We start from the raw sequence: 57,671 nt of genomic DNA, 5'->3' as shown, positions 1-57,671 counted from the left end.
AACGTTCCACTAAAATTTACTTACCAGGATAGCCTTTCGGTAGCTATTAAACTGGATAAAGTTTACCACAATAACGAAAGCTATACCATTTACATTGATTATACCGCCAAGCCTAATGAACTAAAAGAAAAAGGCAGCGCGGCTATCAACGATGCTAAAGGTTTATATTTCATCAATCCTGATGGTACCGAAAAAGATAAGCCAACCCAGATCTGGACTCAGGGCGAAACTGAAAGCTCATCGGCCTGGTTCCCTACTATTGATAAGCCAAGCCAAAAAACTACCGAAGAGATCACCATGACCGTACCGGCAAAGTACGTAACCCTATCAAACGGTAAACTAACCGCTCAAAAAACAAATGCCGATGGTACCCGTACCGATACCTGGAAACAGGATCTGCCACACTCGCCGTACTTGTTTATGATGGCTGTTGGCGATTTCAAGATCTATAAAGACAAATGGAAAGATAAAGAGGTAAGCTATTACCTTGAACCAAAATACGCTCCTTACGCCAAAGAAATTTTTGGCTTTACCCCGGAAGCTATCGACTTTTATTCAAAAACACTGGGTGTTGATTTTCCATGGGTTAAATACTCGCAGATTGTGGTTCGTGATTATGTGAGCGGCGCGATGGAGAATACATCAGCTACCCTACATGGCGATTATGTACAGGCAACTCACCGCGAACTGATTGACGCTAATTATAACAATGGGCGTAGCACCATCGTTCACGAACTTTTCCATCAGTGGTTTGGCGATTATGTTACCGCCGAAAGCTGGAGCAACCTTACGGTAAATGAATCCTTCGCCAACTTTAGCGAAACCATTTGGGCCGAGCATAAATACGGCAAAGATGAGGCTGACGCGCATAATTACGCCGATATGCAAAGTTACCTACGTTCACCAGGTGCTAATACTAAAAACCTGGTTCGTTTTTACTATGCCGACAAAGAAGATGTTTTTGACGCTGTAACCTACCAAAAAGGTGGCCGCATCCTGAACATGCTTCGTAACTATTTAGGCGACGCCGCGTTCTATAAAGGCCTTAACATTTATCTAAAAACAAATGCGTTTAAAAATGGCGAAGCACAACAGTTGCGTTTAGCATTTGAAGAAGCCAGTGGTCAGGACCTTAACTGGTACTTTAACCAATGGTATTATGGTGCCGGTCACCCGATATTGAATATCAGCTACAAATGGGATGAGGCTACCAAAACCGAAACCGTTTACCTGAAACAAACGCAGGATGGTCAAACCTTTAAACTGCCAATGGCAATTGATATTTACCAGGGCGGTAAAAAAGTACGCCATAAAGAATGGATGAACGATAAGGTAGATTCAATCAGCTATCAACTGGCTGGCAAACCCGACCTCGTAAACGTTGACGCCGATAAAATCCTTCTGACCAAGAAAACCGACGCTAAAACTATTGATGAGTTTTCATTCCAGTATTTCAATGCCCCTAACTATCTCGACCGCTTTGAGGCCATAGATGCTGCCGCGGCTGACCAAACCCGTCCGCAAGCGCAAAAAATACTGATTGCTGCTTTAAAGGATAAATACTACGGTCTGCGGGTTAAAACCATCAAAGCATTAAACCTTACTAAAGACGATGTGCGTAATGCTGCACAGCCAATATTGATTTCATTGGCGCAAACAGATAACAATACATTGGTAAGGGCAGCTGCTATAACCGCTTTGGGCAAACTGAAAGCAAGCGGCAACATGACTTTATTCACCCAGGCTATGTCAAGCGAGTCATACGCTGTTCAGGGAGCCGCGTTAAATGCTATTGGACAACTTGACCCAGCCAAAGCCTTAAGCTTAGCCAAAGGCCTTGAAAAAGACAATAAAGGCGCGCTAACAACCGCTATCACTAACCTGTACACCGCTAATGGCAATGATGCCGAGTGGCCATTTGTTTACCATGCATTTACAGAAGCAGGCATTCAGGAAAAATTCAATACGCTTAAAAACTTTGCCGATATGACTGCTAAAGTTAACAAGCCCGAATATGCACAGCAAGGTATTGAAGAACTTAAAAATGCAGGCATTAAATTTAAAGTTTACGGCGCCGCTCCTTTTGTAGTTACCCAACTGGAAAGTATAAAGGCAGCACGTACTACTATGAAAGATGATGCATCAGCAAAGGCTGCTGATAATGCCATTCAAGCTATTAATGACGCTAAATAATTAATCATAAGAGTTAAAATGCAGAAGGCCGCTCTTTCATAGGGCGGCCTTTCTTTTTCATAATAGTTTTGTAGGACGTAAGTTGAGCTGAAGGCTTAAAGCTTTCTTTAGGAGCAGGAGTTTTGCTTTAAGCCTTCGGCTTTTAACTTACCCTTTATGTTGTTGCGATACCAGCTTTTCAACCGCATAGCCCATTTCTTTACAATGTTCTACTATCCCTTCATATTCCGCTTTGGGTATTGATGGTTTACGGCTCATGATAAATAAAAATTTATGATCCGGGTGTCCAACAACCACATACGAGTAGTCGGGCGCAAGGTCGATAACCCAATAGTCGACCTTAATTGGCCAGATAAATTGGGCCTTCATCTCACCGTCCTTCTCTTTTTCGGGAAATAGCTTTGACTTATAGGTATGCACCTCCTCGTTGTCTCCTTTTTTGGCACAGGTTACTACGTTGTAGTAGCCGTCATTGTTTAATGTATAAGTAGTGGTGGTTTCGCGGGTGCCCCTGTCAAACATAGTTGGGATGGAATATAGAGAATACCATTTGCCCGAAAACTTATCCAGGTCAACCCTGGATACCGGCCTGTTAACCGGTCCGCTGTATGCTGTTGTAAAAAACATCAGCAATATCCCCAATACAAACTTCATAGCCATAAAATTAAAAACCCATATAATACCAATTACGGAATTACATGGGTTTAAAGTTTTTATAAAGCTTATAGACGGAGGTTGTAAAAAACTCAAGCTCATACTCCAACGTCATTAGGTTCGAAGGAATCCCCAACTATACAAAACGGATTTGCGTGTTTCTCGGCTAATCGGAGATTGCTTCGCACCTTGCAAGGACGCTTGTATATTAGTTTGCGGGATCTTATTTCACTAAAGTACCGATATCCTCGCCTTTGGCAATTTTCATAAAGTTGCCTTCTTTGTTCATGTCAAATACAATGATAGGCAGCTTGTTTTCCTGGCAAAGGGTAATAGCGGTCATGTCCATTACATTCAGGCCTTTGTCATATACTTCCTGGAAGGAGATCTCGTCATAACGGGTTGCTGTCGGATCTTTCTCCGGATCGGCAGTATAGATACCATCAACGCGGGTACCTTTCAATACCACGTCAGCTTTAATTTCGATAGCGCGTAATGAAGCGGCAGTATCAGTAGTAAAATAAGGGTTACCGGTACCTGCACCGAAGATCACGATCTTGCCCATTTCCAGATGGTGCATAGCACGACGACGGATATAAGGCTCGCAGATCTGCTCCATTTTAATGGCCGATTGCAGACGCGTTTCCACACCAATGCTTTCCAAAGCATTTTGCAGCGCCATACAGTTAATAACGGTTGCAAGCATACCCATATAATCAGCCTGAGCGCGTTCCATGCCCGATTTTTCGGCACTTAATCCCCTGAAAATATTACCGCCTCCAACAACTACCGCAATCTCAATACCGGCATCATAAACGTTTTTAATGTCATGAGCATACTGCAAAACCTGGTTATTATCAATACCATATTGCCTTGTGCCCATCAGCGATTCGCCCGAAAGTTTCAGTAATATTCTTTTGTATTTCATTTGGTGTGATTTGCTAATAATAGAAATAGATGAAACCTGCTTTTGTTTATATCAAGAATTGATAAAGCTCTGTTCATACGGGAGTAGTTCGCCAAAAATAGCGAATAAATTTACAGTGTTAAAATTTTATGTTGTCTTTGTTAAAAAATCACCCTTCAATATTGTTTCAAGCACTTCAAAATCAGCGTTAAAAACAACAAGGTCGGCATCAAAGCCTTGCTCAATTTTACCCTTCTTTGTTTGTGAAGCCAGCTCAGCAGGATATAATGATGCCATGTTTACAGCCTCAGCCAGGTCTATTCCTACTTTTTTAACGCAGTTTTCAACTGCTTCAAGCATGGTAAGGCATGATCCTGATAAGGTACCATCGGGCATGGTATACCTGTCTCCCCGTAATTCGTGCTGGTAAGCGCCTTCTTTAGTTGAGGTAACGGCGTCGGTGATCAGGAAAAGTTTATCACCAAGCTCGCGTTTAGCTAAACGCACCATTGCAAAATCAACGTGAATACCATCAGCTACAATACTGGTATACGGCCGCTCCTCAAAAATAGCAGGGATATAGCCAGGCTCGCGGTGGTGCATAGATGGCATAGCATTAAACAAATGTGTAACGGCTTGCACCGGTTTCTTTAAAAATGATTTGCCTTCGGCATAAGTGGCATTGCTATGGCCTGATGATATGATGATCCCCTGCTCATACAAATAGTCAATTACTTCCTGATCCTGCAGCTCGGGAGCTATAGTAATCATTTTAATAACACCATCTGCCTTTTCAACCCATCCCTTAACTTCGGCAAGCGTAGCTTTTTTAATGAATTTCTCGGGGTGGGCACCTTTTTTTGCAGGATTTAAATACGGCCCTTCCAAATGCAATCCCCAGAAAGCACCTTTACTTTTTTCACGATAAGCCTTGGCTGCTTCAATACCGGTCTCCACAATATCATTGGTATTAGTACCTATGGTAGCAAATACCCCAATGGTTCCCTGGTTCAGCAGATCATTTTCTAATTGCTCCAACGCCTCAACGGTTGGTGTACCCGCAAAAAGTTTACCTCCGCTACCATAGATCTGCAAATCGATAAATCCGGGGGCAAGGTATGCGCCGTTAAGATCTTTCTTTACCGCTTCTGCCGGGATAGCGCTTTCGTCAATAATATCGGTGATGGTACCGTTTGAGATTAAAACGGCTTTACCTTCGGCGATGGTGCCGGTTGAAATGAGTTTAAGGTTGTGGAGGGCGAGGATAGGCATGATTTAATATTTACGTATTCAACCATTGTGTCATTGCGAGCGTAGCGCGGCAATCGCACAGAAGCGCGGCCCGCTCTGTATAGCATGCGATTGCTTCGTCGTCCCTCGTCGCAATAACATAACTTTGAGGGCAAACCAACAGGGCAAAAAAAATCCCCCGATTTTCATCGGGGGATAATATAATTAAGCTCCTAAAGCTACTCGCTTAAAGGCGGTTACTGTAAGGCCTTTTTCAACCGCGTCAAGGAATTGTGAAACGCTCTTAGACGAATCTTTCACAAACTCCTGGTTTAACAAGGTTGAGTCTTTGTAGAATTTATTCAGTTTACCGGCAGCAATTTTTTCAACCATTGCTTCTGGTTTACCTTCTGCACGGATCTGATCTTTAGCAATTTCAAGCTCACGCTCAATTACCGAAGCATCAACACCATCTTTATCAAGTGCGATAGGGTTCATAGCAGCAATTTGCATTGCTACGTCTTTACCGGCTTCTTCAGCAGCTTCGCCACCAGCAGTAAGTGCTACCAATACACCTAAACGGAAGTTACCGTGAATGTAAGCAACAACTTTTTCGCCGCTAACTACTTCATATTTAGAAACACCGATTTTTTCGCCGATTTTACCGGTTTTTTCGATGATAGCTTCAGAAATTTTCTGACGACCAGTTTCAACGTCGATCTCCAACGCTAAAAGCTCATCAATTGAAGCTGGTTTAGCTTCAACAGCAGTGTTAGCAATTTGGTTAGCGAAAGCAACGAACTCAGCATTTTTAGCTACGAAGTCGGTTTCGCAGTTAAGTTCGATGATAACACCGGTTTTAAAATCAGCCGAAGTACGTGCAATAACAACACCTTCGTTTGATTCCCTGTCCTGACGGCTTGCTGCAACTTTAGCACCTTTTTTCCTTAAAAAATCGATAGCTGCTTCAAAATCACCGTTAGTTTCGGTTAATGCTTTTTTGCAATCCATCATACCGGCACCGGTTTGCTGGCGCAGTTTGTTTACGTCGGCTGCAGAAATTTGTACTGTAGACATGTTTTTTTGAGTTTTAAGATTTTTTATATCGGGTTACAAGTTACCGCTATGGTGTTATGCTACTGTAACCTGCAACTATTTTTAATATTAAAAATCTCCCACCCCTTGCTGAGGTGAGAGAATTAATATAATTTTTTGTTGTACCCTAAGGGTTAACAAGGAAGATTATTCTTCTGTTTCAGCAGCTGGAGCTTCAGTTTCACCTTCAGCAGCTACTTCAGCAACTTTGCGGGTTCTTTTGCCGCCTTCGTTAGCTTCAGGAGCATCAGCTTTAGCTTTTGCAGCTACTGCTTCTTTTTCAGCTTCGTCTTCTTTCTCGCGTTTGCGCTCATCTAAACCTTCTTCGATAGCTTTGATGATGATGCTGGTGATCAATGAAATTGATTTAGTAGCGTCGTCATTCGCAGGGATCGGGAAGTCGATGTTTGAAGGATCAGAGTTGGTATCAACCATAGCAAATGTAGGGATGTTCAACTTCAATGCTTCTGAAACCGCGATGTGCTCTTTCTTAACGTCGATCAGGAATAAAGCAGCTGGTAAACGGTTCAGATCAGAGATACCACCTAAAAGGGTTTCTAATTTGATACGCTCACGCTGAATCATCAGACGCTCTTTTTTAGAAAGGTTGCTGTAAGTACCGTCTTTAGTCAATTTATCGATGTTTGACATCTTTTTGATTGACTTACGTACAGTAGCAAAGTTGGTTAACATACCACCTAACCAACGCTCGGTGATGTATGGCATGTTTACGCTTTTTGCGTAATCAGCAACGATATCTTTCGCTTGTTTCTTTGTAGCTACGAATAATACCTTACGGCCTGATTTTACAATTTGTTTTATAGCTGCAGCAGCTTCTTCAACCTTAGTTAAGGTTTTATTTAAATCGATAATGTGGATACCGTTACGCTCCATGAAAATGTACTGTGACATTTTCGGATCCCATTTGCGGGTAAGGTGACCAAAGTGTACACCAGCGTCCAGTAAATCCTGATAAGTTGTTCTTGCCATTTTGTTGTCCTCCTGTGATTAACGTTTACTGAATTGGAATCTCTTACGTGCTTTCCTGCGACCTGGTTTTTTACGCTCAACCATACGGTCATCGCGGGTCATTAAGCCTTTAGCACGTAATGCCGGTTTCTTTTCAGCATCAAGTTCAACAATAGCTTTAGCGATAGCTAAACGAACGGCTTCTGCCTGTCCTTTTACACCACCACCTGCAACGTTTGCTTTAACATCGTATTTTCCGGTGCTACCAGAAACCTCAGTGCTCTGAGTTACGATATATTGCAATGGCAAAGTAGGGAAATACTCTTTGTAATCTTTACCGTTAACGATGATCGCGCCATTTCCTTCTGTAAGGTAGATGCGGGCAACGGCTGTTTTTCTTCTGCCTGAAGTGTTAGTTGTTGGCATTTTTTTTCTCCTTAAAAATTAAAAATTAAATGGCTTTTGGGTTTTGCGCTGCATGAGGATGCTCAGCACCTGCATATACATGCAAATTGCCGAATAATGCTTTACCCAAACGATTTTTAGGTAACATACCACGTACCGCTTTCTCGATGATGCGGGTTGGATGTTTCGCCAATAACTCCTTAGGAGAAATAAAACGCTGACCACCTGGATATCCAGTGTAACGAACATAAACTTTGTCGCTTAGTTTGTTGCCGGTCAGTTTTACCTTGTCTGCGTTGATAACGATCACATTATCACCACAGTCTACGTTTGGGGTGAAATCAGGCTTGGTTTTACCACGAATGATCATTGCGATCTTCGTAGACAAGCGCCCCAAAATCTCGCCTTCGGCGTCAACAACAACCCATTGTTTGTTAACGGTTTTTTTGTTGGCTGAGACAGTTTTGTAACTTAACGTATTCACTTGCTTTAAATTAAATTGTTTAAACGTTTATTATACCCCGTATTTTCGGGACTGCAAAGATAGGGTTAATTACTTTATTAGCAAATAGTTTTTAAGGAAAAATTCAACCCTGATTTTTAGGATTTACAGATAAGCATGATTTTATTTTGTCTGAACCTGAATTTGTTAAATTTTCATTGTTATCAGAATTCCGGAAATTTTGATAATTCGTTTAATTCGAGTTCAGACATTGAGTGTTGCCTGCGGCCCGGGCTATCCGCTCATACGCCTGCAGGCCTTACGCACATTAGCCGGTATCCGCTACTATCCCTAACACATTGTTAAGGCTATAATAAGCCATCCTTTATTTTGTAATAAGTTTTTTACATTCATGTGATATAAATATATTAGCAGGAGCAACTATTAACCCCTAAATAATTGACCCGCGCTGTTTATCGGCTTACCTTAACCTTGCTTGTACTTTTAAGTGCCGGCAAGCTATTTGCCCAAACCCTGGCCGATCCGGTTGATTCCCTACAATCGCAGGTGGATGCCACCAGTATTTTAGCTTCTATATTCAACGGCAAAAGCAGTAAACCTTCGGCAACAACTACGCAATCACAAAATCGCACTTATTGGTCGGTGCTGCCATCGGCCGCTTATAATCCAAGTGTGGGCTTCGCTGTAGGCGTGATCTCATCGGGAGGGAAATATTTTGGCAACCCTTCAACTACAACGCTTTCGGTAATTAACGCGGGTTTTTACTTGTCAACCAGCGGGCTCTCTACCTTTGAGTTTAAGCAAAATGCATTTTCGGCACAAAACCAATGGAACCTGCAGGGAACCGTACAAATAGGAAAAACCGTGGCCATGGATAACGGCCTTGGCACAGGCCGGCGCAGCTATGGTGAGGGTAGCTTTTTCATGAATGATACCCATTTTGAAAACAATCCCGATGCTTTTCCTATCCGCTACCTGTACATTAAAGCCAATGAGCGACTCTACCGCAAACTGGCGAACCATATCTATGTAGGCGCTGGCTTAAGCTTTAATTATTACAGCCATATTGATGATGACCGCAAGGACATCCCCATAACCCAAACTCACAATTATCGGTATAGCATCCGCAATGGTTTTCCCATTAACTCGTATCAAGCTAATGGTTTGCTTTTCAATTTCCAGTTCAACAACCGCGATCAGCCAAACCGCCCGTTCAGGGGTATTTACGCTGATATTGTTTTGCGCAGTAATCAAACCTGGCTGGGCAGCAACCGCGACGCCATGCAGATAAAGTTCGAATTCAGGAAATACTGGAGCTTATCATCAACCCATCCCGAACATGTATTTGCAGTCTGGCACTGGTCAAACTATCTGTTAAGCGGAGCCCTGCCCTATCTTGAGTTGCCAGGCACCGGTAGCGATGCTTACGGACGCATAGGCAGGGCTTTTATTATAGGGCGCTTCAAAGGCATGTCTTTCGTATATAATGAGGCCGAATATCGCTTTCCGCTCACAGCAAACAAATTACTGAGTGGCGTTACGTTTATTAATGCAGAAACCGCTAATAACCAGCAACGCATCAGGCTGTTCAGACATTGGGAGCCCGGTGGCGGCGCAGGCCTGCGACTGTTGTTTAATAAATACACCCGCTCCAATCTCTGTATTGACTATGCCAGGGGAACATATGGCTCAAGCGGTTTCTTTTTAGGCCTTAACGAAGTGTTTTAGCTGTAAGTACGCTTAGTTAAAAGCACCGGCACTATAAATGGTGTCATTTTTGTACTGAAAAAGTTTTTGAACAAGCAATTGACCGTAAAATGCGTACTCCGTTAACCTCACAACTACTTGGCGACCTTATTGAAAAAGGCTACGAATATGTATTAGTTAAAGTAACTGTAAATCAACAAACTGAGGAAGTTGTTGACATTACCCTTGTACCTGTTAAAGGAAAGCCGGAGCTGAATAACCTGCCTGCAGGCTTTGAAACCTTTTACCGCATAACCCGCGAGCCTATGCAGCTGGTGTGCGGTGTAGACAAAACCAGCATTTTTATTGAATATCAAACGGTTGATGATGCCATAACCGACAAAGATATTTTTGACGATACCTATTTCAGGATGAGCGAAGAGTTTTTCAGGCAGGTGTTGGATAGCCTTGAAGACTACGCCGTTATCACCACTGATAAAAACGGCAATATCAACAGTTGGAATACCGGCGCCCAAAAAGTACTTGGCTATACAGAACAGGAAGCTTTAGGACTTAATGCCCGCATATTTTTCACTATTGAAGATATCGCTTCCGGCAAACCCGAAATGGAATTAAAGAAAGCATTGAGCATGGGCAGGGCTATTGATGAACGCTATCATGTGCGTAAGGACGGATCACGCTTTTGGGGCAGCGGTTTGTTTTTCCCGCTGTTTGATGAAGAACACAATCACAGGGGCTTTACCAAAATAATGCGCAATCAGCGCGAGGAGCAGCAAGCCAAGGAACTTGGCATATAAAACAAAAGAGGCACCCGAATGAGTGCCTCTTTTGTTTTATATTTTTTAAACCAGGATTAAGCGTTGTAGCTTACACCGTGGTCTTCTTCAACCTGTGGGTTAATGAATGGAGAACCTTTAGTAAAGCAGCCTACAATTAAAAGGTAAGCACCAAAAACTAATTGAGGTAACACCATTTTATCAGAAAACGCGTAAACCCATGGTGAGCAAAATAAAAACGAACCCATAATTACATCACCAACATTGTGCATAACCATTGGGAATTGTTTAATAAAGCCCATTTCGTTTTTAGCGAAGATAGCCATGATCAGTTGTAACCAGCCAATTATTAAAGGCAGGAACAAAGCAGCGCCACCAACATGCAGTGTACCACCGAAAGTCCATAAAGTTGAGATCATTAACAGGGCTACAACGTAGTTTAAAAATCCGTAAGTTTTGGTTGAGATGAAGCCTTTCATTTTTATAGCTTATTTATAAAGTACCAGTATAAATGATTTATATCAAAATTCTGTGCCAAAGTTAAACATTTGTATGGCTTAAGCACAGTAAATTTTAAAAATTTGAACCCGCAGATAATTAACTGGTTACCAGGTCGCGGAATAACTGAATATGCCAGCTATCCTTAAACGGAACCTCCCATTTAGTTTCCAGTTCGGTTAAGTTTTGCACCAGGTTATTGTAAACAATAGTTTCTTTGTTGATGCTGCCGTCTTTAAGCTTTGCTTCAAAACCATGGCGTGGCAGTGATAACACTTCCTCACCTTCGCGATAGGCCAGGTTAAACCTATCAAACAAGTTAATGCCCAAATGCTGTTGCACTTGTTGCATAAAATGCACCGACTTATCTATTGAACAGCCGCTGGCACCTGCCTGGCTTTCATCAACTATCAAAATAAAAAAACGGTTGTACCTGATTTCGGCCTTAGCCTTCAACTGGTTGTTATGAGCCGTCCAACCGGTGGTAAACCTATCCAGTTCAGGCTGTATAGCAGACACTTCCTGGTCGGTTAATTTCCTGTCCGACTGATATATCCAAACTCTTGACTGTGGAGAAAAAATCATTTCCAAAAATATCAATTTATTAACTTCAGGTTACATTCTTGTTGTCATGAAAACATCAAATATTCCGGCGATCGGGAAAACCATGCTCATTACATCAATTTTTGCCTTCAGTGCGCTAAATTACGGTTTTAAAGCCGAAATGAGCGAACAGGAATGGCTAAACTGGAGCAATAAATGCCTGAACGTCAGTTTTAACCCATCCGGCGAAAACAACCTGAAAAAGTGGGAATTAAACCTCACCGCCAATTATTTTATCCGCCTCCGAAAAACTTATCAACAGGGTAAGCAGGAATATTTTTCCTTTAACCTGCACCGAGTCACCAATATTGACTACAAAGCCGGCGACACCACAGGTATACTTAAATTTAACACTCAAACCGACGATATTATTGTGCAAACCTATGAAGATCCGGAGGGTAATATCGACTCTATGGCTACTTCGCTCGGCTTACCGGTGCACAATATGAACCCGGCCCGGTTTGACAGCCTGAAAAACGCTTTGAATTATTTCAGGACGAAGAGTTTATAAACCATTGGCCCTTGCCGTGATCTCGGCAATATCCAGCACTTTTATTTCCTGCTCTTTATCCTGATTTTTCACACCGTCGGTAAGCATGGTCATACAAAACGGACAGGCGGCAGCTACTACCTGGGCTTTAGCCTCAATGACATCGGCAATACGTTCCATGTTAATGTCTTTTTTACCGGGCTCCGGTTCCTTGAACATTTGAGCACCACCCGCGCCGCAGCACAAACCGTTTGATTTACAGCGTTTCATTTCTACCAGTTCGGTATCCAATATTTCAAGCGCCGCACGAGGAGCTTCGTAAACATCATTCCCCCGCCCTAAATAACAAGGATCATGGTAGGTGATCCGTTTGCCTTTAAAACTTTCACCGCCTTCGGCCTTGAGCTTACCATCATTAATGAGCTGCTGGATAAGCTGGGTATGATGAATTACCTCATAATTGCCCCCCACACCGGGGTATTCATTTTTTATGGTATTAAAACAATGCGGGCAACCTGTAACTATTTTCTTGATGTTATAACCATCCAGCACCTGTATGTTCATCATGGCCTGCATCTGGAACAGAAATTCATTACCAGCACGCTTAGCCGGATCACCGGTACAGTTCTCCTCCGTTCCCAAAACAGCATAGCTGATACCTACATGGTGCAGGATCTTACAAATATCACGGGTGATTTTGCGGGCGCGTTCATCAAAGCTACCAGCACAACCAACCCAAAATAATATTTCAGGTTCTTTGCCCTGGGCAGCCATTTCGGCCATGGTAGGGATAGCCAATGGTTCATTGTTCATAGTTCATAGTTTCTTTTATGCCCGATGTTTAACGGACATCATATCATTAATTACTTCTTTATTCAACATAGCTATGATCTATGAACCATTAACTATGATCTCTGCAACCTACTGTTCTTCCGCCCAGTTAAACCTGTCGGCCTGGCTGTATTTCCATGGAGCGCCGTTATTCTCCACGTTGCTAAACATATTGTTTAGGCTGGCCGGAGCCTGCGATTCTTCCATCACAATGTAGCGGCGCATTTCGGTTATAATTTCCAGTGGATTGATATTTACCGGGCAAGCCTCCACACAGGCATTGCAACTGGTGCAGGCCCAAAGCTCCTCTCTGCTGATATAATTATCAAGTAGTGATTTACCATCCTGGTGGTCCTTTCCGTGCTTATCGATGTTATTACCAATCTCGGTAATACGGTCGCGCGTATCCATCATGATCTTGCGGGGCGATAGTAATTTGCCGGTAATATTAGCCGGACAAACATAAGTACATCTACCGCATTCAGTGCATGTATAGGCCTCCATGAGATTTTTCCAGGTAAGATCAGTTACATCCTTTGCGCCAAACCTTCCCGGTTCACCGGTATTTTCGGGAATATAAGATGGATCAAGCATGGCTTTGACCTCGTTGGTAACCGATGCCATATTGGTAAACTTACCCTTAGCATTCAGATTAGAATAATACGTATTTGGAAAAGCCAGCAGAATATGAAAGTGTTTTGAGTATGGCAGGTAATTTAAAAAACACAGGATGCCTACGATATGAAACCACCAGCAAACCCTTTCGGTAATTACCAATGCCGAAGCACCATCGGGCAGCAATGGTGCCAGCAAAGAACTCACCGGAAAACTTCCGGCGCTAACGTAGTGACCAAAATGTAACAACTGCAGTTTATAATCGGCCGCGTTCATGGTCAGGAAGGCTGTCATGAGCAATATCTCAGTGATGAGAATATAGTTAGCATCAGATTTTGGCCATTGGGTCATCTCGGTGCCTGTAAACCGTTTAAGATGGATAACGTTACGCCTGCACAAGAAAACAATACATGCAGTAAGCACCAGCACAGCAAGCACCTCAAACGCCCCTATCAGGAAACCATACAACCCGCCAAGCGGATTGGCAAAGATCCGGTGCGAGCCAAAAACACCATCGATCATGATCTCCAGCACCTCCAGGTTGATGATGATAAAGCCCACGTAAATAAAAAAGTGCATGACAGCTGCCACAGGGCGTTTAACCATTTTGGTTTGCCCAAGGGCTATTTTTGCCATAACCGTCCAGCGGAGGCCAGGCTGATCTTTACGATTGGTATCCTTACCCAACAATATGTTACGACGTATTTTGGCTACATTTTTACTGAACTGGTAAATAGCGGCGCCCAATATGATTATGAATATAATTTGTGCAATCATTATGCATGCATAGTATTAGTTCAAAGTTAATTGAATTGTTCAAAGCACGAAATGTTTTGCGATCAGAAAAAAATATTCAAAAATTAAGTCGCTGATTTTCTGTGTAGTTATTTAGTAAACGAGGGATTATCTAAACTTTTTTCAAAAAAAAGTTTTCAAACATAAAAAAAAGGCTACATTTGCACTCCCCAATCACGGGAACGGTTTGGTACCATAGCTCAGATGGTAGAGCAAAGGACTGAAAATCCTTGTGTCACTGGTTCGATCCCAGTTGGTACCACAAGCAAAAGCAAAACCCTCGAATCCGCACTGGAATCGAGGGTTTTGCTTTTAAAGGGTTTTCTTGCTCCTCTTAAAATGCATTTAAACGCCGTTTTTGGTTCGACATAAGTTTGCTTGACCTAACTTAACAAATCTTGGCTCACTTAATAAATTAAGCTAAAAATCTATATTTTGTTTGTTTCAGGTTCATCAATGTTTCGATGAAAACATCCTGATAATATCCAGAGCCGCGTTTTTTCAAAAAGTAGATTTTACGACTTAAATAGCTCATTAAATTTTATCATGTTAAAGTTAGAAACATCACTTGGCCCTGTATTTGCCGATAAACTTACCATCGTAGTAAACAAGTGGTATATCAAATAGATAGCCGATAATTTGCTGCAATTAACACATCAGCTACCCTCGTGATAGTTCAGTCACCACTACTAATGCCAGCAATTATAAAGAGATAAAAATTGATTGGCCTGGCTAAAAGTATCAATACATTTATTGAAGCCAAAAGAATAAACCACATACGAAGTAACCAATTGTGACAAATGCAATTACCAGGATCCCTAAAAAAAATAAACGCGGGTTATTGTAGGGTCTGCTTTCTTTTATATAATCATTCATCATAGTCTGTTAAAAATTGAGAGATATATCAATTAAACCAATTGCTTTTGAACCAAAATTTACACTATTAACCAATAACAATATTTCTGTTCACCTGCCTTGCTGATCTGACAAACTGCCGGGCAAGCACCGCCACCTCCTCATTGGTAATCGCCGGCGGCCGCTGTAGTTGAGTGATTAACACTACCATAGGTATGGTAATCATTCCACGATTTGTTTTGATGATCATTTGCTCTCCAAGTCTGATGCAAGATATAAACGTGCCGACACCTTTGTTAAAAGCTTGCAACCTGATAATTAGTTCTTCTATAATATATAATGGCATAATACTGCATTTAAATAAACAGGGCGGTTAAACCGCCCTGTTTATACTTCGTGATAGCTTATTTTTTATTGCAGGAAGATTTTCCTTACGGCATTGTTGGTCAGATCTATAAAATAAATATTCCCCTGTCTATCCATCGTAATATCGCCCAGGAAACCGGATTTAACCTGGTTAAATGCCCCGTCAACATTAGTTCCACCGGTAAACTGTATTGCTGTTGTAACCTCTTTGGTAGCTATATTTATTTTACGTATCGATCTGTTGAGATACTCAGATACATAGATAAAACCTGACCGATCAGAAACGAGACCATTGATAGAACCAAAACCGGCCGCGTTACCAACTCCGTCAGCAGAGCCGAAATTGCCGCCTACCCACCTGTTGGTTGTTAAACCACTGGCTATATTATAAATATCAAGGTAATACTCTTCGTTACTCACCTTGTACATATAGCCATTATAAGGAGCCGGACGGGCATTATCCGATGAAGCAATTACACTTATTGCAGAGCGGTTGCCATCTTTATCCAACTTCCATCCCCCGTTAAAACTCCCCATAACGTACAGCATGCCGGTTTCATCAAATGACATTTTGTTGATAGTGCCTAAATTGCCGGCAAAAGTGCTAACCATACCTTGCGGGGTAATTTTACGTACCTTGGTACCGTCGCTTACGTAAAGGTTATCGTTTTCATCAATGTCCATACCCGGGTTGGCGCCTAAGTTAAATAAGGCCTTATCACCTTGCGCATCAACATAGCCCCTTTCACCTGTAGGGCTACCGGCAAACAAGGTTACCGTACCGTTTGTGGCTATCTTTTTGATACGGCTTAAATCCACTTCTATCACATAAACATTGCCCTTACTATCTACAGCTAAACTGCCCGACCGGTACGCAACAAGGCTTAATGAACTGCTTCCGGGGCCACCGGCAAGGGTTATTACACCGGCACGTTTAAAGTCTGCAGGCGCGAATGCTTCAACACCATCAGTTACTACTTTTACCGGGCCCGATGTTAAGCCATCCGGCGCTATTACCTCCAAACTTGCTGCTGTAGCGTTTACAACCGTGGCGGCTACACCGTTAAAAGTTACTTTATTTTGGCTTGCAATGGTGCTAAAGCCTAAGCCGCTGATGATGACATGTGTACCGGCTAAGCCATTCTGGGGGCTTAAAGCAGTTATGCCTACTGCCTGATCCTTAAAATCAGGGCCTTGAACAGTTTGATCGTTCACACTCACCACTACCTTACCATTGCCGGTCCCCCCCGGAATGGTCAATGTTAATTTAGTAGCCGTAGCTGCAGTGATCGGGATTACAACACCATTTACGGTTACCTTATTTTCATCAAGTATAGTGCTAAACGTAGTTCCTACTATAGTCATAACCGTTTTGGCAGGCCCACTTAATGGAGTAACTGTTTGAATAACCGGCGGCGGTACAACAGTAAATACCGGGCCAACAATTTTCTGCCCGTTAATAGTTACCGATAATGGCCCTGTTTGTACCGCGTCTGGAGCAACCACTATAATATGATCAACACCGGCTTCCTTAACCAGGGCTTGTTTACCATTAAAATCAATGGTGTTACCTGCAATAGTGTTCTCAAAGCCACTTCCGTCAATCCGCACCGTAGTACCCTTACCTCCTGTAATTGGCTTTATGGAATTAATTGCCTGATATTTGAAGCTTTGCCCTGTAACATCTTTGCCGTTAACGGTAACTTTTACAGCGCCTGTACCTACGTTGGCAGGTACTTCAACAACCAAAAGCGTATCTGAAGCACTTACTATCTGGGTTGTTTTTCCATTAATGGTAACTACAGCCGGCCCGGTGGCGCTGCTGAAACCCGCCCCCGATACCCTAACATGTGCACCGGCAGTGCCGTTAGCAGGGCTTATTTTACTGATGCTCAGATCCTGGTAGGTATATTTGCCAACAGTAAGCGAGGCGTTATCCAGTTTAAGGGCGATATCGCCGCTGTGTTCACCTTTAGGGGCACGGATTACCACCTCTGTTGGCGTAACACTCACCACATCGGCTGTTGTATTTGCAAACGTGGCAGATACGCTGCCGCTGAAACCGCTTCCTGCAACAGTAACCAGTGTACCCTCGCCCCCGCTGTTGGGATAATACTCGGTAACCTTGGGTTGCGGTTTAGCCTCTTTATTATGATCCTTTTTACAGGCAGCCAGCATTACCACCATAAGGCAACACACGATGCTGTAAAACTTAAGATTATATTTTTTCATGTTTTGATTTTTTAAATTCCTGGTTTAAAAAGTATATCGTGCGCCTAATTGCATTTGGGTTCTGGAGCCGTAGTAGTCAATACTGTAAGGTTTACCCGGCGTAGCAAATTGATACAGCGGATAACCGCCCGCATTTTGCTGCGGAGGGAATAAAACCGGGGTTAAGCCCACGCTGGCTGTAGAGTTAAAGGTATTTGGAGAAAAATACTGCACGCCCCAGTTTTTATTGATCAGGTTGGTGAGGTTCATCACATCGGCCGTGATGGTAAAAAACTGTTTGTTATCGCCATTCAGATAAATATCATGGGCGATATGCAGATCGGCCTGAACGTTCCATGGGGTACGGCCCTTGTTACGCTCGGTAAAATCCCCTCTTCTGCTGCTCAGGTAGCTATCTTTATCAATGTATGCGTTAAAAGCTGCTGCCTGCTGTACTGCGGTACCGGCGGTTGGGCTATCCTGAAAAAAACGGATGGCTTCATCCCTTGTGGGGATATAGGCCAAACTAACCTGTTGCGGTAAGCCTTGCACACTATTATTAACTACACCATAACTAAACGGACTACCCGATTGCGCGCTAAAAAACAGCGAAACATTGGTACGGCCAGACTTAACCCAGTTTTTATTGTACCCGATATTGGCAACTATCCTATGCCTGATATCAAAATTACTGTTGGCCAAGGTTGGGTTATTAGGCACCAGCGACTGGTTTAACTGCCAGTTTGATTCCATGGAGTTACGTACGCCGTTTGAAAGATCTTTAGACTGACCATAGGTGTATGATACCGAAGCCTGCAGTTGGTTAGCGATTGTTTTACTGATACTTCCAGTTAAACTGTAGCGATAACCTTTATTAGTATTGCTCAGCAAATAGGTGTTTGAAAAACGCTGGTCGACAGTACCACTGTAAATAGGTTGCTGACGGTTTTTATCATACGGATAATAAGTTGGGTTATCTGCAACGTTCAATTGCTGAAACAATACATCTTTAATGTTTTTGGTGTAGATAGCCTCGATAGTAAATTTCCACTGATCGGCAGTGGTATAATCACCCGCTATACTGGTGCGCAATACCTGCGGCATAACAAAATTATTGTCAACCAAATCAACCTGTATTTTGCCGCTATTAGGATTATTGATCACCGCGCCGTTGGCCTGGATAAAATCCGCAATACCGTTAGGGCCGCCTTTTAGCGCATTACTGCCCGCTACAAAAGGTTTCTGATCTGCCTTCTGGTCAAACGCCCCATAACTATTGCCGGTGTTATAATAAGCATAAGCCAGCCAGGCCATCGGGATGCGGCCGGTAAATAAACCAGCACCTCCACGTAATATCAGACTTTGATCGCCAAACCAATCGTAACGAAAACCTATACGGGGCGATACCTGTACTTTGTTTAAAAAGTTATTGGTAATCTTTTTAAGCGGCGTATAAGTATAGGTGGTACCAAAGTTAGGATCATCCAAAGCGGTACGGGTTTTATCGCTTAAAAATGGCACTTCGGGCAAGTAGGTCATATCGGCGCGTAAACCGGGGATCACTTTAAATTTATCAGATACCGTAATCTCGTCCTGAACATAAGCGCTGTACATGTTCACATCAAATTTGGCACCCGGATTATTCAGGATATAATCGCGGTTGTTATTGGTGTAATTGTACGCGCCGCGTACGCGGTAAGGATTATTATTCAGATAATCTTCAATACTGTTGTAATCAACGCGGCCATTCCAGGCGTTTACAAAACCGTAAGTGATTTTGTATAACTCGTTGTGGGTACCAAAGGTAAAGCGATGGTTACCTACCGTCCAGTTCAGGTTGGCGGTAAGTTCCAGCGTGCGCTGCTTCATATCAAATATACTGGCTTCACGATCTGTACCTAAGTAAATGGTTGTACCCGGTGTGCGGCCCATAATTTGTACTTGCGGCAAGCCCGGATCGCTGGTTGGATTTCTTGAGTCATTTACCATAGTATATCCTACCAATAAATTGCCCGATAAAGTGTTGCTTAACCTGCTCTTAAGCTCGGCAACAGTTGAACTTTGGTTGTTTTTTTGCAGATAAGCCATACTGCTGAACCTAAAATCCTGCTGGTCACGATCCATAATGGTCGCTTTTGAAAGGATGGTGTTATTGCGTACCACCAACTGGTTTTTATCGTCGATGTTCCAATCCAACCTGTTAAAAAACTTGGTGGACCGTGCATAGGTATTAAAATTACCTGCGGTACCCGCGTTAAACGGTGTGGCATCGGCAATAGCTTTAGCATCGGCAACGTTCAGGATCTGGCTGGTTTCGGCCTGGCCTGCCAATAGCTGGGCAGGGTCCTGCCGACGGGCTATCTCCTCGTTGGTAAAGAAGAACAACTTATTTTTAATGATTGGAAAGCCCAACCTGAAACCAGTTTGGTAATCATAAAAATCGCTGTTCATTTTGCCAAGCGTACCTACCCTGTCATTACCTATAAGCGCGGCGTTACGGCCAAAACCATATACCGAACCGCTTACTGTATTGGTACCGCTGCGGGTTACAGCATTTACAGATCCGCCCGTAAAATTGCCAATCTTCACATCAAAAGGAGCCAAATAAACCTGCATATCTTCAATAGCATCAAGCGATATGGGGTTGGTACGGGTTGAACTACCCGCCATACCCGAAGTACCTGACTGGCCACCTAACGACGGACTAAAGCCAATAGCATCATTATTGATAGCACCATCGATAGTTACGTTATTGTAACGGAAGTTACTGCCGCCAAAACTGTTATCCTTGCTGCCTTGTGGTACAAGCCTTGTGATATCAGTAATGCTGCGCGATACGGTAGGCATGTTGCGTACCTGCGCGGCACTTATATTTTTACCGGAACCATAGGTACTGGCTTGCGCGCTTTTTTTGGTTGATTTAATCACAACTTCGCCAAGCTGTTTTGAGGCATCCGCAAGCGAAAAGTTAACTTCGAAAGCGGCGCCAAGCCTGATGGTAATATCCTCCTTTTTTTGAGGCGACATGCTTACCATGGTTGCCTCAACGCTGTAAGGCCCGCCTATGCGGAGATTAGTTAGATAAAAGCGGCCGTCCTTATTGGCTGCAGAAGCGTAACGAGTGCCTGAGGGCAGGTGGATAGCCGTTATGGTAGCACCCGGCAAGGCCTGTCCCGAAACATCTGTTATCGTGCCGCTTATGGTACCGCTTGTTTCCTGCGCGCTTACCGCAAAGGGCGATAGCAGCAACAGGAATAATGCTATCCTTTTAAGTATTTTGTATATCGTCATCTCTGTAATGTCTTTTTTTGAGTTATACTTATTGGGTAATTTTAAGCGCACCATTTAGTGTGTGTAAAACTCCGTTCCCGGTTAATACATCCTGTTTTGTTGGCTGTACGGTTGATGTATTTCCGCTTCCCTTTAAGTTGATACTGTAAATTGTGCCTCCTTGTCCGGCTGTGGATGATATGGTTATCCCCACCGAGTTTCCGTCCTGCATGGTCTGTTCGGTTTTATTAGATGCGCCCGCACTCAAAACATAATCGTAAATGAAGCGCCTGTCGTTCAGGATATGATAGCGCAAAAATGTTTTCAGTGTAGCAGGGTCGGCCTGGTTAATGGCAGCCAGGGTTGGCAAACCATACGAGATCATGGCCGCGTTGCCTGGCGCGAAGACGGTGTAAGGGCCACCGCTTTGTAATGAAGTGATCAATCCTGCGCGCTGAAGTGCCTGGTAAAACAAGCTCAGATTTTTATCGGATGCAATGGCATCAGTAATCTGCTCGTATTTGTAGGGCTCAAGCATACGGTCAATCACCTGGATAAGGCCATTACTTGCCGTTACATTTTGCGATAGCACTCTCGCGCCATTTATAGTAAGTACGGTATCCGTACCGTTTACCCAATGGGTTACGAAAAGCTTACCACCGTTTGATGAGCGCAACTCCTGGTTAAACAAAAATGGAAGTTTGTTCAGTTCATACTCACCGTTAAGGATATGATAATTAAGAATAGAAGAGATCCGTGCAGGAGCCTCACTCAAAACAGCTTCGGTACTTCCGTATCCACCTCGCGCAAAAGCATCATCTGATGGGGTGAGGACTGTGAAAGGCCCGGTACCTGCCAGTTTTTCACGTAGGTTAACAGCTGTTAAGCCTGTATTAAAAAGAGAAAGGTTAAAGTTATCGGCAATAATATCACTGAGTTTATTATTATCCTGGTTAGCTTTTTCCTGCTTATCCTTTTTGCAGCTGCCCATGCTAAAGGCAAGCAAAAGCAATAGCATATATTTATAAGCTTTCATTAATTTCTTGTTTAGATGTTTGTGTTATCTCCGTTTAAAACTTAAAATCTTTCGGCACCATAAAATGATCAACCACATGTATAGGCCCCATGAGCGTATTGATATCGGGTTCAGTAATCTTCGCTGCAGGATGATTTGAGCCTTTAACATTCACGGTAACTGCCCCGTCTTTCTTACCAAAATCAAGCGGCATAGGGTAAATAGGATAAGTGCCGTAGGAGCCCGATGTTACTACTGTGTAATTGCCAAGCAAATCGTTGGTTAGATCGGGCGTGTAAAAATTGAGGGCATTGAAATCCCCCCGGCCATAGTTTACGTCATAATAAGAAAACATGGTGCCCCAGCGGTGGTACCCCACTAAAGTATCCGTTGCCAGGCCACCCACTACCGAATAGGCGTCCCAATCAACAGTAGGGAGCGGATTGCGGTCGTTAAGCTTCATTACATCATCAACCGTTTGATATCCGGCAGCATGAAAAACCTCATCAGGAATGGCATAAACCGATGAAAAGGTTACGTTATAATTTGCATAATAAGGTAAAAGCACCAGTCCCTGTGTAAAGTCATGTGTAACAATACCGTAGGTTAACTCCGCATATAACGCGTCGTTACGTAAATTAAGTTCAATATACATTCCGAAACGCCCATCTTCCTGTAGTGCTTCCATCAGGGTTTTAGTTGGTTTATGCAAAACATGGTCTATAGGCCATAGCAAACCATCTTTGGCTTCGGTTGGTGCCAGCGTACCGCAGGCCTTACCGTTAACAAACAATGTTCCGTCCTGTACTTTGATGTATTGCAGGTAGGAGTAGATATCAAATGTGGCCCCGCTCAGCCCAGTGGCCGGGAAAACCTTAAGATTAGGATTTTGCAATAACGACAACCCTTTAAAGCTATCCTTCCTGTTCTTAATATCATCCAGGCTTATACCCGCGCCTATGGTATGATATAACAGGACACTATCCAACAAAGCCGGCGTAGTTTTATTGATCACATCAAGCGTTAAGCCATCGGCAATAAAGGCGGCATCGGTTGGCACAAGCAGCGTAAAAGGGGCTTTCTTCCCTTTTTCTTTTAAAATGGCGTTCATATCGCTGCGCTCCCAGGCGGCCTTAAACAACGTATAAGGTGAGGCTGCCAGCGCATCTTTCAAAGTAATTGTTATATCTGTATGCGGAATGGCCGTTCCTTCGGGTACAGGCATAAACTCGGCCTTACGGCACGATGCTACAGCAACCGTGAGCAGGCAAAAAGCAATAATTTTTATCAGTTTCATAGCTGTATTCTTGATTAGTGTTTTAAAGCCTGTTCGGGCAAAAGCAGCAAGCCTTGCATATCATGAACAAGTCCGTTATCAGTCAAATTATCCGTTAAAGCCGGTATAGCCGTTACAGCGGGATATGTGTCGTAAGGATAGCTGAGGGCTGTTTGTAAATGTGCCGAATAGCTTACCGCAGCTGTATAAAAATTCCTTTCGCTGCTTATTATAAAATACCAGCTATCATTTTCAAGTTGCCCGCTATAAGTAGGCTCGTTATTAATAATATAAAACACATTAAAATCGGATATGAAGAAGTGTTTGCCGTTTAGGATATAACTGCCAAACAACCGTTCGCCCTGGTAAACAGCCGGGTCTAAGGTTGTTACAGATGCTTCAGTAATACCATTAGCCTCAAATACACTGTTTTGAGGAGCAAATACAGTAAATGGCCCTGTACCAGACAGTTTATTCCAGAAGCCAAACTTTTTAAGGCCGCTTACAAAAATGCTGTATTGCGGGCGTTTGGCCAGCCAATCCTGTACGGTGCTTTCAGGCGTAACCTTCATTACCTTGTTCAATACATGAACAATACCATTGGCTATGCTAACATCCTTTCGTGTTACGGACGAGCCGTTGAAATAGAGATTATTAGCCGGGTACGCGCTATTATTGGGAGCATAGCTCGCCAGAGTAGCATAAACATCAGTTCCGGCCAGGGTATGGTAACGGATATCCACCCCATTTACAGGTACCTGGTTAAATGTCAGTTGCTGATCGAGCACGTGGCGTTGAACCATTGCCTTCAGGCTATCAGTATTCATCTTATCAAAATCGGAGGCTTTGGTTATCCCGATTTCATTAAAAGCCGAGTTACTGGGAGCCAACAGTGTGAATGGACCTTTACCCCTTAATGTTTCGGCCATACCCGATTTTTCGACAGCCGCCGAAAAAAGTGTGAGGTCATAATTGTTTTTTACAAAATCTGTAGCCAGCCTGAAGTTTTCATTCGGCTTGGCAATTTCCAGATCATCGTGCTTGCAGGCGCTGAACAACAACATCAGCAAAGCAGGGATGAGCAGCAATAAGTTTCTTATCGGTTTTCTATTTTTCATTTAGAATTTTTTTTGATAGCTGATTGCCTGTATTAATAAATTGGAGGAGCGTATTTACGCTGTACCGTGGTGAGGTAAATATTACCGTTAACTATCTCGATGGTATTTACTGTAGCAAACGAGCGCGGATTATAAATACCTGATGGAATGTTCACGATCATGTTAGGAAGCAGGGCACTGTTCGGCCTGCTTTGCAGTGCAGTTTTACCGGCAAGCAGGCATTCAACCGGGGCCCAGTTGCCATCAGTATCATATTGAAAAGTATAATATGGATTATTAGCCGGATGCATCCCTGGCGCCATAAAATCAAGATGCTGCCAAATGGTAGTATGGATCCCGTCTGAAGCACCATCGGCAAACAGCGGAAAACTGTAGTACTGCGTTACCACCGGTGCCTCGGCATTACGGGTTATAGTGCCTAAAAACTTTTGCGTATACCCGGGCAAGAATACCTTATCGGCTGGTTCATCCTTAACCAGGGTGTAAAATATGTTCATATTATCCTTTATCCCGTTTTGCAACGCACCTGATTTTTTATAACCTGCTTTGAGGCTATTATCTGCTTCCTGGAAACCCTTGGCACTCATGTTATAAAAATTAACATACACCATCGAATCGGACAGGGGCAGTTTGTGGAAGTTTTCCTGACGCAGATAAATGCCGTTCTTTTTAGTTATAAAATCCTTTTGCAGTACATGCAGGGTATAAACCTCTTTGGCATCAAGTGTTAGTGTGGTATCTATTAGTATGGTTTTCTTTAATCGCGGTTCAAGGTCAAAGAAAGGCGTATTGTTAACCGGCCTGAACATGAATACCACGCGGTGCTTGCCCGATGGGATCTGTGCCCAACTGCTGAGGTCGAACCCATTCAATACCGGGCCCACTAATACATTCTCCTTTCCGGGATATTCCGGATTTTTATAGGAGGTACTTGTGCCCGCGTGCGATGGATACGGCGGAGCATAGGGCTCGCGCTGATCAAGGAAATCTCCTTTAACAGCAGCACTCACCGGCATCCCGTCTTTATCCATCTGAGGATCTACCAACATGGTAAGAAAAGGAACCGGCTCATCTTTATTAGCAAGTGATATGGTATAGTTCAGGTTATTGAATACACGTAAGTAAGCTGGATTATCTATTTTTTTATACTCCACCTTGCTACAGCCCGAAGCTAAAAGCATCAGGACTATGGCACTCGTCATTATATATTGTAATCTTGATCGTAGCATAATTTTTTATTTGCTGTGTTTTACAATGATCATTTTAGCCTTTTCTGCAGGTGTTGCCTGAGCACCGGTTTTACCAACAAGCGCTATGGTATAAAAACCAGGCTCGTGATTTGGCAAAACTCCTTTTACATAAAGTGCAGGCCGGGCAATAAGGTCTTTACTATTAATCACCGGGATATCGCTGGCCCACGAGCCCGGCACTACTGCCGGCGTTGAGCGAAATGCCATAATCTGGTATGGTTTTGCATCAAAACCAGCGCGGATGTAAGGAAATTCGACGGGAACTACACCCGGCTGCAGGTTGGTTACCGCCCCGGTGTTAAAGCCGTACTGGCTGTTAAAATCCTGTGCGTTATCAGTAGTAAGGGTTAAATAAGGAACATCCTTACTCAGATTCAGGAAACGCATGCTGAATGAAAACTCATTACTGTAGCGGGCATAGGTGGCGTCATCAGTGGCATTGGTTACCAGCGTTCCGCTCAGGTCGTTGGCTACAGCAGCTATAACCGGTTTACCATCGGCACCGGGGTTTAACCAAAGTGTATAGTTACTATTGGCTATAGGGCTAATTTTAGCGCTTGCCAAAACGGTTCCGGAAGCATTTACCGCCTGGATATCATATTGCCCAATGATGAAAGTATTGTAATCGGTATGCGCGGTGTAATCAATAGCAGCTCCTAAAGGTTTACTATTTACCAATATTTTAACCCCGTTTACTCCGGGCAAGGTGTTTACCGCCTGCATCCTGAAATAGGTAACGTTTACCGGCTCGCTGATATCGGTTATCAGTCTTACGCTGTTTTGGTGTGCCTTCACAGTTTCCCCCGTTGTGGTACCCGGCGACGGTACATTGTACTGCCTTGGGGTAACCACCATGGTGTAAACACCACCGGGTGCGTAACTTTTAATAGGGATGTAGCTAAGTCCGGGCACACCTTCAATGGTTGAGTTTGCCGGATTTAAAACCATAGTGGATTCATAACCGGGTACCTGTGTGCCATTTGTTGTAAGTACCTTTATTTGAGCCGTTGTGTAAGGCAAATCAATATATTCAGAATACTGACCGGGCGCTATATTGCTGGTTTGGCTGCTTATGGGTGTGCCATCGGCCCAGGTTAAGGTTAGCGGGGTAACCAGGTTTTCCAGGCGCGAATCATCTATAGGCGTTCCGGTAAGATTAAGCAGCCTGATCTTAAAATGCGATGCATCAGCAGCGGGCGCTATTGAGCGCGGCACTTTTATATATTCGGGCAAGCCGGTTACCTGCATGTAGCGCTGTGTTGGAAGCAGATAGTAATCAACCGGTTGCTGTGCATCCTCCTGTACGTTAAATTCAACTTTGGTAGGTGTTTCCTGGTAACCACTTGTTTCTGCAATAAATTTTGCTGCGCCGTTGTTTAAAAATTCTTGCGGAACGCTCCAGGTAGTACCCAGCCTGCCATTGGTTGGGAAATATTTGGTGGCGGGATAACTATCATATAATGGACTATCCTTATCCCTTACTACATAGTTTGTTAAAGTATCGCCGTTAACCTGCAACTGGTTGTAGCTGCCAAGGTTAACAATACGCACAGTAGAGTTTTTGCGTGCATCGGTAACGGCCCGGTTATCAATAGTAGGATCAAGCTTGGCTTTTTTACATGAGCCTAATATCAGCGTCAAAGCCAAACAAGCCGCTAATACCGGGTTGCTTAAATATTTATTAAGTTTTTTCATGGTTACAATAAGTTATAGGTGAAGCCAAGCATAATCTCGCTGCCGCGCTGATAGCTGCGGTTAATGTATTCGCCGCCATACCATTTACCCCCCGTACCCGGGTTGGCATACACGGTTTTCACAGCCGGGTTAAGCATGTTTTTGATGTAACCTTTAAACAGCACCTTAGGCGTTATGCGCTGGCTAAACACAAAATCCAACACAGGTACCGGGCGGGTGTATAAATCCGGCTCACCGGTCAAGTTTATCTGTACCAGGCGCTCACCTACCATATTAAATGTGCCGGTAAAAGTGGTTCCCCAACGCTTATTGGTATAGTTTAACCAGCCATTTACCGAATATGGCGCCTGTTCAAACAACGGACTGTTATCCGGCGAGTGGCGATCGATAGAGCGGTTAGCCTCCAGTCTTTGCGGCGATTTTTTGATATCGCTTTGCGCCAGCATCAGGTTGGAGCCTATGAAGAAATTATTTAGCGGGGCCCATAATTTGCCCAAATCTTTAACAACCTCTACTTCCAATCCCCATACCTTACCTATGTTAGGGTCGTTCTCAAACCTGATGGTTGGATACTCGGGGTAGGTAGCTGCAAGGCCACTGGTTTGCAGGCTGAACACTTTGTATAGCTGATTTTTTATCCGCTTGCCAAATAGTGAAAAAGAAAGTACTTCGCCCGAAGCTGGGAAATATTCCCATCTGAAATCGAGGTTTTGGGTAGATTGGTTAATCAGGTTGGGGTTACCAACAACCAGGCCGCCCTGAAACGCATCGAACTCAAACACGTTGGTGATCTCCCTTAATTCAGGCCGGGCCAGTGTAGTGTTGAAACCTACCCTAAAATTCATATTCTCCTTGTAGCTGTAGGTCATGTTAGCCGAGTAGTAGGGCTTATAACCTGTTTTATACACCGAGTTAGGGTTGGTTAATGAAAGCGGAATGTGCGAACCATCCGGACGGGTTGTAGTCAGGGCCGGGTCAAGGAAAACGCCCGATGTATCAACCGCCGACTGGATATTGGTTGACTCGAACCTGACACCGCCCGTTAGCCTCAACTCTTCTGTCAATTTCAGATCGAGCATGGCGTAACCGGCCTTGGTTTCAAAAAAGCCTTTGTAGTTGTTGGGCGATTTTTGGCTATTGTACAAAAAGCCACCGATGGGTGCTGCACCCTCTCCCGTTCCGGCATTTGTTGGGTGGATCCCTATTATTTCAGAACTTACCAATCTATCGAGATTGCCTGATACTGTGTATAATGGCAAAGCGCCAAGCGATGAAAAGTTAGAGCCTGGTAAAAACAGCACATTCTCTGTAAATACACGGTCGCGGTTAAGGTAGTTTACACCTGTTTTAAACTCCTGCTTTTTACCAAAAAGTTTGAAAGGCAAGGTCACGTCGGCCTTGTAGTTATAGTTTGTTTCAGAAAGGTTGCGGTAACGGCGTCCGTTAGGCTCGGCCTGTATAATGCCATACGCACCGAAACCATTTACGTAACCTGATGAAAGCGCATATAAATGATCTGTGTATACTGATCCGGGCGCAGTGTTTGCAGAACCTACTGTTGGGTTTGCAATGTAAGCCCCTCCGCGTGGAGTATAATCGGCAAGGTTAACAAAGCGATAATCAGGGTCATTCTGCCCAGCCTTTGAGGTAGCAACGTTATAACTTAAACGCGGCGAATAGGCTCCCTTTAAAAATTTATGCTCGCCTTGTAAGTTAAAGGTGTTCAGCTTGCGGTACGATTGCTTTAATGAATAAACCGTACTTTTCACATCGCCCGGTAAACCGGTATAATCATACTTACCGTTTAAGTTGTAAGCCTGGGTTTCGCCGCCCCAACTGCCCAGGTATTGCATGCTAATCTCGTGCTGCGGACTAAAGCGATAGGTTAATCCTAATAAACCGCCATAATTGAGCGTTTGGGTACCGGTATTTTCCTTATAGGTTTGATACCTGCCCATATAAAGGTTATTAGGCGTAATATAGTTAGGAATATTGCGCGGACTGTAAACCTGTGGGTTACCGGTAATTACTCCCTGGTATATACTATATTGCTGCACGTCCCCTCCGGATATATCAGTAGTGCGGCTGTAATAGTTTACACCGGCAATCACGCCAAGTTTATGCTTTTTAAACAGGGTGTAACTATTACCAAATGTCGCCGAATACAATTGGTTGAGCGGCGCTTGCCGGTAACGTGTGGTTAAAACCGGATCAAAGCCCTGCATGATGCCGTTAATGCGGTTTACTTCCTGCCTGGTTTCGGCGCTGTAGCCGCTGTTGGCTATCATTTTTTGAATTTGCGACAGGCCGCCTTTGTATTTGGTGCCCAGATCAAGAAAATCCTTGCTCAGATCTTTTTTATTGATCTTTTGCCCAAAGAAACCCATATCGCTATTGTAGAAACTGTTAAACTGCCCGCCTATGCCAATATTGGAATTGAAGCCTGTTTGGGCAACCACCTCAAGCACCATACTATCTGGTACTGATTTGGTTTTTAGCTCCACAATACCTGCGGCAGCGTCTGCGGGTTTATCGGGCGTTACTGTTTTAAAAATGGTGATGTTATCCAGTAAGGATGCCGGTACCAGGTCAAGCGGAATAGCGCTTCGGTCAGGGTCTGACGAAGCCAGTCGGATACCGTTCAACTGGCCGATCACACTCCTGTCGCCCAAACCGCGAATGGCAACATACTTATCATCGGTAACAGTTACGCCCGATACCCTTTGCAGGGCCTGTGTGGTTGTGATACTTGCAGTACGTTCAATTTGTGCCGCAGAGATAGCGTCCTGCACAATAGCAGCCTTTTTCCTTTCGGCCAGTACCGAAATTTCGGTATTGGTACGCCGTCTGGCTTGCACCGTTACCTCACCAAGCTGGGTTGATGAGGCTTTAAGGGTTATGGTCAGCTCCCGATTTTGCGGGCCTACCTTTACTTCATGAGTTTGATACCCTATGTAGGTAATCACCAGGGTCGCTCCTCCGTCAGGTACTGTTATCCTGAATCGCCCGTTTGCATCTGTGGCAACAGCGGCTCCTGTGGCTTTTACCCTTACAGCAACACCTATCAGCAGTTCGCCGGTCTTTTCGTCCGTTACGGTACCGGTTATGGTTAGCGGTACAGGCTTGCTATCTATTACCACATATCCTTCTACCAGTTTATATTCTAAACCGGTATGTGCTAACAGGTTATTCAGCGCATCTTTTACCGAAATATGTTCGGCAATCAATGTCACATTCTTTTTTACCGCGTTTGTTGATTGCTCCTGAAAGGAGAACCGTATGTTGCTTTGTTGTCCGATAACTGTCAAGCCCTCGGTCACGGTCACGTTTTTCAGCTGTAAGCTGATCTGGCGACTAAGGTCCTGACTTTTAACATTGCTGGCCATCAGCATACTTATAAAAGTGAGCCTGACAACAATGAGCACAAAAGAGCATTTCATAAAAAATCGGATTGAAGGATATTCTTTTAATCCTTTTTGCATATTTTTGGGCATAATGAGGTTATTCGCCGCGAGGCGATGATCTGTTAAATGGCCATACCTGTTCAGGGTATGGGTTATTTATTTAAACCGCGGGAAGGTCGAAAATCACACGGTTTATAAGCATTACGCGTTCCCGGCCAGCGGCAGGGGACGTTTTTTGTTTGTACAAATGGTTACATATCCAATTCTTTCGTTAGCGTATATTCATTGTCGTTATTAATTGATATTTACCTGCTGACCGGATATGATGAAATCAAAATGGGCGGTTGCCGCCAGCACTTTCATAATTTTATTCAATGGCATATCGGCTTGTAAGGCAACAGATATTTTTTGATGCGCAATTGCCGGTTTGCGGTATAGGATCTTTACGTTATACCAACGCTCAAGCACAGATGTGATATCCTTCAGGTTGCGGTTATGAAATGAAAGCAGCGCATCCTTCCAACCGCTAACCTCAGTAGTTATCACCGCTGAAGTAACAGCCAGCTTATTGTCATAGGTTACCATTTGCCCCGGCACCAGCACAGCCAACGATTTAATTTTATTTCCGCTTACATCATCTACCCTAACCTTGCCAGTTGCCACAGCAACAGATATCGGCTGGTTTTTAAAGGCATCTATTTTGAATGAGGTACCCAGTACCCGGGTTTGCACCGTACCGGTATGGATGATAAATGGTTTATGAGGGTTTTTGGTTACCTGGAAAAAGGCTTCTCCTTCTAAAGAAATTTCGCGGGTGTTGCTGGCAAACTTATCCGGGTAGTTTAACCGGCTGCCTGCCCCCAGATAAACTTCCGAGCTATCCGGCAAAATAATTTTTGACCTGCGGCCCAAAGGATTTACCTGCTCATGATATGCAATTTGTTCTTTTACCGGCAACTTGCGAAAGCGAGTTATACCATATAAGGCCGCGCCAAGCACAAACACCGTCCAGATGGCAGCATGGCGCAGATAACGGATTTTAAAAATGGATAAGATACGAGGCGCCGAATCGGGTTCTGATACCTCATCTGGGGTTTGCTGCTGCAGTTTTTGATAAAAAAGTTTTAGCTTATCGTCCAGGTGCGGCTGATCGATATCATCTTCGGGAACAAGACCTGTCCCCTGCTCTTCCAATACTTCGTCAAAAAGTTGCTGTGAATCCGGTTTTGCAATAAACTCCCGGATCTCTTCCAGTTCTTCAGGAGTATATCTGCCGGAAATATATTTCCTGATAAGTGATTTTATGTTCTCTTCTGAATGCATTTAAATGGGCTTTCAAAATAGAAAACACCATTTAGCTGTTACACCACCTATCCGTTTTGAAAAAAATTAAAAGAAAGATGCAAGGGCGATAAGCATCACCGTAACATCGGCATGTTCGCTTAATTCGCGGCGCAGGATGCGCAGGGTAACTACCATATAATTTTCGATGGTATTAACCGAAAGACCGGTTTCTTCGGCTATCTGTGCGTAGGTCATATTCCGTTCCCTGCTCATCCTGAAAATTTTCTGGCGCTGAGGACTGAGTTCATTTAGTTTTTGATGGTAGATCTTTTCTAACTCGAAATACTTCAACTTGTCATCAGTCGCGCCGCCCAAAGGTGTATCCTGAATTGTTAACAGATCGATAGGAATGGTACTCAGGATTTTTTTGCGGTAGTAATTATAGATAGCGTTTTTGATGGAGCGGAAAAGATATGCACGAAGATCGGTTTCTATGATCAGGTCACCTTTCTTTTGCCAGAGCCTGAGCATCACATCTAATGTAAGTTCTTCGGCTATTTCCCTGTCGGGTACATTTTTGAGAGCGTAATTAAAGATGGGGTCGTGATAGCGTTTAAATAAGATATCGTAAGCACCGGTATTCCCGCCCTGATATCTGTCCCATAATAAACGATCTGAAAAATCCTTAATTACCTTAGTCATGCTAAACCAACAAACCCGGGCAAAAATAAACAGGGTTGGCCCTTCATCACATTAAGCTAATATTAAATTATCGTTCTATTTGCAATCCATTTTTCGTAATACATATTCTTTGACAAGTAGTTAACAAAGCCAAAAGTGAACGGTAGTTTCTATCATTTGGCTTACAAGCGATTACTATATACAGTGGTTGATTATTGCCAATTGCGACATATCGTATTGAGGAATTTCAAAAAAAATATAACGAGCTAATATATAGCATATTAACACATCGGCATTTAAGTTGAACAATGTCACTCAATTAATTAACAAATTTTTTTTTCATTATCAAATTACCAAGCTATGTTTCGCACGCTTAAATTCATCCTGCCTGCACTTTTATTTGCCGGCACTGCAAAAGCTCAAATTTCTAAAACCGGTCAATTCCGGCTGACGCCACAAGAAATAAAGGCGCTCACACCAACAGGAGCGGTTAACGCCCCCGGATCCTCTAACTATTCGGCTGTCAAAGAAATTGTAGTCATAGGCGACCCTTCCAAACCAGGCATTTATATGATCTTGTTGGAAGTTGCCGCCAACACCAAAATTGCAGCCCACCAGCACCCGGATCAACGCACTGCCACTGTAGTATCAGGCACCTGGCATTTTGGTTATGGCAATAAGTTTGATCAAACAAAACTCAAAACATTACCCATCGGAAGCATTTACTCGGAGGTAGCCGGCCAAAATCATTTTGCTATGACCGGAAACGAACCAGTTGTTGTTGAGATTACCGGCTTCGGTCCATCCGGAGTAAATTATGTGAACCCCAAAGATGATCCGCGCCATAAATAAACGGGCATTTCGTTTCATTTAATGCATATCACCTGATATTTTGCCGGGTTAATACCAATTATCGTATTGACCTGGCTATTTTTTATTTGCTTAAAGTGGTTTCGTAAAGCACCCTGCCCTCATCATTGACAGCATTTACCCTAAGTTTATTGGCATTGATGGAGAAGTACATAAACCCATGCTCAGAAGCCTGGAAACGACAATAAGGAATACCGGCAGTAACCTCTGTAAGTTCTGAACCTGCACCTGATATAAACTGATGCGTATGCCCATCAGCTTTCAAATGCTGCAGCGAGTGCTCGTGTCCAGACAGATAAACATCAACCTTATGTTTTTCAAAGATGCCGGACAGTGCTTTCCGGATCGACAGCGTATCATAATTTTTTATCCGAGGGCCAACCGTATAACAAGGGTGATGACCGATCACAATTTTCCACTTTACATCCGCCGAGGCATTTCCCAGCGTTTGATCAAGCCATTGGAGCTGCTTTTCAGGCTCGCGTTCTTTAAAATCGTAAACTATGGGCTGGGTATCAATAAATACCAGCAGCGCCTTACCACTTTGCTTATCAATATCAATCTCCTTGCTGTAATAAAGCGCAGGCATATTCCAGCGGCGGCTTATTTTACTGTAGCGTACCTGGGCCTCCGGATCGGTTCCGTAATCATGATTACCTAAAACCGGGTACCAGTCATACTGAAGGGAATGTGCCGTATAAACGTTTTCAAAAGAGTAATGCCACAGGGGATCGTTTTCGCTTACAACACCTTTGGGGTAAAAATTGTCGCCCACTGACACTATGAATTTATTGGCATGCGTGGCAGCCCATTTACCCATCTGATCGGCCACTTCTTTCTGACGGTATTCGCCATTACGGCCCCAATCGCCAATGGCAACAAAATTCAGGGGATAATTCTCATCGGCAACAACGGCGTTCGACAGTTCATCACTTTCCAGATGCGTTTCACGGCTGCCCGCCAGTGTTTCAAGCGGGGCTATAATTGATGCGCCCAAAGCCGTTAAAGCCGTGCCCTTGACAAAATCTCTTCTTTTCATATATAGTTGTTATTTTTTGCTGATGAGTTGATTAGGTTTTCCCTTTCTTTTAACCAGGTCAAAAGCGTCGGCAATTTCTCCGGTAGCCAGGTACGCTTTAAATTGCAGCGTATTGCCATCAATGTTGATGGTTTGATAAACCTGGGTATGGTTAATGATGATATCGGCCCAATCCATCGGCTCGGTTTCGTACATTTTTGAACCGCTTACCGATACTACGTAAGCAGTATGCGAGGTATCGTTCGGGCCGCCGTTAGTCAGACCAATTTTACTCATACCACGGGCGTAAGCATGGTCATGGCCTTGCAATACAATATCCACCCCGTATTGATCAAATATGGGTTTCAGATGCTCGCGCGATTTTTTGTTATCCCGCCCTTTTTTTGTGGAGTACATAGGATGGTGCATAACCACGCATGTCCATTGCTGGCGGTTTTGCTTCAATACCTTATGCAGCCAGTTAACCTGTCTTTGTATACAATCATCAGATGGTGCTTCCTCAATCATTTGGGTATTGAGCGAAATAAGCCTCACACCCTGAATATCTGTATAATAACAGCTCCCTTTCAATAATTCATCATCGGGACCATTATTGGGCAGGCCAAATTGCTCGTTCCAATAAACAGACAGGTGAGGTTTGCCATCGTCATGGGTATACTCGTGGTTACCGGGTGTCATTAAGGCGGGTGTACTGGCATGGATATAATTACCGGCGGCAAACCAATCGCCCCATTCTTCATCTTTATTCGCGCGGTTTACCAGGTCGCCTGCATGAATCACCAGCTGCGCATCTGGCAGCGTAGCATAAGCCTTGCGTATAACACGGCTCCATAACGGTTTTATGCCCACTTGCGCATCGCCCAAATAAATGAAACTTAGTCCGGCTTTTTCAATCGGACTTTTGGCAGTCCGAAACTGGAACCATTCACTTCTATTTTCGCCGTATCCAACCCGGTAAGCATATAGGGTATCGGGCTGGAGATCATTTAAAGTAACCCGGTGATTAATGAACTGAATATCTTCAAAGCTGAACTTTTTTGAAACAGCATTCACTGTTTTCACTTTTGATACAAACTCGGGATGCGCATCGGCTATGGCATATTCAACCAAGTTCACTTCGGAGGTTAGTGCGGTACGCCAGTTAATGGTGATACTAACCGCCGGATTTTCTGTTATAGTTAATAAGATACGATCTGGCAGTTCGGTTGCCGGATAGTTCACGCTTTCGGCATCTTTACTTAATAACTTTACCTGTGAACCCATAACAGGCAATAAAGCGCCCATTTTCAAGGTACGGCCTATAAAACTCCTTCTTGCTATTTTGCTCATAAAACGATTGATAAAAGGACACAGGGCAGCAGTTTTTTCCACCTGCCGCCCGTATCCTCATTCACTTATTGTGTTGGTTTTAGGGGATAATACTATTTGAGATACCACATTTTGGTATTGATATCATCGGCACCAAACACCGCGATGGCTGCACGATAACTATCGTTATTAACGTTTGGCTCGCTTGTTGGCCAGCAATACCTTACCGGAAACTGTGGCTGAAATGCCATTGGCCCGGCTACAAATTCAGGGAACCCGGTACGGCGGAAATCAAACCAGCCTTCAGATCCGCGAAACAACATAGCCAGCCATTTTTGAATGATCAATTGTTTTTGGGTTCCATCATATTTCACCAGGGGTGAATCATAGTAAGCCTGGGTTGCGGCTTGTGACTTTACTCCATAATAATCCATTGAGGCCTCAATACCATCGTGATATAGTGACGATGCTGTTTTAGAGGGCACTGTCACCTTTCCTGTTTGCACAGCTTCCGCAAGGATGAAGCATACTTCCGGATAGATCATCAGGCTTGCTTTTAAGCCCGTAGCTTTATCCTGCCTGAAAAACGACGACAATACCGACTGGTGGGTTTCTCCTCCGTTATAATCGGCAGGGTTAGTAAGAGCATGCGGAACACCAACATATTGATTATGATCAACTGTTGAACCTGTGGTTGATGCAACAGGTGCTACCCATACAGCCAAACGCGGATCATTACGGGCAATCAGCGCGTCAACCAATTCTTTACTGGCCTTTGTTTTGGCAAAATCAGCATCGATCATATTTTTCGCGCCACCCGGCCAGCTGTCATCTTTTTTAACACCCTGATATATTACTTCGGCGTTGTCTGTATTGCCGGTAAAAATCGGGTATTGGTCGCTGTTGTTAATGATCTCCTGAATCTCTGTAAAAGCATTTGCATAAACTTTTGAACAGCGCAGCAATAATCTTAGGCGCAGGGAATTTGCCAGTTTTCGCCACTGAAGCGCTTTGCCGGCATATAAAGCATCAGCACTTGCATCAATTCCTGATCCATTGGCGCGGAGCTGTTCATTGGCATCTTTTAACAGTTTGAGCAAATTCATATAAATATCCTGCTGTTTGTCATAAGCAGGTTTTATGTTACCTGTAGCTACCGACTGCAGCGCCTGCGAGTAAGGCACATCGCCATACAAATCGGTTAGATACGAGATATTAAAGGCCATTAAAATATTACCTGTCGCTACATACACAGGTTGCGCGGTAGTTGTAGCCTCGTCCTGCATGGTTTTGATGATCATAGCCCGTTGATAAATGTCGTTCCAGTCAACGGCTGTCCATCTGAAAGTTTCATAATCATTATTACGCACCAGGGTGATATACCTGCCCAAGGCTGCCGGACGACGATCGAACGCGTTTTCCTGGTAAGCATAAGCGGTTTGCGTAATAGCCTCGGTAAAATGATATTCGGGCCGGGTTGAAGACGGGCTATTATTGTTGGTATTGATCTTTTGAAAATCTTTGGTGCATGATGTAATAAACATCGCGCCAATTGCTAAATATAAAAGGGAATAAGCTTTCATGTGTTGGTTGTTAAAAATTGGCACTCAGTTTAAAACCGTATGAGCGGGTGCCTGGCAATGTCCAGTGACCAACGCCCTGGTAACGCAGGCCCGAAAGGCTCATGGTTGTTTCGGGATCAAAACCCATATTGGCAGCTGTCCAGGTATATAAATTATAACCCACCAACGATAATGACAGGTTGCTCATGAACGGAATATGGCGCATGATTTTTTTGTCAAGCGTATAGGTTAACGAAACCTCTTTCAGTTTCACATAGCTTGCGCTGAAAGTATCATTCTGGTAGTATTTCCAGTACTTATTATCATAGTAATCACTTGCAGCAACGATGATGTTGTTTTGGCGATATGAGCCATCGGCATTAGCTATATAACCCGGTACAATCATACCGTCGTTTCTCTTTACGCCGTCGCCATCAGTCCAGGCTAAACCACCATGAGCAGCATCACGACCAGGTAATGTGGTATCCAAAAAACCGTCATCGATAAGGCTTTTAGCTACATATGAGTAATAGCTGCCGCCCTTGCGCCAGTCTATAAGGACATTTAGCGTAACCGGGCCGTAAGTAAAGCTGTTATTGATACCTAAAATAAAGTCGGGGTTATAGTTGCCTATTTTTTCAAAGTCGGTTGATTGCTGCAGCAGGCCATTGCTATTCAACAAAGGTTGCCCTGCATAGGGTCCGCTTGGTACTTTTTTCCAACTGCGGGTATAAAAATCGCCCATTTGGGTGCCCTCACTAATCAGATATTCAACGTTGCTACCATCGGTACTGCCCAATAAATAATTGGTGATACCGGGAGTTAATGAAATAACTTTATTGCGGTTACGGGTAAAGTTAAGATCGGTGCGCCAGGTAAATTTGCCTTTAAAAGGTACCGCGTTTAATGAAAATTCGATACCTGAGTTTTGGATATTACCCGCGTTGATCAGTTTTGTACTGGCACCCGAAGCAATGGTGGTTGGTACCTGGATGATCTGGTTTTTATTATTGGTTTTATACCAGGTAAAGCTCGCGCCCAGCCTGTCGTTAAAAAAGCTAATATCGGCACCTGTTTCATACGAGGTTGCTATTTCAGGCTTTAACTGACTGTTTTTTTGATCGTATGATAGCGACGCTCTTTTAACCGAACCCCAATCGGTATCAAAGGGCACCACGTTGTAAAGCTGGTAAGGATCGGTATCCGAACCTACCTGCGATATGTTGCCGCGAAGTTTTAAATAAGATAACTTATCCCATTTGATGCCCAGCAAATCGGATGCGATAAGACTTAATGATGCTGACGGGTAAAAATAGGAGTTGTTAGCCTCGGGCAGGGTGCTGCTCCAATCGTTACGAGCAGTTAAATTTAAGAATGCCCATTGTTTATAGCTGATCTCGCCTAAACCGTAAATACTGTTAATGCGTTTTTGCGAGGCTGATTCGGCAAAGATCATGGAACCGGCGGCAGCGTTTGACAGGTTGTAGATACCCGGCAGCGTAAGCGTACCGGTATAGTTACGCACGGTACGCACCTTTTGATCCATCTGGTTGCCACCCGCCGAAACTGAATAGTTCCAGTCATGACCTATTTTTGATTTATAGGTTAGCAGGAAATCGCTGTTTTGCTCTTTGAAGTAATCATTTTCGGTAAGGTAGGCACCTGTAGGGTTACGCTTTGCACTGAACGGGCGTTTTTCGTTCAAATCGGCTGAGTAATAATCCAGACCGGTGCGTGCTGTAAGCGTCAGGTTCGGCAGCAGATCAACAGCAAGCTGCACATGCCCGGTTAAACGGTTACGGTTAAAGCCATTGGTTTCCTCATAAGCAATTAAAAACGGGTTATCATCGCTTGATAAGGGGTTGTATTGCTTCAGGCCTTCTTTGCCCGGCACCCAGTAATTGCGCAGATCATTAATATTAATGTTCGGCGTAAGTTTATAAACTTCAGAAGTAACGCTTTCGCTGTAAGCCGAAGGGCGGTTATCGCTCTGGTTATTGGTGTAAGCGATATTTGTACTAAGCCTTATGTATTTTTTTAGATTGTAGTTACCCGCAAAGTTTAGGTTATTGCGTTTGATATCCGTGTTAGGAACAATGCCTTTATTTTGCATATTGGCATAAGAGATCCTGAAATCACCGGCCTCGCCCGATTTGGAAACCGCAATATTATTGGTAATGGTATGGCCGGTTTTAAAAAAATCTTTTACCCGGTTAGGATATGAGACCCAATCGGTAGCTATCTGCTTACCGTTTCCATCAAGCGGGCTGTTCCACTGAACAAGCTTGGTACCCACGTTAAGGCGTTGGCCCCAGGCGCTGGTACTGATGGTATTATCAGAAACCGGCGAATCGCCAGAACCATACTCGTTTTGAAAATGAGGGAACAAGTAAGCCTTATCAAAGATGGTGGTTGAGTTAAAGCTGATCCCCAGACCTTTTTTCTCGGCACCCGATTTTGTTGTGATCAGGATAACACCGTAGCCAGCCCTACTGCCATATAACGCAGCCGCGCTTGCCCCTTTTAATACGGTAACGCTGGCAATATCATCGGCACTCAAATCACCAATAGGGCTACCGTAATCAATAGTTTGTTTACCGTCGATACCGGCTGTAGGATTTTGAAGCGCGGGCGCAACAGGGATACCATCTATTACATATAAAGGCTGATTATCTTTAGTGAGCGACGACTGCCCGCGAATGGTAACCATAACACTTGAACCCGGATCTGAACCTGTTGACCTTACATTAACACCAGCCACACGCGCCGACAGCGAGTTTAGCACATTAGGCTGCGGCACGGTGCTTATATCCTTAGCGCTTAACTGCGCACTGGCGTAACCCAATGAGCGTTCACGCTTTTTGATACCCAGGGCCGTAACCACAACCTCGTTAAGCGAATTTGGCTGGGCTTTCATTACAACCGAAACTGAGGCCGAACGGTCATCCCCTACCAAAACATTTTTCAAAACCTCTTTCTGAAAAGAGATAAACGTAACTTCGAGCGTGTACGAACCGGCGGCTACCGGGATACTGAACAGACCATCCTTATCGGCAGTTGCAGACACACCGGCTTCAATCACGCTGATAGTAGCACCGGGTAAAGGTTCGCCCGATTCGTCCGCTATCTTTCCCGAAATATGGCCTTTGCCGCCGGTGCTTTTACTACCGTTAGCCAGGCTGAGAATGATATAATTATCGATGGCCTTATATTTAACGGGCAAGTCGGCGGTAAGCCATTTTAATGCATCAGCAACGGTTGTTTTCTTTTTCCTGACGGTGATTTTTTTTGACATCAGAGAATTCACATCCTGATCAAATGTAAACTCAATACCCTGTTGATCTTTTACCTGCTTTATAAACTGTTGCAGTGTTACCTGGCTGCTGTTAAATGTTATAGCGCGTTCTGTATTTTGCGCTTCTGCGCGCGGCACGGTGGCGCACAGCATAAAAACAAGCATCAAAAATTGATACCTAAATATTTTTTTCATTATTTTAGTGTTGATTATCGCAGGTGGTCGAAAACCCGCGTGTTTTTGTTAATTGAATCTCCAAATTCAGTTGATATTCTGCGCCCTGCTACAACAGGGCGCATACTTTTTGTAAAGTATCTTTTTGGTACCTCCTTGTTTAATGGGTTTAATCAATATGTATTTCGTTGTTAATCAGCCTATAGCTAAACCCTCCGGTTTGCGCTAATATTTCCATTACCTGTGGCAATGTTTTCTGTTTAAAAGCGGCGGTAACCTGCTTGCCCGGGTTTTGATTTTTGCCGAAGTAGATGTGCACACCGTAATATCGTTCCAATACAGGAGCGATATCGCGGATGCTTTCCTGGTGAAAAATGAGGGCCCCTTTTTGCCAGCCCATCACATCATCAGGGTTAATATGATCTGTTTGAATGTTGCCATTATAGCTTAGCCTGTCGCCCGGCAAAAGCATATTCGCGTGGGATGAATTGGAAACATTTACCCCTACTTTTCCGGTTGCTACGCTTACTGTGGTTTTTCTGTCATGCACATAAGCGCTTACGTTAAACGAAGTCCCCAGTACATGAACATTTAACTTTTGAGTATGCACTATAAAAGGACGTTGCGCATCATGAACCACGTTAAAAAAAGCCTCTCCCTCCAGGTAAACCTCACGTTCAGTTCCGTTAAATAAATCCTTATAATGAAGTGTGCTTAGGCTATTCAAAGTAACCTCGGTACCATCGGCCAGGGTGATCTTTTTTTGTTGCCCTGCTATTGAAGATACACTCAATAACGGTTGATTATTTAAAACAGGCTTTTGATTACCCAAAAAAAGGTAACCTGCCGACAGCATAATTAATATCGCGGCAGCGGCCCCCAAGCCCCAGCGCTGGAAGGTCAGCTTTTTAACCGGTTTGATACTACGGTTTATACGGTTCAACACTTCGCTTTGCCTGAAGTCTGGCATGTCTGGAAATTCGACATCCTCAGTTAAAGCTTCCTCCTGCAAAACCGCGTCCCATTCAGCATCATATTTCCCGGATGTGATGATCTGTTTTACTTGCTCCAATTCTTGGGCATTGCAGTTATTGTTAACGTACTTACGTAATAATAAAATGATTTCCTGGTCCATATTCCTGTCCTACATAGATAAAGACACCCAGGTTAAGCGGTATAACTATCGCGAATGAAAAAATATTTTTATTTTTTTAAAAGGAAGATAAAAGCGGCCATCGCCCCTATTGCGCCGGTAGCCAGCAAATGTTCTTTGATAGATTTAAGCGCTTTTACAATCTGGTTGTTAACCGTGCTATCGGCTATATTTAATTCGTGGGCTATTTGTTTGTGGCTCATACCTTCGCTACGGCCCATTTCAAATATCAGTTTTCTTTGCGGCGGCAAATTATCAATAGCCTGGCGGGTTTTGGCGAGGGTTTCGCGATATTCGATAGTTTCCTCAGTATTCTGACTAAAATCGGCAGCGCTGTTCATCATTTCGTCAATGTAACGGCCTTCAACCGCTTCCCTCCTGATCAGGTTGAGCAAATGATTATGAGCCAGCTTGTACAAGTAAGCTTGAAGAGAAATTTGAATGTCCAAATCCTCCGCGTTATTCCAGAGTTTAACAAAGATGTCGTGTACTGCATCTTCGGCAAGATCATTTGATTTTACAAAGCGGATGGCGTAACGATAGATTTTTGGGGAGTAGGTGTTATAGATGATGGTGAAGGCATTTTGATCCTGATCTTTTAACCTGGCCAGGATTTCCCGCTCATTCAACGTCATATTAACTTTACCGGTCATATACACCCACTATTGGACAGGGGCAAAATTATTAAACCGTGTTTTGAGCCAGTGATAAGGAATCTTTAAGTTATTGTAAACAAGCAAAAGTTGTAGGTGTTAGGGAAGCCGCCCCCGTCGAAAAAGTGATTCCGATAATTTAAGATGTCTTTCTGTGGAAAATATATGTAACAAAGTATGAATTCGACTAATTGTAATTCATAAAGTTATTAAATGCTGTCGGAATAACACAGCAACAAAATGGCGCTTCGCCCGTCTACCATTTCTGTTCGGCTACGAGTTTAAGCCACGCTATCTGTATGACCGGCTTAAAAAACATCAGCAATGAAGCGGGGCGGAGGATGAAACTGGAAATGTTTAAGCGAGTTCGGGATACCAGCGGAGCCTGCGGAAATAGAAAAAGTTATATAATGACAAGGTGGCCCGATCACTCATTTATCAACAAAAAAGGCCTCCCCTCACGATATTTGGTTGTTTTTTAAATTTTGCATTCTATATAAATCCCTCATTTAGTACTATTTAGCAAATGGCATTATTCGTGATGAGAAAAATGGAAATTAAGAACCTATTACCACTTGCAATGACTCTATGTTAATTCGATATCCATCCTACTTAAGAATTCTATTGATTATTTTCCTGGGGCTGATCTATTCCAGCAACGTTTTAGCGCAAGCGCATGCAGATGAGGAAGGAGTCATATTACATCGACAACTATCCTCAGCCAAAGACACCGTACGCGCCCGGATATTATTGAGTCTGGGTATTATCTATGCAGATAAATTTGTTCACAATAAGAGTGATGTGGATACTGCAATGAATTATTACAAGCAGGGCCTTTCCATGAGTACGGCACTAAATTACGGTAAAGGCAAGGCTATGTCTTGTTTGCTCGAGGCTAAAATTTACCGGCTCAAAAATGACGATAACCATCTGAAGTTATCGTTAGAAAAGGCCATATCAGTCGCTCGAAAAGGAGGTTTCACCGATCTGGTCGCCGATGCTGCAACGGAGCAGGGCGTATATTACCTTACTGAAGCAATTGATCCAAAAACATCTGATTCTCTTTTTAGTTCGGCTATTGCAATTTATCAAAAAATTGCGCCCAATTCGGTAAAACTGGCTTATGCTTTACAGTATTATAGTGTTAATCAAACGCTTTTAAAGAAATTTGAAAAGGGGATACTCCTCCTTAATAAGGCCCTGGCTATTTACAAGGTTCACAAAGTCAGACAACTCGAAATCCCTTACTATTTTCTCGCATTATGTCATGTTGATAAAGGAGATTTTGAAAATGCCATAAAATATGCCTTAGTATCTGTAAGATTTGCCGAACACAATCACAACTCAGAGACATTATGCGATAATTATGCGATACTGGCTGATATTTACCGGGAAAAAAATATGCCGGCGGTCCGAATCTCCTACCTGGAGAAAGCCTTGTCTAATGCACGTTACCTGCCTGAAGGGGATATCTTATTTTATATCGCTACTCTTGGCGACGCCTATGTCAAAAATCACCAATATGAGAAAGCAATTACTGTCTTAAATCGTGGATTAAAGGAATGCTCTCCCAGGGACCCGATTTATACAAGATTATATATCGCGCTGACCGATGCATATGTAGCAACCAGACAGTATTCAGCAGCTGAACGCACCTATGCCCCCATGATGGCGGCTATCCGTCAGGGGGGATATGCCTTTGTAGCTACCTCCATCCAGGCACATTTAGCGGCGGTTAGATTATTCCTGGCCACCAGGCAATTTGAAAAGGCAAAAGAACATATCCAGGCTTTGCAGGATACAGCCTATATGAAAAAGGAACGCCCGGATATGATCATCCTTGAACAACTATCTTTTCAACTGGATTCAGCTGAAGGGAATTATTTGTCTGCTATCCATCACTACCAACGGTTTAAGACGGTAAGTGATTCCGTTGAGAAACTAAGTAATATGAAACAGGTGGCTGCCTTACAGATACAATATGAAACGGAAAAAAAGGATCAGGATATTGCTTTAAAAAACAGGAATATTCAATTGCTCACCCAACAAACCCGTTTGCAGGGTAATACAATGAAGTCTCAAAAACAGGCCAGAAATCTGCTTTATGGGTGCGTTGCACTACTGGTCATTTTGCTTGGATTGGGATTTAATCGTTACCAGCTCAAGCAGCGGGCAACCCGGGAGCTGTCAGAACAGCAGGTACAAATACAATCACAGAACAAATCATTAAGAGAACTGCTGACAGAGCGTGAATGGCTACTGAAAGAGATTCACCACCGGGTAAAGAATAATTTGCAGATTGTTATTTCCCTGCTGAACTCGCAATCCTCCTATTTAAATGATGAGGCCGCCTTAGATGTGATCAGAGAAAGCCAGCACCGGATGCAATCTATTTCGCTGATACACCAAAAGCTTTACCAAACCGACAATTTATCGGGCATAAACATGCGAAGCTATATCCACGATCTGCTGAACTATTTTCAAGATTGCTTTAACACAAGCGGTTACATTGCCTTTTTGCCAGATGTAGACGATTTTATACTGGATGTATCCCAGGCAGTACCACTCGGGTTGATTTTAAATGAGGGAATCACTAACGCCATTAAGTACGCATTCAAAGGCAGGAAAAACGGCGTTATCAATATCCAGTTAAATCAACAACATGAGCTGCTGCGCCTAAAAATTGCTGACAACGGGAATGGGCTTCCCGTCGATTTTGATTTAGACGGTTTAAGCTCAATGGGCATGAATTTGATGAAAGGATTAAGCCGCCAATTGGGTGCCAGATTTGATTTGAAGAATGAAGGTGGATTATGCATTGAATTAATCTGGAAAAAATCAAAAATGCTGAGCGTGTTTGAGGAGCCGGAATCGGCGGTATCTGTAATTTAATTTATGAAAGAAAAAATACTTATTGTCGAAGATGAATTTGTAGTAGCCAATGACTTGCGCATTATGTTGATAAAGGCTGGCTATGAAGTTTGTGGAATCGCTATCTCTGTCAGGGAAGCTTTAAAACTGATTGAAGAAACTTTGCCGGGCTGGGTTCTGCTGGATATTTTTCTTTTAGATGGCTCAAAAGGGATTGAGGTTGCCGAGTACTTAAATAAAAAAAATATTGGTTTTATTTATGTTTCGGCTAATACAAATCAAAGTGTTTTGGAAGCTGCAAAAGCCACGCGTCCTGCGGGATTTTTAGTAAAGCCATTCCGGGAGAAAGATCTGCTGATTATGCTTGACATCGCCAAAGATAAACACCAGAATTATATGCGTTTTGAAATGCAGCGTGAACTGATCGTTCAAAAGCAGTTCCAAAGCATTCTTGAAACACCGGGGGAAACTTGCCATAAGATATCAAAAGTTCCCTGGGTATTTCAGACAATAGTTCCGTTTGATTATATGAAAATTGCAATATTCGGCAGAGGACATTCACCAGTTGAAGAATATAATTTTATCAGAACCGGCCTTGATGAATATCAAATTCTGACAAGTGGTGAACTGTATCACCAGGTTTTTCCTTCAGAGAACCCATCCCGGCACCGTCCTAAATTTCCAATTTCGATACAGAGCGGTTTTCTAAACAATTACGCGTATAAGCTAAGCCTGATGGATGATGTATGGGAAAAGCAAATCAGCGTTCATTTGGGCCTGGCCGCAAAACTAAGTTTCGTCACATACTCAGGTGTGGGTGACACTTTGCTTTTGACATTTTACAGTAAAAACGCTGATGAATATTCCGGTGCGCATGTTACAGGTTTGGAAAAAATAGAAAAACAGCTGATCAGGCTGGTGGACTTTGTACAGCAAAAAAAAGTACCTGCGGCATCTCCACAACTCGAAGACAGGCAAATTACTCTCGTGCCGGGAACAGCTAATAAAAGTGCCGAGACTTTTAATGGAATTATTGGTAATAGCCCCGTGTTATTAAAAATGCTTGATGAAATTAATTTGGTAGCACCTTCAAATATTTCGGTATTGATATTAGGTGAAAGCGGTACAGGTAAGGAAAAAGTTGCAAAATCAATACATAGTTTATCTCCCCGCAACTCAAAACCAATTATTACGATCAATTGCGCGGCAATACCAGGAAACTTGATAGAGTCTGAGCTTTTCGGACACGAAAAAGGAGCATTTACAGGAGCTACGGAGAGACGTTTGGGCAAATTTGAAATGGCCAACGGAGGAACGGTTTTCCTTGATGAGATCGGAGAACTAACAATAGAATCACAAGTAAAATTGCTAAGAGTTCTCCAGGAACAAGAATTTGAACGTATTGGAAGCTGGAAAACGATAAAGGTGAACGTTCGCATTGTTGCAGCAACCAATCGCAATTTAGAAAAAGAAGTTGCTGAAGGACGATTCAGGCTGGACCTTTATTACAGGTTGAATGTATTTCCCATTTATCTTGCTCCACTAAGAGAACGAAAGAGTGATATTCCACTATTGTGCCAGCATTTTGTAGAGTGTAAGTCAGAAAAGATGAACAAGAGGGTCACTGGTCTTACTGACAAAGTTCTCAAACAATTGGCCGCATATGATTGGCCGGGCAATATAAGGGAACTGGAACATTTGATAGAACGGAACGTATTGCTGACAAACGGAACCGTTATTGATCAAGTCACTTTGCCATTACCACTGGGTCAAACCTTGAGCATCAATGGTGTGGATAAGAACTCAACTGCTATGAAAACACTTGATAATATGGAGGCTGACTATATCATCGATGTAATTGATCAATGTCAAGGAAAAATCTCAGGTCCGGGTGGGGCTGCCGAAATCCTTGGATTGCCGTCAAGTACTTTAAATTCGAAGATGAAAAAATTAGGAATAACCAAATCTTTTAAAAAATAACTACCCCTGGCCGTGCGATATTCAGACTGTCACAGATACAGGATTACTGAAAATGTGTTAAAATCAATGATTGTAAAAAAATAAGCCTCCCGTGAAAACGGAAGGCTTCCTAAACCTTATTCCAAAGGCATCTCACGCCGCGTATTTTTCAACAATTACAAGTTATCCCCTGTTTCGATACCCTCGTGCATTTTGCATTGGCATGAATTCATTGAACAACACTTACTGCTGTTTGCGTTCAGCGTTTTTTGGGAAATAACTGTACACCGCCAAAACACAAGCGCCTCCATGTCCATCGCTATTCCGTAGCATAATCAATGCTCGCAACAGATCTATGGTCGCCAAAGCCCCAAAACGGCAAAATATACAAATCAAGGCCGCCAATATTATATTATTCTTATCAGCCCCATAATGCACTTTTGGGGTTATCCGAGAATTGCCTTAATGTTGTTCAGCAATTTCTGGCAGAATTAATTCAGAGACGAAACGCTTTATAAACACCTATAGCGGCTTAAATTCCATCGTAAAACCGGATTGAGAATTTTCAACGTTATCGATCAATTCAGACATGTGTTTTACAACTGCATCCGTCGGCAGTTCTTCATCGTAACCTAAAACCTTGTAACGGGCAATTCCATCCCGGTCTATGATGAATGTGGCCGGTACGCCTTCGGCCCCGTACTGCTTGAATATCTTGTTTTGCACCCCATCCGGCCCCTTCTTGTCAAGCACTACGTTAAAAGTATAATGATGGTCGGAAAGCAGTTTCCTGATGAGCTCAACGTAGTTTTCTTTCACTTCACGGGTATCGATAAACAGGAACACCACATTGGGATCGTCCTTGTATTTATCAACCACTAATTGCGTCGAAGGAAAAGATTTGAGGCAATAATGACACCATGTTGCCCAAAAATCAATGACAAGCGTTTTTCCCCGATAATCGGAAAGCGATACCATTTTACCACTGAGGTCTTTCAGCGTAAAATCAGGTGCAGGATAATTCAGCAAACTGTCAGCACCCAGAACGGATTTTTGATGATAATCAGAGGCCTTTGCAGATAAAGCAAAAAATACAGCAATAAGACAAAAGAAAGTGCATTTAAACGGGTTTTTCATGGATTTTTAAATATATATATGTTAATAAAACGGATTTCCTGAACCTGCAGTTAGCCCCCACTCCTGTTGCAATTTTCGGCAGGCGATGAGGAGTCAGGTGTAATAAGCGCCGCCTGTTTCAACAGCGCTTATTGATTAACTACTAACTAAAAATTACAAAAGAACGCGGCCCGAATCGCCTGTACAAGGGTGTAAACCCGAATGCAGATTCAGTCGTCCTGATAATAGATACAGGCAGGTTTGAAAAGTTCGGAAAGCAGGAAAATAATTCACAGAGCTATCGGGGGGATGTATTTTCAACGAATGACTTTGGTCTTATTCAGCTGAACATTTCTAATCCTCGTTGTAATCCAGATTTGCAACGAATGTATCATTCATCCTGTAAAGGGAAATCGTTGCAAATAACAGGCAAAGGAATCCGCCGATCAGGCCGGCGAGGATAAGTGAACCCGTAAGATCTGAAATGAACCGAAAAAGGGAGGAAAGCGGAACAACAGCTCCCCTGACAAAATTGGGTACTGTCGTTGTGACCGTGGCCCGGATATTTGTGCCGAACTGCTCGGTAGTGATGGTAATGAATAAGGCCCAACAGCCGGATGCAAAACCGAGGAGGATGCACTCCCGGTAAAACGATGTTAAGGTAACCTGCTTTCGGCTGAGAAAGATGGAAACAGCAGCAACAAAAAGAATCATGAAGCAAAACAGCGCAAATATTTCATGCATCGTTCGCGTTTGGTGAACAAGATCAAAAAATTACCCCTATCAGGCTGACCGCTTAGCAGGGCGCTGTGAAGAAGTTGTAAAATGAACCAAAAGTGCAAACGGTACTTCGATTTGTCCATTTCTCTTCCGGGTGGCAGCCATTAATTTCGCTTCGGAAATAAAATTAATTTGTGTATTAATAGTTAAAGATGCTTGGTAGTAGTCCACCTGTAACTTCTGTTGTTACCTGAAAGCTACAAACATCATAATGAAGTAGTTAAATGAAAAATGCTAAAAATTCCAGAACCTAAAGTTCATGGATTTTGCTTATTTTTATTTATCAATTTGATACTGTTGATGGACGGTTGGTCCCAAATCCCTTATGAAAAAGTACTGGCTGTTTTTACTTCTTTTTAACCTTGCAAATTCATCACTTGCACAAACGAGTGACCTGGATGAATTGCCCTTGCCCATCCTGAGACAAAAGCTTGCTGCGAGCACGGATGATACCAATACCGTCAAAGTACAACTCGCTTTAGGGCATTTAATGCTTCTTAAAGCCACGAGCGGGAAAAGTGACGTTGATTCCGCCATACAATTTTCTGTTCAGGCAGCTAATCTCAGCCGACAGCTTAAGTATGACTTCGGGATTATCAATGCGATGCTTCTTCGCGCGGAAACATATTATAGGCGGAATGATTGGGAAACAGGTTTAAAAATCGCCGAAAACGCGCTTGCTTTCGCTCAAATGCATCAGAACGGTAACGGGGAGGCAAGGTCATATCACCTGATCGCTCAGTATTATCGCAGTAATGATTCCGCCTCGCTCCGCAGCAGGATATTTTACCTGAACAAGGCTATCGCCATATTCAGGAAGAACAGGAATAATCTCTGGCTTTCCTTTTTACTGACACAAAACGCCGACCTGCTTTTTCAAGCGGAACGAGCTACCGAAGCCCTCAAATTACTGTTTGAAGCTTTAAATTTAGGCAAAGGAATAAGCCGCAGAACGGTAGAGGGTATCTACTGGAACATCGGCAGAATATCATTAGGTCTCGGCGATTATACCAATGCATTAAAGTACAACCTATTGGCGCTTAAAACTGCCTACGAGGTCAAAGACACGTCCCTGCAGGCATCATTTATTAAAAACCTGATCGCCACCACATATATCAAAATGCAGGACTATGAACGCGCAGTTCCATACTCCACCGACGTCGTGACGATGGGAAAACGATACCATTCAACGTATTTTTTCAATACGGGATCTTCGGCACTTGCTTTTGAGTATACCCATATGAACCAGCTTCCCAAAGCTTTAGCCATACTCGATGAAGTAAAGGCCAGAGCGGAAAGCGACCTGGATAAACTTTCTGTAAAACTGGATTTTCTGAATAACCTCGTCTATGCGAAACAATTGGTACAAGCTGGTAAATACGCAAAAAGGGTAAATCAACAGCTGCTGAAAATTTCGTCCGATCATGTCACGGAAATCATGAATGCCTATAATGCGCTTGCCTACTACTATTCGGAGACCGGTCAGTTAAAAAAGGCTTATGGTTACCTGGAATTGTATGGGGCAATGGCACAAAGGCTGAATTATATTGAAGGCATCGATCTGGCAGAAAATCAATATTACAAGGTAGTTGCATTAAATCAGGGACCTAATACCGCTATCGGTCATTTTATCAAAGACCAGGAAATCAGAGATTCCGCCGATAACAAAGTAAAGGCTTACCAGATTTTCCTGCTGGATATGGAAAATGAGACACTGGAAAAAAACCGGCATATCGACTCGCTCACTATGGACACGCAAATCAAGAACAGCAAGATCCAGCGCAACCAGCTTATACAGAGGGTGACCATCTGCGGATTTTTGATGCTTTTGATTATGACCGGCTTAATCTACAGCCGTTACCGCCTGAAGCAACGCAGCAATGCTTTGCTTACACTGCAAAAGGATGAAATCGACCAGAAGAATCATACGCTTCAGCAACTGGTCATGGATAAAAATGACCTCCTGAAAGATAAAGACGATCTGTTAAAAGATAAAGACGAGTTGCTGTCGGAAAAGGAGTTATTGCTGAAGGAAGTTAACCACCGTGTTAAGAACAATCTGCATTCAGTACTGGCATTGCTTGAAAACCAGGCGGCGCTTCTGCAGGGTGAGGCTTTCGAGGTGATCAACAAAAGCAGGCACCGCATTTATGCGATGTCGCTGATCCACGAGAAGCTGCTCGAAACCTCGGAATTGAAGTTTGTAAACATGAGTGCGTATCTGCCGCAACTGATCGTGCACATCCGGGATTGTTTCCATGGCGCAGGACGGATCAAATTTAACATCCACATCGAGCCGTTAATCCTGGATGTTTCCCTGGCCCTGCCGCTCGCGCTCATCGTCAACGAGGCCGTAACGAACGCGCTCAAATATGCCTTTGCAGACGGAGGAAACGGTGAAGTTACCGTTGCTCTTGCAATGGTTAAAGACAACATCCGACTCGAGATCACGGACAACGGCATCGGCATTGCCAGGTCTGATAAATCAATCAGGGGCGGAGGTATAGGTATCCGTTTAATGCGCGGTCTGTGTGAGGATATAGATGCAAGGATCAGGTTTGAAAATGTCAATGGTACCCGGATTACAGTTACTACTTACGGGGCAAGCCCCCACGAGAACATTAACCTTGATAAAGCATTGAGCCATCTACCCGATTTGGCTGTATAATTAGCTTTGATAGTAGAAATGCGTAACCCTGCGCCTGCCATACAACGATGGTCAAAATATCTTCTCTTTTTACGCCACCTGAACTAACAAACTTTATCAAGTCCTGATTTGATGTGAAATGTTCTTCCTGTAATTGCTGCATGACGTTATCGTTTTCACTTCCAGTTTAAAGGGCTGTCCCTCTAATCGCTGTTGTAGCATTCTGTTTCCCAAGATTACCATGTGATGCATCCGTCTATAACGAACTTATCTGATAAGTCCACAAGTTTTTCAAGGTATCGGAAAGTGTGCGATCCATTTATTGACCTGATTTGAGTTCCTGGAAATGAGCACTACCGTCTTAAAATACCAGTAGGCAAAGTCAAGTGCAAGTGAATCTACCAATCGTCCATTTCGCGTACGCCCCCCGCGGGATAATTTTGCAGCGATAAAATCAGGTCGATCGCTGTTACTGTGTGAATTTATTTACCGCCCAATAACCACGAGGGTATTAAGGCAACCAAAGATTTAAAGTAGGGCAGTCAACGTAAATGAACGGTTTGATTATCATAAAAAAACTTCTATGAAACAAGCGGATCAGGTGCGGCAAGAATTATATCCATTAAACATCAACTTATTATTCAAAAAATTCAATCCGCTGGTTCAGGCGCTGGCTTTGCAGATTTGCGGAAATACAGCGGAGGCGGAAGATGCGGTGCAGGATGCCTGGGTTACCGTATTCACACACGGACACCAATTAAGACAGGCAGATTCATTTCTACCATGGCTGAAACGGATCGTTATCAATTCGTGTCATCAGTTAACCCGCAAGGGCAAGAGAACGGTACTTGTCGGAGAATTGCCTGAAAGCGATAAAATGATCGCGGACAGCGTCGAATCAAAGTTTGAGCTAAACGCACAGCGAGACACTCTTCATGCTGTGCTGGCTGAATTGCCCATTCATCTACGAGAAACGGTGATGCTGCGTTATCTTACGGGTTATAATTCTTATGACCAGATTGCAACAATCACCGGAGTTCCCGTGGGAACCGTGCGCAGCCGGCTCAGCGATAGTAAAAAAAAACTATCGAAACTATGGCAATCCGCTGACGATGTTGATCACTCGGTTTTTGCAAAAGACCAGTACTGGAACAGCTATTACGAGAAGATTTGTCCGGGAGCCTACAAGGATCAAAATCTGCTTTCCGACCTGTACACCCATATCGCAGACGATCTTAAAATAGTATTCACCAGCGGAAAAACGGTTACCGGCCGCCGGATGTTCGAACTTGGTTTTGAAGATGACCTGGAACATGGGAGCTTTATCAGGTCTGTAGATCAATGTAGTACCAGTGGAAATCTGACAGTACTTAAAGTTACATTCGCCAACAGTGCGGACTTCCCATTACACTGTCCTTCTGGCGCATACCTGACCTTTCTGCGGAAAGAGGATCAGCTATCTGAAATGAAAATGTACCATTCGGCCAGGCAGGCAATTAGCGATTTCTGTTAAAATTTCCCGGTCATCCGAACTTTTGCTGCACTGCCTGCATCTTAAATGAAACTTATGATCGATTTATTAGCAAATTTGCAGCCGGTTGTGCTTATCGCCATGCTCATTCTGATGTATTGCATTGAGAATGTGCTTCCCTATCTGAATCCGCCGGCAAACAAAAGAAAACATTACGGAAGAAATTTCATCATTTCACTGGTTTCGTTTTTATTAAATGCCGTTCTGGGAGCTGTTGTTGTAATGGTTGTAGAACTCACGGCCCAAAATCACTGGGGTTTGTTGAATCAGTTTGAGTTGCCCCCGGTGTTCGGATGGATCATCGGTATCTTATTATTTGATTTCGGCAGCTTTCTCACGCATAACCTCCAGCATAAAGTACCGGTCCTATGGCGTTTTCACCGCATTCATCATTCGGACAATCACCTCAACGTATCTTCATCGCTGCGGTTTCACCCGGTTGATGTCATTGTTTCCCAATGTGTTTACCAGTGCATTGGAGTAATGTTGATCGGTTTACCGATTACAGCGTTCGTCATTTACGGATCCATTGCGATTCCATTGCTGATCCTGCAGCATAGCAATGTCCGGTTCCCGGCAAAATTAGAGCGAATTGCAAGACTGATTTTCGCAACGCCAGGCTGGCACAAAATCCATCACGCATCTGAACAAAAAGATACCGATTCTCATTACGGCGACGTGTTTACCTTTTGGGACCGAATATTCGGCACCTGGGGTAAAAAGCAGCCGCATGAAATTCAGTATGGTCTGGCGGAATTCAATGAAGATAAACATCACCGGGTAGGACATCTGATGGCCTCTCCGTTCAAAAAGAATACTTCTTCCCGTTACTGATGCGTCTGCAAGTTCCATACATAAATAAGCTTACGGGTTGTATATAGATAACGGGGCTCACCCTCCTTGAATTATCCCGGTTCAGGTGTTGCCAGAGCCGGGATAAGATGTCTGGCAGCAAAACCTTTTCAGCCAGACTATATCCAAAGTTTTTACACCTATAACTGAAAAATTATGATCAAAAAAATACTTACTGGCGGAGCGCTGTTTTGCGCAGTATCTTCGCTTTGGGGCCAAACAAAAACACATCTGCCTGTCATCGACATGCATCTGCATGCCATCCCCGTTAATGATTTCGGAACACCTCCTGTAACACTTGGAGCCCCTTTTAAACTCTGGGGAGCGACCGTTCCAGGAGAGGACTACAGCGATACCTTCAACACCGCCATGAAATCGGGTGCCTGGAATGCTTTTTCATTGGTGTCGCCAAAGACGGACGAAGAACTTGAACAGGCAACGATCAGCATACTCAGAAAAAGAAACGTTTACGGGGTTTTAAGCGGCTCCATCGAAAGGGTGCGAAAATGGAAAAAAGCAGAACCGCGTCATATCATCAACGGCGTTTACTGGGACTTCGGGCATATCAGGTCTGAAAAACTGGATGCAGATTCTTTAGGCCGTCTTTTTAAAAAGGGGGAGTTCAGGGTATTTGCCGAAGTTGCTATCCAGTACGAAGGTATTGTCGCTTCGGATACCGTTTTTGAACCCTATTTAAAGATGGCGGAAGCGCAGGATATTCCGTTAGGTATACATGTCGGCCCGGGGCCTCCCGGCGCTCCGTTTTTGGGCACACCGAAATACCGTGCCCGTTTTCACAGTCCTTTGGTACTGGAGGAGGCTTTGATCAAACATCCCAAACTTCGTATTTATGCGATGCATGCGGGTTGGCCGATGCTTGATGATATGATTAGTATGTTGTATACATACCCGGAATTATATGTCGACATCGGCGTGATCGATTACATATTACCCCAAAAAGAATTTTATTATTACCTGAAAAGATTGGTTAATGCGGGATTTGGAAAGCGCATTATGTACGGATCAGATCAGATGGTTTGGCCGAAGGCGATGGAGATCAGTATTGATAATATTGAAAAGGCACCTTTTTTATCCAGATCTCAGAAACGGGATATCCTTTTTAACAACGCGGCGCGTTTCCTAAGACTTACACCAGAGCAAATCAAGGCAATGTATAAGCCGTGATCGCTAAATCCGATTCGGGGTATTTGTCAGGTCTGATACCGGCAAATACCCTGAACCTAACGGAGCCATCCGCAAATCACCGTGCACCAATCACTTTCTCCAGGCATCTCCCAGCATCAGCACGTTCTGCAATTCTTCCTGTAGTTCCCCGGCCGGCGGCAGTTCCCGCATGTTTTACTTAACCTGAGCAATAGTCTTCCTATCCTTGTTTTCTGAGGCTGCTTCGACGGGCATTTTCTGTGCCTGACAGTCATTCCCATATTGTTCAAATATCAACAATCCCGATGCTTCTTGGCGACATGTGAATTGATCCCCAACACGCCACTATTTATAATTAGCTGACTTAATGAACATTACACTATTGGCACCATAGATGCCCATGAGGTTGTATCCGATAAAGCGGGGTAAAACACTTCTTAATTTTTTAAAACAATGAAAACGAACAACAAAACGATCACACGAAGAATCCTGGCGGCATTAGCACTGCCGGTACTACTGACGGCAGTATTCTTAATGACATCAAAAAGCGCCGGGGCGCAAAAGCCGCACATCAAAAACGTGGTGCTTGTCCATGGCGCGTTCGCAGATGGTTCAGGATGGAGAGCGCTTTTTGATATCCTTACTAAAAAAGGATACAACGTCACTATCGTTCAAAACCCTTTGACTTCGCTTGAAGCGGATGTTGAGGCCACAAAAATCGCACTCGATAAACAGAACGGGCCGGCGATCCTCGTAGGACACTCATGGGGCGGCTCAGTGATTACCGAAGCCGGTAACCATCCTAAAGTGGCTGCCCTGGTTTACGTATCGGCAGTTCAGCCGGACAAAGGTGAATCAGCCTTAACTCAGCTTCAGTCTGCACCTGCCGCCAAAGAAAGCGGCATCCTGCCTCCGGACGCAAACGGAATCGTTTACTACGAGAAATCAAAGTTCCACGGAGGATTCTGCGCAGATGTTCCGGCAGACCAGGCAACCTTTATGTATGCTTCCCAGGGCCGCTTTTATGCCAAAGCATTCGCAACTCCGATCACGAATCCCGCCTGGAGACATAAACCCACCTATGCCTGCGTAGCTACCGAAGACAAAACGATCAACCCGAGCATACAGCGCAGGATTTATGCCCGCTCAAAATCAAAAGTAACCGAGATCAAAGGAAGCCACGTGATTTTCATGTCGCAGCCCGAGCTGGTTGCAAAAGTGATCGAACAGGCAGCAGCCGAAAACAAATAATTCAGCAAATCTACCTATTAATACAAATCCTTTAAACCAACGCTTTTATAACTTAAAAAATGAAAACGCCGATTAAAAACGTAGTACTTGTCCATGGCGCCTTCGCTGATGGTTCAGGTTATGAAGCCTTATTCCATATCCTTAATGACAGAGGATACAATGTATTTGTCGTACAAAATCCGCTGAGTTCACTTGAAGAAGACGTCAATCAGACGAATATCATACTGGACAGGGTAGGCGGCCCGGCAGTCCTTGTCGGCCATTCATGGGGCGGAGCAGTGATTACCGAGGCCGGAAATCACCCGAACGCTGCGGCCCTGGTATATGTTGCTGCCTTGCAGCCGGACAATGACCAGTCAGCGCTCGATTGTATTACCTCACTCCCGCCTTCGGAAGACAGCGCTATTCTGCCACCGGACGAAAAAGGCATCGTTTACAACTCAAAAGAAAAATTCCACGGCGGCTTCTGCGCCGATCTTGATGCCAGGAAGGCAGCGTTCATGTGGGCATCGCAGGGGGCATTCTATGCAAAGGCGTTTTCGACCCCGATCACCAATGCGGCCTGGAAGACCAAACCATGCTGGGGCTGCGTAGCGACCGAGGATAAAACGATCAATCCGGACATCCAGCGCAATATGTATAGCAGATCAAATACAAAAATCACGGAGATCAAGGGAAGCCATGTAATCTTCATGTCTCAGCCCGCGTCAGTGGCTGAAGTAATCATCGAGGCGGCCGAAAGCTACGTTCAATGATTGATATACAAATTCATTTTTAAAAGAATTTACAT

Annotated in this window: 43 protein-coding genes and 1 tRNA gene (1 of these 44 only partly in view); 14 read left to right on the top strand and 30 right to left on the bottom strand. The window is 43.6% G+C overall.

What is annotated here, in order from left to right:
• Positions 1-2,193: the 3' portion of a M1 family metallopeptidase gene (locus tag DEO27_RS31160; RefSeq protein WP_223818104.1), read on the top strand. 249 nt of this gene lie to the left of the window's left edge; only the last 2,193 of its 2,442 coding nucleotides appear in the window; its start codon lies off the left edge, out of view; the stop codon is at positions 2,191-2,193.
• 147 nt (positions 2,194-2,340) lie between these two features.
• Here the strand turns inward: DEO27_RS31160 and DEO27_RS31155 are convergent, their stop codons facing one another.
• From DEO27_RS31155 to rplM, 7 genes are all read right to left on the bottom strand, one after another.
• Positions 2,341-2,847: a lipocalin family protein gene (locus DEO27_RS31155; protein ID WP_223818103.1), complete on the bottom strand. Its 507-nt coding sequence runs from the start codon at positions 2,845-2,847 to the stop codon at positions 2,341-2,343.
• A gap of 223 nt (positions 2,848-3,070) precedes the next feature.
• A complete protein-coding gene (gene pyrH / locus DEO27_RS31150; RefSeq protein WP_112573245.1) occupies positions 3,071-3,775 on the bottom strand; it encodes a UMP kinase in 705 nt (234 codons plus the stop codon).
• A gap of 126 nt (positions 3,776-3,901) precedes the next feature.
• A complete protein-coding gene (gene nagA / locus DEO27_RS31145; RefSeq protein ID WP_112573243.1) occupies positions 3,902-5,026 on the bottom strand; it encodes an N-acetylglucosamine-6-phosphate deacetylase in 1,125 nt (374 codons plus the stop codon).
• 183 nt (positions 5,027-5,209) lie between these two features.
• A complete protein-coding gene (tsf, locus tag DEO27_RS31140) occupies positions 5,210-6,061 on the bottom strand; it encodes a translation elongation factor Ts (RefSeq protein WP_112573241.1) in 852 nt (283 codons plus the stop codon).
• A 165-nt stretch (positions 6,062-6,226) separates the two neighbouring features.
• Complete coding sequence (gene rpsB, locus DEO27_RS31135; RefSeq protein ID WP_112573239.1) at positions 6,227-7,069, bottom strand: 30S ribosomal protein S2; 843 nt, start codon at positions 7,067-7,069, stop codon at positions 6,227-6,229.
• Positions 7,070-7,087: 18 nt separating this feature from the next.
• Positions 7,088-7,474, bottom strand: a complete 387-nt coding sequence (gene rpsI, locus DEO27_RS31130; protein ID WP_090529485.1) for a 30S ribosomal protein S9 — start codon at positions 7,472-7,474, stop codon at positions 7,088-7,090.
• A gap of 25 nt (positions 7,475-7,499) precedes the next feature.
• Positions 7,500-7,937, bottom strand: coding sequence for a 50S ribosomal protein L13 (gene rplM, locus DEO27_RS31125; protein ID WP_091220406.1), 438 nt, complete (start codon positions 7,935-7,937; stop codon positions 7,500-7,502).
• A 417-nt stretch (positions 7,938-8,354) separates the two neighbouring features.
• Between rplM and DEO27_RS31120 the strand changes: the two genes are divergently transcribed.
• Positions 8,355-9,644, top strand: coding sequence for a BamA/TamA family outer membrane protein (locus DEO27_RS31120; RefSeq protein WP_112573237.1), 1,290 nt, complete (start codon positions 8,355-8,357; stop codon positions 9,642-9,644).
• An 89-nt stretch (positions 9,645-9,733) separates the two neighbouring features.
• Positions 9,734-10,420: a PAS domain-containing protein gene (locus DEO27_RS31115; RefSeq protein ID WP_112573235.1), complete on the top strand. Its 687-nt coding sequence runs from the start codon at positions 9,734-9,736 to the stop codon at positions 10,418-10,420.
• A gap of 56 nt (positions 10,421-10,476) precedes the next feature.
• Here the strand turns inward: DEO27_RS31115 and DEO27_RS31110 are convergent, their stop codons facing one another.
• Entirely contained in the window at positions 10,477-10,878 is a 402-nt protein-coding gene (locus tag DEO27_RS31110) for a hypothetical protein (RefSeq protein WP_091165187.1), read from the bottom strand.
• Between the two features lie 118 nt (positions 10,879-10,996).
• Positions 10,997-11,482 carry an ABC transporter ATPase gene (locus tag DEO27_RS31105; RefSeq protein ID WP_112573233.1) on the bottom strand — a complete coding sequence of 162 codons (486 nt, stop codon included), beginning with the start codon at positions 11,480-11,482 and terminating at the stop codon, positions 10,997-10,999.
• Positions 11,483-11,528: 46 nt separating this feature from the next.
• On the opposite strand from DEO27_RS31105, the gene DEO27_RS31100 reads away from it, so the two are divergent.
• On the top strand, positions 11,529-12,011 hold the full coding sequence (locus DEO27_RS31100) for a hypothetical protein (RefSeq protein ID WP_112573231.1): 483 nt from the start codon (positions 11,529-11,531) through the stop codon (positions 12,009-12,011).
• Here DEO27_RS31100 and DEO27_RS31095 read toward each other — a convergent pair.
• Together DEO27_RS31095 and DEO27_RS31090 are read right to left on the bottom strand one after the other, a co-directional pair.
• Positions 12,006-12,803 carry a (Fe-S)-binding protein gene (locus DEO27_RS31095; protein WP_112573229.1) on the bottom strand — a complete coding sequence of 266 codons (798 nt, stop codon included), beginning with the start codon at positions 12,801-12,803 and terminating at the stop codon, positions 12,006-12,008. The genes DEO27_RS31100 and DEO27_RS31095 overlap by 6 nt on opposite strands.
• A 108-nt stretch (positions 12,804-12,911) precedes the next feature.
• Positions 12,912-14,213 (bottom strand): (Fe-S)-binding protein, encoded by a 1,302-nt coding sequence (locus tag DEO27_RS31090; protein ID WP_112573227.1) that lies wholly within the window; start codon positions 14,211-14,213, stop codon positions 12,912-12,914.
• A gap of 207 nt (positions 14,214-14,420) precedes the next feature.
• On the opposite strand from DEO27_RS31090, the gene DEO27_RS31085 reads away from it, so the two are divergent.
• Positions 14,421-14,493: transfer RNA gene (locus DEO27_RS31085), tRNA-Phe, on the top strand.
• A 681-nt stretch (positions 14,494-15,174) separates the two neighbouring features.
• Here the strand turns inward: DEO27_RS31085 and DEO27_RS31080 are convergent.
• The 11 genes from DEO27_RS31080 to DEO27_RS31030 all read right to left on the bottom strand — a co-directional run bounded on the left by DEO27_RS31080 (position 15,175) and on the right by DEO27_RS31030 (position 32,677).
• On the bottom strand, positions 15,175-15,432 hold the full coding sequence (locus DEO27_RS31080; RefSeq protein WP_112573225.1) for a hypothetical protein: 258 nt from the start codon (positions 15,430-15,432) through the stop codon (positions 15,175-15,177).
• Between the two features lie 65 nt (positions 15,433-15,497).
• A complete protein-coding gene (locus DEO27_RS31075) occupies positions 15,498-17,684 on the bottom strand; it encodes an IPT/TIG domain-containing protein (RefSeq protein ID WP_112573223.1) in 2,187 nt (728 codons plus the stop codon).
• Positions 17,685-17,708: 24 nt separating this feature from the next.
• The gene (locus tag DEO27_RS31070) at positions 17,709-20,954 is read right to left on the bottom strand and encodes a carboxypeptidase regulatory-like domain-containing protein (RefSeq protein ID WP_112573510.1); all 3,246 of its coding nucleotides are present in this window, start codon (positions 20,952-20,954) and stop codon (positions 17,709-17,711) included.
• 28 nt (positions 20,955-20,982) lie between these two features.
• Positions 20,983-21,969: a fasciclin domain-containing protein gene (locus DEO27_RS31065; protein WP_112573221.1), complete on the bottom strand. Its 987-nt coding sequence runs from the start codon at positions 21,967-21,969 to the stop codon at positions 20,983-20,985.
• A 34-nt stretch (positions 21,970-22,003) separates the two neighbouring features.
• On the bottom strand, positions 22,004-23,245 hold the full coding sequence (locus DEO27_RS31060) for a fasciclin domain-containing protein (protein ID WP_112573219.1): 1,242 nt from the start codon (positions 23,243-23,245) through the stop codon (positions 22,004-22,006).
• Between the two features lie 14 nt (positions 23,246-23,259).
• Positions 23,260-24,342, bottom strand: coding sequence for a fasciclin domain-containing protein (locus DEO27_RS31055; RefSeq protein ID WP_112573217.1), 1,083 nt, complete (start codon positions 24,340-24,342; stop codon positions 23,260-23,262).
• Between the two features lie 32 nt (positions 24,343-24,374).
• The gene (locus tag DEO27_RS31050) at positions 24,375-25,544 is read right to left on the bottom strand and encodes a hypothetical protein (RefSeq protein WP_223818102.1); all 1,170 of its coding nucleotides are present in this window, start codon (positions 25,542-25,544) and stop codon (positions 24,375-24,377) included.
• Between the two features lie 33 nt (positions 25,545-25,577).
• Entirely contained in the window at positions 25,578-27,287 is a 1,710-nt protein-coding gene (locus DEO27_RS31045) for a DUF4397 domain-containing protein (protein ID WP_112573213.1), read from the bottom strand.
• 2 nt (positions 27,288-27,289) lie between these two features.
• Positions 27,290-30,727 (bottom strand): TonB-dependent receptor, encoded by a 3,438-nt coding sequence (locus tag DEO27_RS31040; protein WP_223818101.1) that lies wholly within the window; start codon positions 30,725-30,727, stop codon positions 27,290-27,292.
• Positions 30,728-30,985: 258 nt separating this feature from the next.
• Positions 30,986-32,014, bottom strand: coding sequence for a FecR family protein (locus DEO27_RS31035; RefSeq protein ID WP_112573211.1), 1,029 nt, complete (start codon positions 32,012-32,014; stop codon positions 30,986-30,988).
• Positions 32,015-32,080: 66 nt separating this feature from the next.
• Complete coding sequence (locus tag DEO27_RS31030; protein WP_112573209.1) at positions 32,081-32,677, bottom strand: RNA polymerase sigma-70 factor; 597 nt, start codon at positions 32,675-32,677, stop codon at positions 32,081-32,083.
• Between the two features lie 339 nt (positions 32,678-33,016).
• On the opposite strand from DEO27_RS31030, the gene DEO27_RS31025 reads away from it, so the two are divergent.
• Positions 33,017-33,508, top strand: a complete 492-nt coding sequence (locus DEO27_RS31025; RefSeq protein ID WP_112573207.1) for a cupin domain-containing protein — start codon at positions 33,017-33,019, stop codon at positions 33,506-33,508.
• Between the two features lie 82 nt (positions 33,509-33,590).
• Here DEO27_RS31025 and DEO27_RS31020 read toward each other — a convergent pair whose 3' ends face one another.
• From DEO27_RS31020 to DEO27_RS30995, 6 genes are all read right to left on the bottom strand, one after another.
• Positions 33,591-34,565 (bottom strand): purple acid phosphatase family protein, encoded by a 975-nt coding sequence (locus DEO27_RS31020; protein ID WP_112573205.1) that lies wholly within the window; start codon positions 34,563-34,565, stop codon positions 33,591-33,593.
• 9 nt (positions 34,566-34,574) lie between these two features.
• Positions 34,575-35,894, bottom strand: a complete 1,320-nt coding sequence (locus DEO27_RS31015; RefSeq protein ID WP_112573203.1) for a purple acid phosphatase family protein — start codon at positions 35,892-35,894, stop codon at positions 34,575-34,577.
• Between the two features lie 92 nt (positions 35,895-35,986).
• Entirely contained in the window at positions 35,987-37,456 is a 1,470-nt protein-coding gene (locus DEO27_RS31010; RefSeq protein ID WP_112573201.1) for a SusD/RagB family nutrient-binding outer membrane lipoprotein, read from the bottom strand.
• Positions 37,457-37,466: 10 nt separating this feature from the next.
• Positions 37,467-40,925 (bottom strand): SusC/RagA family TonB-linked outer membrane protein, encoded by a 3,459-nt coding sequence (locus DEO27_RS31005; RefSeq protein ID WP_223818100.1) that lies wholly within the window; start codon positions 40,923-40,925, stop codon positions 37,467-37,469.
• Between the two features lie 148 nt (positions 40,926-41,073).
• Positions 41,074-42,039 (bottom strand): FecR family protein, encoded by a 966-nt coding sequence (locus DEO27_RS31000; RefSeq protein WP_112573196.1) that lies wholly within the window; start codon positions 42,037-42,039, stop codon positions 41,074-41,076.
• Positions 42,040-42,107: 68 nt separating this feature from the next.
• Complete coding sequence (locus DEO27_RS30995; RefSeq protein ID WP_112573194.1) at positions 42,108-42,710, bottom strand: RNA polymerase sigma-70 factor; 603 nt, start codon at positions 42,708-42,710, stop codon at positions 42,108-42,110.
• Between the two features lie 624 nt (positions 42,711-43,334).
• On the opposite strand from DEO27_RS30995, the gene DEO27_RS30990 reads away from it, so the two are divergent.
• Entirely contained in the window at positions 43,335-45,602 is a 2,268-nt protein-coding gene (locus DEO27_RS30990; RefSeq protein ID WP_190295287.1) for a histidine kinase dimerization/phosphoacceptor domain -containing protein, read from the top strand.
• Positions 45,603-45,605: 3 nt separating this feature from the next.
• On the top strand, positions 45,606-47,561 hold the full coding sequence (locus DEO27_RS30985) for a sigma 54-interacting transcriptional regulator (protein ID WP_112573188.1): 1,956 nt from the start codon (positions 45,606-45,608) through the stop codon (positions 47,559-47,561).
• A 501-nt stretch (positions 47,562-48,062) separates the two neighbouring features.
• On the opposite strand, the gene DEO27_RS30980 is transcribed toward DEO27_RS30985, so the two are convergent.
• Both DEO27_RS30980 and DEO27_RS30975 read right to left on the bottom strand, forming a co-directional pair.
• Positions 48,063-48,677, bottom strand: a complete 615-nt coding sequence (locus tag DEO27_RS30980) for a TlpA family protein disulfide reductase (RefSeq protein ID WP_112573186.1) — start codon at positions 48,675-48,677, stop codon at positions 48,063-48,065.
• 333 nt (positions 48,678-49,010) lie between these two features.
• Positions 49,011-49,400 carry a hypothetical protein gene (locus tag DEO27_RS30975; protein WP_112573184.1) on the bottom strand — a complete coding sequence of 130 codons (390 nt, stop codon included), beginning with the start codon at positions 49,398-49,400 and terminating at the stop codon, positions 49,011-49,013.
• Positions 49,401-49,761: 361 nt separating this feature from the next.
• Here DEO27_RS30975 and DEO27_RS30970 point away from each other — a divergent pair, with 361 nt between their 5' ends.
• The 6 genes from DEO27_RS30970 to DEO27_RS30945 all read left to right on the top strand — a co-directional run bounded on the left by DEO27_RS30970 (position 49,762) and on the right by DEO27_RS30945 (position 57,636).
• Positions 49,762-52,104, top strand: a complete 2,343-nt coding sequence (locus DEO27_RS30970; RefSeq protein ID WP_112573182.1) for a sensor histidine kinase — start codon at positions 49,762-49,764, stop codon at positions 52,102-52,104.
• Positions 52,105-52,666: 562 nt separating this feature from the next.
• On the top strand, positions 52,667-53,596 hold the full coding sequence (locus DEO27_RS30965) for an RNA polymerase sigma factor (RefSeq protein ID WP_112573180.1): 930 nt from the start codon (positions 52,667-52,669) through the stop codon (positions 53,594-53,596).
• Between the two features lie 54 nt (positions 53,597-53,650).
• Positions 53,651-54,448 carry a sterol desaturase family protein gene (locus DEO27_RS30960; protein ID WP_190295286.1) on the top strand — a complete coding sequence of 266 codons (798 nt, stop codon included), beginning with the start codon at positions 53,651-53,653 and terminating at the stop codon, positions 54,446-54,448.
• Between the two features lie 174 nt (positions 54,449-54,622).
• On the top strand, positions 54,623-55,651 hold the full coding sequence (locus DEO27_RS30955; protein ID WP_112573176.1) for an amidohydrolase family protein: 1,029 nt from the start codon (positions 54,623-54,625) through the stop codon (positions 55,649-55,651).
• A gap of 513 nt (positions 55,652-56,164) precedes the next feature.
• Positions 56,165-56,881, top strand: a complete 717-nt coding sequence (locus DEO27_RS30950) for an alpha/beta fold hydrolase (RefSeq protein ID WP_223818099.1) — start codon at positions 56,165-56,167, stop codon at positions 56,879-56,881.
• A 59-nt stretch (positions 56,882-56,940) separates the two neighbouring features.
• Positions 56,941-57,636 carry an alpha/beta hydrolase gene (locus DEO27_RS30945; RefSeq protein WP_112573172.1) on the top strand — a complete coding sequence of 232 codons (696 nt, stop codon included), beginning with the start codon at positions 56,941-56,943 and terminating at the stop codon, positions 57,634-57,636.
• Positions 57,637-57,671: the final 35 nt, after the last annotated feature.

The sequence above is a fragment of the Mucilaginibacter rubeus genome (assembly GCF_003286415.2).
GTDB lineage: Bacteria > Bacteroidota > Bacteroidia > Sphingobacteriales > Sphingobacteriaceae > Mucilaginibacter > Mucilaginibacter rubeus_A.
Note: the sequence above shows the minus strand (reverse complement) of the source record. Positions and strands in the feature narration are given on the sequence as shown.

Bases quoted from the DNA above. Each gene is read 5' to 3' on its own strand.
- DEO27_RS31095 (WP_112573229.1), bottom strand. From the start codon at position 12,803: ATGAACAATGAACCATTGGCTATCCCTACCATGGCCGAAATGGCTGCC.
- DEO27_RS31050 (WP_223818102.1), bottom strand. From the start codon at position 25,544: ATGACGAGTGCCATAGTCCTGATGCTTTTAGCTTCGGGCTGTAGCAAG.
- DEO27_RS31055 (WP_112573217.1), bottom strand. From the start codon at position 24,342: ATGAAAAATAGAAAACCGATAAGAAACTTATTGCTGCTCATCCCTGCT.
- DEO27_RS30960 (WP_190295286.1), top strand. From the start codon at position 53,651: ATGATCGATTTATTAGCAAATTTGCAGCCGGTTGTGCTTATCGCCATG.
- DEO27_RS30980 (WP_112573186.1), bottom strand. From the start codon at position 48,677: ATGAAAAACCCGTTTAAATGCACTTTCTTTTGTCTTATTGCTGTATTT.
- tsf (WP_112573241.1), bottom strand. From the start codon at position 6,061: ATGTCTACAGTACAAATTTCTGCAGCCGACGTAAACAAACTGCGCCAG.
- DEO27_RS30950 (WP_223818099.1), top strand. From the start codon at position 56,165: ATGACATCAAAAAGCGCCGGGGCGCAAAAGCCGCACATCAAAAACGTG.
- DEO27_RS31030 (WP_112573209.1), bottom strand. From the start codon at position 32,677: ATGACTAAGGTAATTAAGGATTTTTCAGATCGTTTATTATGGGACAGA.
- DEO27_RS30975 (WP_112573184.1), bottom strand. From the start codon at position 49,400: ATGCATGAAATATTTGCGCTGTTTTGCTTCATGATTCTTTTTGTTGCT.
- pyrH (WP_112573245.1), bottom strand. From the start codon at position 3,775: ATGAAATACAAAAGAATATTACTGAAACTTTCGGGCGAATCGCTGATG.
- DEO27_RS31000 (WP_112573196.1), bottom strand. From the start codon at position 42,039: ATGGACCAGGAAATCATTTTATTATTACGTAAGTACGTTAACAATAAC.
- DEO27_RS31065 (WP_112573221.1), bottom strand. From the start codon at position 21,969: ATGAAAGCTTATAAATATATGCTATTGCTTTTGCTTGCCTTTAGCATG.
- DEO27_RS30945 (WP_112573172.1), top strand. From the start codon at position 56,941: ATGAAAACGCCGATTAAAAACGTAGTACTTGTCCATGGCGCCTTCGCT.
- DEO27_RS31015 (WP_112573203.1), bottom strand. From the start codon at position 35,894: ATGAGCAAAATAGCAAGAAGGAGTTTTATAGGCCGTACCTTGAAAATG.
- DEO27_RS31090 (WP_112573227.1), bottom strand. From the start codon at position 14,213: ATGATTGCACAAATTATATTCATAATCATATTGGGCGCCGCTATTTAC.
- DEO27_RS31020 (WP_112573205.1), bottom strand. From the start codon at position 34,565: ATGAAAAGAAGAGATTTTGTCAAGGGCACGGCTTTAACGGCTTTGGGC.
- nagA (WP_112573243.1), bottom strand. From the start codon at position 5,026: ATGCCTATCCTCGCCCTCCACAACCTTAAACTCATTTCAACCGGCACC.
- DEO27_RS31105 (WP_112573233.1), bottom strand. From the start codon at position 11,482: ATGATTTTTTCTCCACAGTCAAGAGTTTGGATATATCAGTCGGACAGG.
- DEO27_RS30970 (WP_112573182.1), top strand. From the start codon at position 49,762: ATGAAAAAGTACTGGCTGTTTTTACTTCTTTTTAACCTTGCAAATTCA.
- DEO27_RS31100 (WP_112573231.1), top strand. From the start codon at position 11,529: ATGAAAACATCAAATATTCCGGCGATCGGGAAAACCATGCTCATTACA.
- DEO27_RS31035 (WP_112573211.1), bottom strand. From the start codon at position 32,014: ATGCATTCAGAAGAGAACATAAAATCACTTATCAGGAAATATATTTCC.
- DEO27_RS31060 (WP_112573219.1), bottom strand. From the start codon at position 23,245: ATGAAACTGATAAAAATTATTGCTTTTTGCCTGCTCACGGTTGCTGTA.
- DEO27_RS30985 (WP_112573188.1), top strand. From the start codon at position 45,606: ATGAAAGAAAAAATACTTATTGTCGAAGATGAATTTGTAGTAGCCAAT.
- DEO27_RS31025 (WP_112573207.1), top strand. From the start codon at position 33,017: ATGTTTCGCACGCTTAAATTCATCCTGCCTGCACTTTTATTTGCCGGC.
- DEO27_RS30995 (WP_112573194.1), bottom strand. From the start codon at position 42,710: ATGACCGGTAAAGTTAATATGACGTTGAATGAGCGGGAAATCCTGGCC.
- DEO27_RS31155 (WP_223818103.1), bottom strand. From the start codon at position 2,847: ATGAAGTTTGTATTGGGGATATTGCTGATGTTTTTTACAACAGCATAC.
- DEO27_RS31010 (WP_112573201.1), bottom strand. From the start codon at position 37,456: ATGAAAGCTTATTCCCTTTTATATTTAGCAATTGGCGCGATGTTTATT.
- DEO27_RS31115 (WP_112573235.1), top strand. From the start codon at position 9,734: ATGCGTACTCCGTTAACCTCACAACTACTTGGCGACCTTATTGAAAAA.
- DEO27_RS30965 (WP_112573180.1), top strand. From the start codon at position 52,667: ATGAAACAAGCGGATCAGGTGCGGCAAGAATTATATCCATTAAACATC.
- DEO27_RS31110 (WP_091165187.1), bottom strand. From the start codon at position 10,878: ATGAAAGGCTTCATCTCAACCAAAACTTACGGATTTTTAAACTACGTT.
- DEO27_RS30955 (WP_112573176.1), top strand. From the start codon at position 54,623: ATGATCAAAAAAATACTTACTGGCGGAGCGCTGTTTTGCGCAGTATCT.
- DEO27_RS31080 (WP_112573225.1), bottom strand. From the start codon at position 15,432: ATGCCATTATATATTATAGAAGAACTAATTATCAGGTTGCAAGCTTTT.
- DEO27_RS31070 (WP_112573510.1), bottom strand. From the start codon at position 20,954: ATGACGATATACAAAATACTTAAAAGGATAGCATTATTCCTGTTGCTG.
- DEO27_RS31075 (WP_112573223.1), bottom strand. From the start codon at position 17,684: ATGAAAAAATATAATCTTAAGTTTTACAGCATCGTGTGTTGCCTTATG.
- rpsI (WP_090529485.1), bottom strand. From the start codon at position 7,474: ATGCCAACAACTAACACTTCAGGCAGAAGAAAAACAGCCGTTGCCCGC.
- DEO27_RS31045 (WP_112573213.1), bottom strand. From the start codon at position 27,287: ATGAAAAAACTTAATAAATATTTAAGCAACCCGGTATTAGCGGCTTGT.
- DEO27_RS31005 (WP_223818100.1), bottom strand. From the start codon at position 40,925: ATGAAAAAAATATTTAGGTATCAATTTTTGATGCTTGTTTTTATGCTG.
- rpsB (WP_112573239.1), bottom strand. From the start codon at position 7,069: ATGGCAAGAACAACTTATCAGGATTTACTGGACGCTGGTGTACACTTT.
- DEO27_RS31040 (WP_223818101.1), bottom strand. From the start codon at position 30,727: ATGAAATGCTCTTTTGTGCTCATTGTTGTCAGGCTCACTTTTATAAGT.